This is a genomic window from Acidobacteriota bacterium (assembly GCA_028874215.1).
Classification (GTDB): domain Bacteria; phylum Acidobacteriota; class UBA6911; order RPQK01; family JAJDTT01; genus JAJDTT01.
The window spans coordinates 57,672-106,261 of sequence record JAPPLF010000025.1 but is presented as its reverse complement, the minus strand read 5'-3'; the positions used below and the strand labels follow the sequence as shown (position 1 = coordinate 106,261).

The following is a 48,590-nucleotide window of genomic DNA, read 5'->3' as shown; positions in this document are numbered from 1 at the left end:
GATGGAAGAATTATCGTGCAGAACGCTGACTCGACTTAATCAGACCTTCCTTAACCTTCTGTAGTGACTTGGAGGCAGTCAGAACTAGAGATTGCCCCTCCTAAATCTCCATCCGGCAGACGATGCCGACGTCGTCGCAATACCACAGGACGCCGTCCCGGATGGACATCCCGTGAGGTATCGGGTCGTCGTCCGCGAGCTGGACTCTCTCGACGATCTCGCCGGTTTCGGGATCGTGCTTGAAGAAGGCGTACTGGTTGGTGTCCGCGCACCAAAGATGGTTCCCTGCCCAACCGATCCCATGGGGACGGTTGCCGGAGCTGGGGAAGCGTTGCTCGACGATCCAGCTCGCGGGATCGATGCGGTAGATCATCCGTGACGGCGGGACCGCCACCCAGAGCTTGCCGTCCTGCCACTCGAGACCGTGAGCTCCGGTTCCGTCACGGGGACTGGCATCGTAGGCGCTGGGCGCGGACTGTTCGCCCGGCGATGGCTCCGGCGGAGGCAGGAGCGGACTCGATCGGTGGGGCGCATCCGAAGGCATTCTGTAGATCACACCTGCCCCGGGCGTGAAATACTTCCGAATCGTCTTTCCGTTGGACGCGTCGGCCTGGATGATCTCCCGGCTGTAGGTCGACGCCATCCAGATCGCCTCGCCGTCGAAAGTGATTCCGCTCGGTTTCACGCACTCGGTCTCGAAGCCGCGAAGGACCTTGCCGTCTTCGTAGCGGACGAGGAAGACGCGGCCGTCGTCCCCGTCAATGATCCAGAGGCCTTCCCGCGTGGCCTGCAGACCGTTGGGGTGGGGACCGGGGGTCTTGATGACCGTCTCCACCCGTCCGGCGTCGCGCACCGGGATCTTGCCCATCGCCGGGGCGGCGGCCATGAATGCGAGGAACTGTCTGCGCGCTATCATGAGTCTTGTCCTCTATCCGGGAGTTTCCAATCTGAGATCCCATCCGTCCAGAATCCACAGGCGTGAAGCGGCCGGGAGGAGGCTGGGCTTTCCCTTTTTGAACCATTCCTCCACCTCGGAACGGTGCCCGATGCGAGCCGCCCGGCGCCACCGGCCCACTCCGCCGGTCCGCCCCAGGCCGTCCCAGAAGAAGAAGCGCTCAACGCCGGACCGATACAGGCGGTAGGCCATGTCGTAGTACTCACGCGAAGTCATCGATCGGGGCATCATGTTGAGCGCCAGCGTGCAATCGGTCCCCTCGACCAGGGAGACGAAGTGCTCGACATCCCGTGGATCGTCCCAGGCGGGCACGAAGCTGTTCAGCCGGACCGAGGAGGAATAGGGGATCAGCGTGTCCACCAAGCCCTCCCGGACCCAGGTCTTCAGGTCCATGCCATGAAGGATATTCTCACCCGGCCGGCACACGACTGCGGTCACCGCCAGCCGGCTGCGCCCCTGTTCACGCGCCACTTCGTCCAGCATCGCCCGCAACTCCCGCATGAACCGGGTCAGAAAGGTGGACCGGTACCGGAGCCAGCGTTCGTCCAGAGAATCCAGCTTGCGCGGGTCCTCCCCGTATTCGGCCTGGAATCCTTCCACGATGGGAGCTTCATAGGCCAATAGCGGCGGACGGCGATTGTAGAGGAGGGCCACGCCGTCGATGGCGTAGTTGGACGCCGTCTCCCGGAGCAGGGACAGAACGTACTTTCGAGTTTCGGGAAAGGCGTAGGAGATCCGGGGCAGCGGGTTCCCCTCGCGATCGACGCATACCAGTTCCGGATGCTGCTCGAAGAAGCTGCCCTTGGTTTCCGAATAATGAGGAACCGGGAAGTGAAAGCCTGCCACCCGGTAGGCGGCGTGAAGCTCGATGCCATGCTGGTGCGCGAATTCCACCGCCACTTCCAAGGGTTCGACCCCGGTCTTTCGGTAGGCCCGCCAGGTCTTGGATTCGACCCCGTCATAGGCGCGGCCGTAAAAGGGGTTGTCCGGATCGTCTCCGTGGTCACGAGTCTCCGTGGGACGCCTGCCGATACTGGAGGCATAGAAGACGCGGTCCCCCATGCCCGTTTCCCAGTAGAGGCGGGCCACGTCCCCATGGCGGAGCGGGTCCAGAAGAGACAGGAGAGTCTCCTCGTCGCCCGATTCGTTGGAGATCCCGGGATCGATGTGAACGAACAGCCTCTTGTGTTCCGGGTTGCGGCGATCCGCTTCGAACTCCCGAACCTGCTCCTCCGACAAAGGCACCAGTTTGACGAACGCCACCCACGCTTCGCGAATCTGCGGAAAGGTGATCTGGCGGAAATGCATGGCCTGCCCCGTCAGGTCGGCCGTCTTCCAATACACCTCGTAAAGCCGGTTCTCCTGGTGATCCTTGCCTCCCGCGTATCCCTCCAAGGTCGTAAAGGACGCGTCTCGAGAAAGTCGGACGTCGATCGCTTTGGTCCCTTCGAACGGTTTCTGATAGATGCCGATGTAGATTCGATGCCAGCCGGTGCGGTCCAGGGAGTAGGTGATCTCCGGAGCTCGACTGTCGTGCATGGCCAGCAGCAGCGTGCCGGAGAAGGTCCGGCCGGGATCGGGTTGTTGCCGAAAGGCGTCATGTATCGACGTGATGTCGATCTCTTCGGCATCCCGTTCGGCGGTGTAGTCGGCCAGGCGCCACGTGCCGTGTTGCCACTTCCGCGAGAGGGCGGACCGGGGCTCAAACCGGTCCAGGTCGCTCAGATAGATGGCTTCCGAAATTTCGGATTCCGTATGCTGAGCGGCAGGCTCGGTCTTGGATTTGCCGTCTCCGGGATCAGCGCAGGACGCGATCAGGATCAGCGTCAAGAGGGGCAGGGTTCCGTTCCTTAGAAGCATGGTCGAAGTTCCGCTGGATCGCGCCATTCGGCATTCATGTCGGGTCAGTTTTCGACAGTGAACGCTTGCGATTTTTCACTGAAACCGATTCTCTCGGTCCTGTGACCTCCAGTGAGAAAGTGCCGGGCATTGTAGCAAGCCGAATGACGTGGGTGCGAACGGGTTCCAGGTAGAAGAGAGGACGCATTGCCGTTCCCCGACGTCGTCTCCACCATTATTCACGAGTCGGATATGATCCGGTTTGGAGCGATTGGATGAAGACCATGCCGGGACGACGGGATTTCATCAAAGGGGCGGCTGGATTGGCGGCGGGTCTCCTCACCGGGTCCTGCCTCAGCCAGACGTCCGAAAAGCGGAACCGCCAACCCGGGAGCGACCGGCCGGAAGGCGGCAACCCGGCGCGAAAGGAAAGGCCCATGATCGTCGACTCACACGCCTACGTGTTTCCGCCGGGAGACGAGCCGGCAGGGCACTCCAGTCCCGAAGAACATCTGGCCTGGATCCAGGCGGCCCACGCGGGACATCATCAGCCGGCCTGGCGGGTTCGGGACCGGGCCCCGGCCTCGTCCAAGCCCCTGGCGCCGGGGGGATTCAAGAATCTGTCCGATCTGCCCGACGTGAACTTTCGGGTGGATCGCGAGCGGGGCCGGGTGGTCTGGACCGTCGACGGAGAGGACTTCACCAAGCAGTTTTACCCTCCCAACCTGAGAGACCTGGAGTTCACGCCCCACAGCCTCATCGCCGAGATGGACTACGCAGGCGTGGACGTGACACTGCTGCACACCGACCCCATGTTGATCCGCGACAGCCGCTACCTGGCAAACAGCGTGCGCCTGTATCCGGACCGCCTGCGCTCCATGGCCCCGGTGGACGAATGGCGGATTCCATCGGAGACCGACGCCGTCATCCGGGAACTGGACACGGCCATCAACAAGCTCGGCCTTCACGCCATCAAGTTCATTCCCCCTCTGGGTTACCTGGGCAGCAGCGCTCCCTGGGACGACGGCCCCTACCGGCCCTTCTGGGAAGCGGCTGGCTCCTGGAAGGTTCCGGTCTTCTTCACCCTGGGCACGGGACCGGGCGCCGTCTCCGTGGAGGACCAACGCCGCGGGTATCTCAAGGAATTGGGGATCCTGATGCGCTGGATGGAACGCTACCCGGACACGGTGTGCAGTCTCACCCACGGCTTTCCTTGGCGCGTGTTTCTGGACGGGGACGGGGTCCGCCTGCCGCAGGACATCTGGCAACCCTTCCGGAACCCGAAATGCAATCTGGAGGTGAGCTTTCCGGTGCGGCTCGGCGATCTCTTCGACTACCCCTACCGGGAAGTGTGGCCCACCCTGGAGGCGATGGTGGAACACGTCGGTTCCGGCCAGTTGCTCTGGGGCACCGACATGCCCTTCCAGAACCGCTTCTGCACCTACCGTCAGTCCCGGGACTGGATCGAGAAATACTGCCGGTTCCTGGGTCCTGGGGACCTGTCCCAAATCATGGGCGGGACGGCCGCCCGCATCCTCGGGTTGTGAGAGGAAAAGAGAATTCTCTACGTCGTATTCGTTTCGTTTGTGGCGGCCCTGGGCGGCTTCCTGTTCGGCTATGACCTGGTGATGATCTCGGGGGCGGTCATATTCCTCAAAGAGGAATTCGGCCTCAGCGCTGCGGGATTGGGATTCACCACGGCCAGCGCCGTCATTGGTTGTATTGCCGGGCCGATAGCGGGAATGCGGCTCTGTGACCTGCTGGGCCGCAAGCGAACACTGATCGCCGCGAATCTCCTGTTCGGGATCAGCGCCATTGGCACAGCGTTGCCTGAGACCATCGATCAATTCAATTTTTTTCGCGTCATCGGCGGAATCGGGTGCGGCCTCGTCAGCGTCGCCTCGCCCATGTACCTGGCTGAGATTGCTCCCGCGCGCCTCCGGGGCCGACTGGTGATGATGTACCAACTGGCCATTGTCGTCGGGGCCTTCTCCGCCACTCTGGTGGCCTACTACCTTGCCTTTTTCGAGGCTTGGCGCTGGATGTTCGCTTCCGAGCTGGTTCCCATCCTGGTCTTCGGAGTCCTGTTGACCCTGACACCACGGACGCCGAGATGGCTGGCCCAGAAAAACCGCTACCGGGAAGCTCGAAGAGTCCTGGCTCGAATCAACGGGCGGGAAAAAGCGGAGGGACTGCTCCAGGAGATTCGGGAATCGCTGGCCGAGGAGACGGGCGCCTTTTCCGAATTGCTGAAGCCCGGAATCCGGACCGCCTTTGCCGTAGCCGTGCTGCTGGCCGTCTTCAGTCAATGGACCGGTTGGAGTGTCGTCGCTTCCTACCTTCCGATCCTGCTCCTGAAAGCTGGATTCGCAGATGCCAGCGACGCCATCTTCCAATACGCCATGGTCAACGGAATCAACATCGGGTTGACTCTCGTCTCCATGTCGCTTGTGGATCGCGTCGGCCGCCGGCCGATCTGGCTCGTGACATCGTTGGGGATGGTTTTCGGCGTCACGCTGCTCGGCGCGATCTTTCACTTCAACCTCACCGGGTTTGTCGTGGTTGGGGCGGTGCTGATGTGCGCCTGGCCTCACGTCATCGGTCTCGGCCCCTTGGCCTGGGTCATGATGTCGGAGGTCCTGCCCACCCGAGTGCGGGCCCGGGCAGTCAGCATTGCGACCATGTGCCTATGGATCGCCAACTATTCGGGTGTTCTCGCCTTTCCGGTTCTCCTGGAGTTGTCGGAGGAGCGCTTCGGCTCTCCAGCGGCAGTGTTCTGGATCTTCACGTTGACTTGCCTCTTGGCTTTTGTCTTCGGCTGGAAATTCGTGCCCGAGACCAAGGGCAAGAGCCTGGAGAAAATCGCCCGGGACTGGCGGCATTCCGGGCATCGTTGACAGCCCGTGGCAAGAGTCGTCACGGCATTCGACCGTCCCGGAATCCGGCGGTTGTAGTGGAGAACATCCGCGTCGTCGGCCGACCTGTCTGGATCTCCAGAATGCTGTAGGGCACGCGGGGATGGCGCCCTCATCCCGCGTTGCGCGGACTCCGGTGGGGCGGCACACCGTCGCCTTGGCTACCTTGATTCCGATTGCTCCGAGCACCACGGCGCTCTGTTATATTAGTAGGTGCATTTGTGACGGAGAGAGTCGCCATGAAGAGTGTGGCTGAACGGATCATGGAGTACGCGGAGGCCTCGCCCGAAGCCACGCCGATCTGTCCGGGCGCCCTGCTTCATCTTGGCAGGCGCGGGGCGGTGAACCAGGCTCTGTCGCGCTTGGCTCGCTCCCGGCGCCTCTTGCGGATCTGCCAAGGCATCTACATGCGCCCGATCGAAACCCGGTTCGGGCGCTGTGCACCGAGCGTTGACAAGGCGCTCCAGTCGCTTTCGGAACTCTGGGGCGAGACCATCGTTCCGAATGGAGGCGGCGCGGCCAACTGGCTTGGCCTGACGACCCAGAATTCGGTCCGCTCGGTCTATCTCACTTCCGGCCGCAGTCGGCGATTGCTCTTCGGCAAGCACCCCGTGGAGCTACGCCACGCGCCGCGCTGGCAGTTGGCGGCCCCGCGTCGGATGGCGGGAGTAGTCATCCGCGCGTTGGCATGGCTTGGTCCCCATGAGGTCGAAAGTGGCCTCGACGTTGTTCTGCCCAAGCTCACTCAGGAAGATATCGACGAGCTTGCAGCCGCGCGAGCCGTCATGCCCCGGTGGATGGCGGAGCCGCTGAGTACACGTCTCGCGCATGGGTGAGATTCGGTTTCAGCATCTCTCAGTCGAAGAGCGCCGCTTCGCCCTGCGGAAGGCCCAAGCCGAAAGCCCACACCCTGCCTTCCTTCTCGAGAAGGATATCTGGGTTGTTGCGACCCTGAACGTCTTGTTCAAAGCTCCGTTCGGACGACATCTGGTTTTCAAAGGCGGCACATCGCTGACCAAGGCGTGGGGGGCGATTCGGCGGTTCTCCGAAGACATCGACATCACTTACGACATCCGTAGTTTCGCCTCGGATCTGGTCGCCGGTGTCGGCGACGAGGCGCTGCCGCCGACGCGCAGTCAGGAGAGGCGCTGGACCCGGGCGATCCGTCCCCGTCTCGCCGAATGGGTCCGTGAACGGGCAGGACCGCTGGTCGAGGAAGAACTCGCCCGCACCGGGTTCGTGGCGCGGATACGGGCGGAGGCCGAGCGGCTCTACATTCGGTACAATCCGCTGTTCGAGGTACGCGGCATCGTGCGGCCAGAGGTGCAAGTGGACTTCGGGGCGCGCTCGACGGGCGAGCCTCACTCCGTCCACACGGTCGTGTGCGACGCAGCAGCGGGGCTTCCCGACATAGTGTTTCCGAAAGCTCGGCCAGCCGTCATGCTGCCTGAGCGCACCTTCTGGGAAAAGGCGACCTTGATGCACGTCTACTGCCTTCAGGGACGGGTCCGGGGTGAGCGCTGGTCGAGGCACTGGCACGACCTCGTCCGCCTTGACAACACTGGAATCGCGGCACGGGCTGTGGCCGACCGCGAACTCGCCCTGTCGGTTGCTCACCACAAAGCGATGTTCTTCCGCGAGAACGATTCCAGCGGCCGGAGGATCGACTACGAGGCCGCCGTCTCGGGCAATCTCAGGCTCGTTCCCTCTGGTGCCGCTCAGGAGGCGCTTGCGGAAGACTACGCCAGCATGCTCGCCATCGGGATGTTGCTCGACGAGGACGAGCCGTTCGATACCCTTATGCAACGGTGCGCCCTGATCGAGGAGAGGGCCAACGCTGCCCGGGCGACCGACCCATGAACATGACCGATAGCAACGACAAAGAGCACCCGCGCGACGTCGATGTCCGGCGAAATGCCGGTATCGTCCGAAGTCCGCTCGACGAGGTCAAGGCGATCCAGACTCTCTTGGCGGATGTCTACAAGGATGCCGGGGATGGACGCACGCTGTTCCGCGAACTTGTTCAGAATGCCGACGATGCCTGTGCGCGACGGCTCAGGCTCACGGTGCTGGAGCGCGGCTGGCCCCATGCGGAAAACAGTTTGCTTCGCGGCCCCGCACTGTTGGTGGCGAATGACGGGCCGTTTCCTGACAAGGATCGTGAGGCGTTGCACAAGGCCATCGGCGGATCAAAGGAGGACGATGTCGCCAAAATCGGTACGTTCGGGATTGGGCTCAAGAGCGTCTTCCACATCTGCGAGGCGTTTCTCTATATCGGTGCCGCGAAGTCGGTGTGGCGAGGCGGAGTTCTGAACCCGTGGGCCGGCACCGGAAACAGCGGATCTAGGGATCCCCTTCATCCCGATTGGGACGCAGTTGGAGAAAGAGACGTCGAGCGACTTCGGGTCGCCATGAGGGAACTGCTTCGGGAAACGGAAGACGGCCTGATGTTGTGGGTTCCGTTGCGACGCAACGAGCATCTGGATCGGGGAGCCGATGGTCTCCGATACGGGCTGGGTGATCATTGCCCAGGGTCTCAAGAGCTATGCTCGTGGTTTGGCTCCTCAACGCCCGCGGCGCTCCTGTTGGCGCAGTGCGGACATCTTCAGACCATCGATGCGCAACGTGTAGCGAGGCCTGAGGACCTGAGCGACAGAGTGATGCTGATGCGCGTCGCTCGCCAGACCGTGGGATGGTTGGGAAGGTATCAGAATGAAAATCGTCAGTGTCCCGAGCGTCCCTTTGAGGGCACAATTGCGTCGCAATCGTCGAAGTGGTCCGTGGTCGGAATCGAATCTCTTGATGGCAGGAGCTTACGCGACCTCCGATCGGAGCCCGATTGGCCGCAATATCCTGACTGGAGGAACGGTCAGTATGCCACGGTGCCTCGGAAAGCGCTCGCTCACGCCGCAGTGACGGTGCTCCGGCCCGTTGACTGCGACGCCGACCAATTGGGCGTCCGGCTTCGCTGGGCCGGGTTCCTCCCGCTAGACGACGATCCCGCGCCCAATTCCAGTGCGATCGTCGAAAGCGACGGTCCATCGCCTGCGTGGGAGATCATCCTGCACGGCTACTTCTGGCCATCCCAGAATCGCAAGTCCATCCCCGGAGTCGCCGACGAACACGGCGATGCCACAAGGGATGGCGATATGCGCCACCGTTGGAATCGCACGTTATGTGAGGACCTGTTGCTTCCTCTGCTGCCACTTGCACTCGCCAAAGCGGTTGACGGCGTCGACGACCGGGCGGCTCGAAGGTTACTGGACTCAGTTGTGCGCTCGGACATACTCGACGATCGGAAGCACTTCGTCACGCGACGGCATTGGCTGCTCCCAGTCGTAGCGACGAACGGGGTTCGATGGAGAGCGACGCCCGCTGATGCCTGCCCGGTCCTGTCAATCCCCAATTGGGGTCAGGCACCGAAGACCGTTCGCATGCGCTTCTTGGCATCTTGCCGGGAACACGCGGGCCATGTGCTGTTCATTGATGACGCAGCACCTCAATTGGCAGGAACACTCGACGACTGGACCGTCGACCACCTCGAATGCCTCCTGAACAGCATTCCGGGCGATGCGTTTGCGTCCAAGCAATCTCTACAGTGGATCAAAAGAGTTGTCAGTCATGTACTCGGTCTGAATGCCCGTTCGGAGGACACTCGGGCAGCGGCTTTCGTCCAGTGGCTTGCGGGACGAATAGAGGAAGGCGCCCTTGCGCCCACTATCCAACGGTCTGCCTCACGAGAAACTCGTGACGAGTTGCGGGAGGCATGGCGCGTTCTGTGCATGGCCATCCCAAGAAAATGGCTCGTGGAAACACCGGTGGACACTGTACAGGCTGTCGTCGAGTTCACTGAGTGTGATGGGGTGATCGGCGAGGGTTTGTTCCTGCTACCGGTCGGGCAACGTGCGGGCGATTCGCGACCGACGCCGCACCTTGATAAGGAACGGCTGGATTGTGCGCTGACCGCCTTGGGACAACGGCTGGAGGCGGGCGGCGAATCGGAACGATTGCGGCACTCCCGGCTTCTTCTCGCTGAGAAACTGCTATCCCTACGCTCCGCCCGTCCCTTAGATGATCGTCTGCGTAGGCTGCCGTTTTTCCGAGCGATTAGGTTGCCGGAAGACAAGGAGGAAGCTTGGTCTATTGCCGATCTCCATCGCCAGATCGAGAACCACCGGGTATTCGCCAGTCTGGTTTCCGAGGAACCGGAGTACGACGGTACAAACACAGCACAACCGGAACGGACTTCCGATCCGAAACGTGCCGTCACGGACCTCGCTATGGCGCTCGACGAGACAGTGTGGTTCGTGAACGGCAAGGCGGTGGCCTCCGTCGCCGATGTGCCGTCGCCCGAGCCGGAGGCCTTAGCCCGTGCAGTGCTTCAGGCCGAGACGTTCGCCGAAGCCGCCACTCGCACACCATTGCTTCGTCGTCTCGCTTCAAACATTTCAGACAGCGCCAATGTTCGATTGGCGGCGCGTGCGCTCCTCGCCGGGCGGGCTGTTGCAGGTCGCACCGAATTGTTCCAGGTTCGTGCTGGGTACGAGCGCGCGCTGCTCATTCTGTTGCGCCTCCTCGATCGGTCATGGTGTGCATTGGACAGGCAGTTGGTGGGCTCGCTTTCTCAAGACATCCTTGAAGCCCTTTCCGTCGGTCAGGACGATCTCAAAACACTTCATCGCCTACTTGGTGAATGTCTGAATAGGCACGTGGACTGGAAGGGGCTAACCAAGGCGGAGGCACTGCATTTACTCAAGCACTTGCACAGCGCGGAACCAAGGGCACAACGACGCTGGCGTCAGATGCCTCTGCACCGGGGCCTCAACGAGGCCCGTGGGGCGTTCGACGACCGTGCACGGCGTTCGACCGGAAGGACAAGCGACATTGTGTTGCCCGGGGAACTCCGCGCGGGTGTACGTCTACTGGATCCAGATGCCGATGTCGCCCATCTCTACGGCACCATTCCGGAGTTGGACCGTGATGGCGTTCTTCAACTGATGTTGGAACACTCGAGCCCGTGGCGTTTCGCCGAACGGATCGTGCAACACGTGCGCTCCAATGACGGTCGGGTGAGCCTGTCGCCTGACCGTGACCTGCGCCGACTGTTGAAGGATAGCCGTTGGTTGCCGGATCGCGATGGCGAGGGTCTCGCTCCGAAGGCGGTGCTTATCGCTCCCGAGGAAGTGCTCGATGCCGTCCACGATTTAGCCGCGAACGGGGCCTTCGGCGACAAGCGGCTCCCCGATGCCGTCGATCCGCAGGTTTGGCCGATGGCAGAGCCGGTGGTTCGAGAGATTCTGGGACGCATGGGACGCGGGCGCCAAGTAGAGAGGATGGTCGACGCCTTGGATTCCGACCGGGTGGCGCAAGTAGATGGTGGCGCTTGGCTTGTCATTTCGAAGCCAAGGCTGGTCGACGCTTTGTTGATCGCCTGCGCACTGGAAACGCCCCTTGCCGGACGCCATCGCGGTTGGAAGCTCGTGCACACCGTCGACCGAATCCGGGGACACGAGGATCGTCAACTACTGCTGAAGTTGGCGAAGTCGCTCTGTGCGCCTGTTCACCCCGAACGCCAGATCGAAATGCTGACTCCCCTCGCCGCCAGCCGACCAGCTAAGGACTCTTCGGGTGGGCGCATGTTTAGGAAACTCTTGGGCTGTTTCGCAGAGACCAACGGCTTTTTCGAGCATGTCCTGCCAAAGCTCGACCTACCTACGCAGGACGGCAATTGGCACGCGAGCCGAGACGTCGCGAGAACCGAAACCGGCGTCGCACGGAGGCACCGTTTGGTTTCCGAACTCCGTCCCGTACTCGGATTAAACGACGACGAGCGGCCAGCCCGACCGAGGGCTGACAAAGACGAACTCGAAGAGGACCCATTGAGAGCCTACTTCGAGCCTTGGCGTGATCGACTCCCGCACCGCGCCGTCGGCGCGTTCCTCAGTTTGCTGGGGAGCGGCTCACGTGGCGAAATCTCGAAGCTGGCCAAGGAATGGCTTGGCGAAGACGTCAGCATTAAAGGTATGCGTAGCACGTTGGTCGGCCCGAACAGAGAAAACCCTTTTACAAGTTTGTGTGTTTGGGTCTCGCTATACGTCCAGCGTGGTCCCCGTGTTCTTGCGGTGAACGTCTTCGGCGAGTGGGTGGAAATGGAAGCCGAACACGACTCCGACACACTGTTCGCCACCGACCCCGTTCCATATCTCGGCTCAACGTTGGGGATTGCGCCCCGTGAGCCCTTCACGCAGGTCGATCTGCGTGACGTCGACCCGCAGAGCCGCACCAGTTCCGAACTCATACAGTTGCTCGGAGCCACAGTCGAGAGATGGGCAACCAAGTACCTCAAACTGGACCGCGAGCGAGTGAACGACTGGTGGTCTCAATGGGCGGAGAGTTCCAGAGCGGATCTCCGTCCCGTGCTCGCCTCAATCAAAGCACACTTGCCGCTCACGCTTCGACAGCTCGATGTCAGAGATAGCAGACCGCTCCGGGACGCTCTCAGGACGGCTGAGCGGGCGCAAAGGAAGCGAGAGCAGGTGCCCTCCGACCAAACGATCAGGATAGAGAGAGAATCCCTGGACGGCTTGGCGAACCTCATCAAAGCGCCCAAGCATCAGACATTCCTTTGGAAGCAGGTCAACGTGCTGATGCACCGTTACGGCTATCGAAACGACGGCGTGCTGTTAGAACTCGCACAGAATGCCGACGACGCGCTTGCACAGGCCGCCGAGATCAAAGGAGGGACGGTGCCATGCCACACTCGTCGTTTCGTCGTTAAGCTCCACGAGAATGGTGCCACGCCCACTTTGGACGTAATGCACTGGGGGCGTCCAATCAACGACACCGGTGGCGCGGCCTTCCCGGCAGGCCGGGACCGTCAGTGGGATCAGGACCTCTACTTCATGATGCTCTTGAATCTGAGCGGCAAGCCCGGCGAGGCGCCTGGAGAGGCCTCTCTGTCCTCGACCACTGGTCGCTTTGGCCTCGGCTTCAAGTCCGTTCACCTTCTCTCGTCGTCCCCGTCCGTGGTCAGCGGGTTTATCGCGTTCTCCATTGCCGGGGGTTTGCTTCCCATGGAGCAAGCTGTCCCGGACGGTGCCGATTCATGGATGATTGAAGGCCGTCGAGCAACTCGCGTTCGCCTGCCCCTGCGGGGCGATATGGAAGCAAACAAACTGATCCAAGAGCTGTTCGGTCGCTTTTCCTACGGGCGTGCCCTGTTGCCTGTATTCGCACGGCAGGTGCGGGAAGTCGTTGTCGAAGGCGGACCGTTTCCCGGGGTCCACGTCTTCGACGGCAAACCGATAGAAGGTGCGTTTGCGTGGTCGATCGGCGTCGAAACCGAGTTGCCTAACCATGTCGGCTCCTGGCGAATCCTTCGGTTCCGACCCGCGGACTCAGGATTAGAGGACATGGGTACCGCAGCATTGGCCCTCGGTCTCCGAGATGGTGTTCCGACCGCCTTCGCTCCGGATGTGCCGTTCCTTTGGAACGTCACACCGACGAGCGAAGAATGGGCCTGCGGATACATCGTCAACGGACCCTTCAAACTTGATCCTGGGCGAACCCATGTGTCGCTTGATGAGAATACGACCCTCGAAGCCGTCCGTGGCCTCGGCGACGTGCTCGGAAAAGGCCTGATCGAGTTGCACGATGTCCTGACCGGGAAAACGGTGGTGGACTGCCCAATGCTTGTGAGTGACGGTCAGAGCTTCTTGTCGTCTCTATGGGAAGTTCTCGCCTCCGGCACGGACAACCCCGATAGGCTGCGCTCATCGTTTCTTCGCCATTTGCATGGTAACGGTCGCGGCATATCCGCTTGGATGGCCACCCGTTCGGTTGTTCCCACCTGCCTTCCCGCACCATTTCCACCGCTGCTTCCCCCGCTGAGTCCAAAGATGCCGTGGGAAGTCGCGACCGATGGCTTGGACAACCCAGATCTATGCGCCGCCCTCGCTGAAATCGACGACGACGACTTCCGATCATTAGTTGGCAGCCGCCGCATCGTGTCCTGCGAGACCAACCGACTCCTCGTTCCATTGTGTACACTCGCGAGTACGGACGACGATCCCATCCGTCCGGCCCCGGTTCGCCCGGCCAACCTATTGGCGGAACTGGCAAAACGTTGGGACTACGATTTGACGCCGACGCGGCTACACGCGTTGCGCCCCCTTCCCCAAGCTGCGGCGGCTTGGGACTTGGTTTCCAACGATTCGCATGGCGCAACATGGCACCGCAGGTTCCGAGCGCGATCAGTTGCCGGAAGCTCCCAACCTCTGCAGAGATTGCTACTTCAGGACTCTTCCCTATTGCGGGACGAAGCTGACGGAGACCTTGAGGACGAACTGCTGCGGTCTGCCTTCGCTCCTAGCAACCGAATTCTCGACCCAGCATACATCGGACGCCGCGAAGACTGGATCGTGTTCCGGTGGCTTCGTACGCAGCATCGCGTCGATGCCGCTGAGGTCGCGGATTGGTATCGGGACGTCAGGGAGAATCTTCAACGCGCCGCGCTTCGCTATCTGTTGGACGGAAGACTACAGGATCGCGTTCTCTCTCACCTCAACTCAATCGAGGCCCGCCCGTCTTGGCTTCGGGACTACGATGGCATCCGCCAAATGCTCCGAGACATTTGCGACGAGCCTTGGCGTCGCCAGAGACTTCTGGGTGCCCTCTTTCCCAACCGGTTCCGTGTGCCAGAGTCGGTGGCAGTACCAGCAATCGACGGCGACACTTTCTTCAACCGGCTATCGGAATGGTGGAACGATGCGGCGGTGCGCAGTGAAGTGATCGCTGCCTATGAAAGGCGGGCTTGGCCGGAGTGGCTACGGCGTGACCACGATATTTCAGGCCGACTCAATTCGGGATCGGACGATCACTGGATCGCGCTGCTGGTTCTGGGTGTGTGCCGAAGTCTTGGTCGTACCCAGGATCCTCAGCACCGTGGATTCCTTGAACTGGCCCACGGGAAAGGATGGTGGGACGTATTCAAGGCCCCCGACGACGCAGGGGCCTGGATGCGGATGCTGCGGGAATGGCAAGACGACGCGCTGGCCAAGCTAGCCTACCCACGGTGGATGGCACTGTTTCCGGCGATCTATCAACTTAGTCGATATCGGGGTGTATATATTCGTTTGCTCAGGTCGGCCGGACAGCGTCCGGAGAACATGTACAAAATCACTTGCTTGCTTGCACCGAGAGTCGACGAGGCCCTCACGGGAGCAGGTATAAACTTCGATGCACCACCCGCGCCTCTCAACATGGGTCTCCACTGGGTGCTACGGGAACTTGTGCGCCTGGAAGTTGTCGAGGGCGAACATCTGTACCGGGACTGCTGGGTACCATCGGAGCAAGTGCTTCGTTTTCTGCATCCCTTCGGCCTCGACCGTCCGGATGACGCCATGTCCAACCCGGGGAAGGCACGCGCCATCTTCGACTTTCTGGCGTCCAATTTAGCTACGGCTACGCCGAATCTCCATCGCGCCTTCGACATACCTATTCGCCACGTGGCTTCGAACACGGATCTGCGCCGTCAACTCGGATTGGAACAGTGATGACGCCCTTCAGTACGAACGCGGCAATCCGGCATCCCCGCTTTGGTTCCGGACAAGTCCTGCTGGACCAGGGCGAGAGCGTCGTTGCCCGCTTTGAGCACGGAATAGAGGAATGTCTGGCGGCCGACCTCAAACTCATCGACAGCTTGGCGGATCGGATGGCCGCCGGACGGCTCGATCCCGCGCTGCATGTCGTGACCCGAGTCCTCGGTGAGTGCATTCGTTCAGTCAACGATGCTTGGGGCGTCTTTTCCCGATCACGCATCGACTTGCTGCCGCACCAGCTCTGGGTCTGCAAACGCGTACTCGAATCGTGGCCCACGCGATGGCTAGTGGCCGACGATGTCGGGCTTGGCAAAACCATCGAAGCGGGCCTCATCCTCACACCGCTGCTTTCGTCGGGCCGTGTGCGGCGACTGTTGATACTCGCACCGGCCAGTTTGGTCGAACAGTGGCAGGTGCGAATGCGCGAAATGTTCGACATCCGGCTCTCGATCTACGTCGCCGACGCCGACACGGAAACCTCCGACTTCTGGAATACACAGGATCGGGTCATCGCCTCAGCCCATACGTTGCGGCGCGACAAACGCAACCGTTGGGATCGCCTGTTCGACGCGAAGCCCTGGGATCTCGTGCTCATCGATGAAGCCCATCACATGAACGTGGACGAACAGGGCCACCGCACGTTGTCGTATCAACTTGTCGAACGCCTTCAGGAACGTGGCAAGGTCCATTCTATGGTGCTGTTCACCGGCACCCCGCATCGCGGCAAGGACACGGGATTCCTTTCCCTGCTGAAATTGCTACGACCCGATGATTTCGATCCCGAACAGCCTCTCGAAGAACAGATCGAGAAACTCCGCACCGTGATTATTCGTAACAACAAGAACTCCGTCACGGACATGTCCGGCGCGCTGCTGTTCACTCCAGTGCGATCAAGGCGGGAGACGTACGCCTACTCACCGCAGGAGACGCGCTTCTACGAGCAACTCACCCAGTTCATCACAACGGGGAAAGCTTATTCCGCCAATCTTGGCTTCCAAGATCGACGCATGGTGATCCTGATCCTGATCACGATGCAGAAGCTCGCGTCGAGCTCCGTGGCGGCAGTACGGCGGGCTCTCGCTCGACGGCTCGCCCGGCTCCGTGACGCGAACGCCAAGTTGGAGGAATCGCGCGAGGATGTGTCGCGCCTGCAGAAGTTACGGGATGAGGACAACTCGGCAAATTTGGACAAGATCAATCTCCTCGAAGAACGGACGGCCGCGAGCCTCAGCGGAGTCGACCTCAACCCGAACGAGATCCCGGCACTCGAGGAATTGCTCGCGGTGGCAAATGAGGTCACCAATGAGACGAAAATCGCGCGCATCCTGTCCGTGGTCGACGAGTCCTTCGCCGACAGATCCGTGCTCTTCTTTACCGAGTACAAGGCAACCCAGGCGCTACTAATGAGCGCGCTGCACCAACGCTACGGTGACGGGTGTGTGACGTTCATCAACGGCGACGGCTTCATTGAGGATGTACGAGATTCACGCGGCAATACAGCCGACCTGACGGAAGACCGGCGGCTTGCGGCGGCGCGTTTCAATCGGGGAGAAGTTCGCTTTCTCGTTTCTACGGAGGCAGCTGGCGAGGGCGTCGACCTTCAGGAGAGTTGCAGCGCCCTGGTTCATGTGGATCTGCCTTGGAACCCGATGCGTCTGCACCAGCGCGTTGGGCGCTTGAGCCGCTACGGCCAAACCGATCGCGTCGATGTTGTAACGGTGAGGAACCCGGACACCGTAGAGAGCCGGATCTGGGAACTCTTGGACAAGAAGCTTGCGCGAATCAACTTGGCATTCCATGGCGCAATGGACGATCCCGAGGACATTCGCCAGCTCGTAATCGGGATGGCATCCCCAGGCATGTTCACCAAGGTATTCTCCGACGCCGATTCCGCCGCCCTCAGGGGCCAAACGCTCGACGATTGGTTCGATGCGGAAACCGCGACTTTCGGCAGTGAGGACGCCGTGGACACCGTACGTAATCTCATCGGCCATGTCGCTCGCTTCGATTTCGGAGCCGTGGCAGGCCAGATCCCACGCGTGGATCTGCCAGATCTCGTGCCGTTTGTCAAAGCGATCCTCGCCGTGCATGGTCGGCGGCCCGACCAGTCTGACAACCTTCGCTTGAGCTTCCGTCCACCGGAGGAATGGAAGGACGACTTCTTGATCTCCACTGTCGACCGCTATGACCTTTTCTTCACCCGGGAACCGCAACCCAAGCAAGGGGAGGATGTCGCCGGGGTCGGGCTACGGGTTGTCGACCGGGCAGTTCGGGATGCCGTTGCGCTGTCCGCAGCGTTCGCCACGATCCGGGGTTTGGGAGATCCCATCTTCGTATTCAGTGTGCGCGATCGAATCACCGGCGCCGATGGTGCCATTCGCGCTGTCGTTGTCGCTGCCCAATCGGATGCAGACGGGAACTGGAGCCTAGTCCGTGATTGGGAACTGATTCAGCGCCTTAACCCGCTTGCCAACAAACCCCGCAGCCCCGTCTTCACAAATGCCGACCCGGCGCTCGACGTCTCGGATCTCATTGCGAGGGCACGACAGTATGTCGTATCGAAGATTGATGCACTGGATCTCCCGTTCACCCTGCCGGATGTCGACAGCCTAGCTTGTCTTGTACCGGCCGAGCGGAGGCGCATTCGCTGAGCGCGTGTACGCTATTCCATGCCCTTCATCTGATCCCCCCGAATTCACGCCGTTCCATACCGCATTCCGGCCGATTCGAGATGCCGGAATCAGACCCGCTTCAATGGCAAGATTGGGTAGATCGTGCAGGTCCAGTTGAACTTAGGAGATTTCTTGCCGTGATTCGCGCGTAGTGAATTCCGCCTACCCCATGCTTTACATCGGGCCCGGCGAGGGGTGGCTTCGCCCCCATTCGATCACCCCTTGATGCCCGCGCTCGGGCGGTGGGTCATGGGCGGCTCACTCGCCCGTCTTTGTGTCCTAGCGGCGCATCCTCCTCTTACTCGGGGACCGAAACACCCAGCGAGGCTGCCAGGTCGACCAACTCGCTCCAGAGCATATCCGGGATCGGAATTCCCTCTTGCTGCCGGACGGCCCTGGCCTGGAGTTCGGGATCGCCGGGGATCAGAACTTCCTCGACACCCGCGGCCGGAGGGACAGCTTGGATCCGTTTGCGGAGCCGGTCGGCCCTTTTCGCATAGTCGGCAAACGGCTGAAACAGGTCGGCTCTGAAGACCATCATGGCCGCGCCGGAATGACTGAAATAGAGCCCCCCGCGATTGGCCTGGGCAAATTGGGCGGATCCGGTGAAGACCCGGCCCAGCCATTCAGCCGTCACCGCCAGCGCGTATCCCTTGTGCTCCCCAAAGGGTATTTGCCCCCCTCCTTCCAACAGATCATCCACGTTGTTGGTGGGATTCCCCTCTTTATCGACGATCCAACCGTCGGGGACTTCCTGCCCGGTCCGCTGGGCGTTGACGATCTTGACTCCCGACGAGGCGGCGGTGGCGAAATCGAACAGCATTCGGGGCTCCCTCCCGGCGGGAAGACCCATGGCCAAGGGGTTGGTTCCCAGTACGGCGCCGCGGCCTCCGTGAGGCACCACTCTTGGCCTTTTTTCGCCGAACCCGCCCCCCCAAACCATCGCGATCATTCCTTCAGCGGCTGCCGCTTCCGCGTACTCCCCCAGACGGCCGATATGATGGCTTTCCACTAGACCGACCACGGACACGTCGTGCTTTGCCGCTTTGGCGATGGCTTTCTCCATGGCGAATTTCGCCACCACCTGTCCAAAGGTCCAATTGCCCCTGACCAGAGCGCTGGTGCTCGTTTCCCTCACGATCTCAGGCCGGGCTGCCGGAACCAACTCTCCCGCATGTATGGCGGCGATGTAACCCGGAAGTTGCCAGACCCCATGCGTGTCGACGCCACTCAGGTTGGCCGACACCAGGTGTTTGGCCACCACGGCGGCGTTGGCCTCATCGGCCTTGACCGCCACCAGCATTTCCATCGCCAGTTGCTCGAGTTCCTCAGCGTTCCTTTTCATTCTTTTGCGCCTCCATGATTAACGACAGTACAATTCCGAGCAGGATCGGACCAGCCTGAAAGCAAGTCGGAATGTGAAAAGAAAACCATTGCCGCGCCAGTAGAGCCCCTGGATTCAGCTAAGGCAAACCGGCCTCCGGACTTCGCCTTCCGTCAGGAATCGACGCTTTGGGATTAGGAGAAGGACGCCCATGATGTTGCAGGACAAAGTCGCTTTGATCACCGGCGCGGCCTCGGGAATCGGACGGGCAACTGCCGGATTGTTCTCGAGCCAGGGCGCCAAAGTGGTCGTCGCCGACATCGACGGCGCCGGAGCCGAAAAGACGGTCCGGAACATAAGAGGAGATTCCGGCGAGGCCTTCTCTATCCAGGCAGACGTGGGAAGGATGGACTCGGTGGAGGCGATGGTCGGATCGGTTCTCGATCGATATGGCCGCCTGGACATCGTACACAGCAACGCCGCCGCCTATGTGCTGGGGACGGCTTCAGAGACGAGCGAGGCGGATTGGGACCGCACCCTCGATGTCTGTTTGAAAGCCACCTGGATGATCGCCCGCTGTGCCCTGCCCCCCATGGTGGCCCAGGGTGGCGGCACTTTCATCATTACGGGTTCGGTCCATTCCATCCGGGGCTACTCCCTCCATGCCGCCTACCAAGCCTCCAAGGGGGGCTTGCTGGCTCTCACCCGTTCCTTGGCGGCGGACTATGCGCCCTCGGTCCGGGTGAATGCAATATTGCCGGGCGCGGTGGAGACCGGATTGTGGAAGGGTCTCTCCCCGGCGGATCGTTTGAAGATTAAAGAAATGTGTCCCCTGCGCCGGAACGGCCGGCCGGAAGATATTGCTCAAGCCGCTCTGTTTCTGGCATCCGACATGTCTGCGTACATGACGGGCGCCTACCTGGTGGTGGACGGTGGTTTGAGTTCCATCATCGAGATGCCTGAGTGGCTGTGGTCAAGACTCAAATCCTGATGAGGTTTCAGTCAGGCACCAAGCGGGTTAGGGCTGACGGCAACAGTAGCCATCGGATCGGGAGGTTTCGGCGGCATCGGTTCAAGTGGAGGGGCCAAGGCGATGGGTAAGCTGGAGGGAAAAGTTGCTTTAGTCACCGGAGGAGGCACTGGGATCGGAAAGGCAACCTCTCTCCTGTTTGCCGGGGAGGGAGCGGATGTTGCCGTGAACTTCTCCCGTTCCAGATCCGATGCGGAGGACACGGTGTCTGAAATACGGCAACTCGGCTCGCAAGCAATTGCTGTCTGTGCGGACATCTCAAACGACGACGCCGTAAGGCTGATGATCGGGAAAGTCGTGAAGACCCTGGGGAGGTTGGATATCCTCGTCAACAACGCGGCGACGACAAGGTTTGTCCTCCCAAGAGATCTCGAAGGAATGACCGAAGAGCTCTGGGACAAGATCTTCGACGTGAACGTCAAGGGCACATTCTTCTGTTCACGAGCAGCGATCGCTGCCATGAGACTTCATGACGGCGGGCACATCGTCAACGTGTCCTCCGATTCGGCCTTCACCGGAAGAGGAAGTTCGATTGCGTATACTGCTTCCAAAGCGGCAATCATTAATATGACTCTGGCGTTGGCCATCAGCCAGGCTCCGGAAATTCGCGTGAACGCGGTGGCGCCCGGAGTCGTCGAAACTCGCTGGATCGATAAGATCAGGCCACTTGCGGACGCTGCCCGGAGGAAAAATCCTCTCCAACGGCTCGCCCGCCCAAACGACATCGCCGAAGCCATTTTGGGTCTGGTGGTCAACGATTTCATCACGGGCCATACGCTGGTGGTCAACGGCGGAGCCACCCTCGTGTAGCCATGTCTGGAGTGCGGTAAGGAGTTTTCCCAATTATGAAAGCGAAGGCGGCAATCCTCTTTGATGTGGGCCAACGGCTCGATATTCGAGAAGTTGACGTGGCCAAACCCCGGGCCGGCGAAGTTCTGGTGCGAATGGCGGTCGGCGGCATTTGCCACAGTGATCTCCATGTGATGACGGGACACTTGAACGCCCCGACCCCGTCGATCCTGGGTCATGAGGGCGCCGGGACCGTGGTCGAAACAGGTTCGGGAGTGACCTCCGTCCGGCCTGGGGACAACGTCATCCCCCTTTGGCGACTCAGTTGCGGCGAATGCGAATACTGCACGTTGGCCCGGCCGGCGCTCTGCGCGGTGGGAATGAAGATCCGGTCCACGGGGCGGCTTTTGGACGGCAGCAGCCGTTTTTCCCTCGACGGGTCCGAGATCAAGCACTTTCTGGGAGTTTCGACTTTCTCCGAATACACCGTGATTCTGGAAAAAGCGCTGGTGAAGGTTCCCAAAGACATCCCTCTCCAGCAGGCGGCGTTACTGGGCTGTGCAGTGATTACCGGAATCGGAGCGGTGATGAATGCCGCCCGAGTGACGCCGGGCAGTCAGGTCGCGGTTTTCGGCAGTGGAGGCGTCGGCTTGAACGTGATCCAGGGAGCCGCCTTGGCAGGCGCCGAAAAGATCATCGCGGTCGACCTCTTGGACAACAAGCTCGAAATGGCGCGGCAATTCGGAGCCACGCACACGGTCAATGCGTCATCGGACGATCCGGTGGAACAGGTCCGGTCGTTGACCGAACAGCGAGGGGTGGACTATGCCTTCGAGGTCATCGGGCTGCCCAAGACAGTGCGGCAGGCCTTCGACAGCTTGGCCAAACGCGGTGAGGCCATTGTCCTGGGAGTCACCCCTCTGGAAACCGAAGTGTCGGTGCCGATCATGCCCCTCATCTTTGAGGAAAAAGTCCTCAAGGGATCGGTCTATGGATCGAGCCGGCCTCGAATCGACATCCCCAAGTTGATGAATCTCTACCGGGCCGGGAAACTCAAACTCGACGAACTCGTCACCCGCACCTTCTCTTTCGATCAGATCAACGAGGCTTACGCCGCACTGGAGAGGGGCGAAGTGGCTCGAACCGTGGTGCTGATGTGAGCTGAACCGACGATTGGTTACCTGGATCTTCCGAATAACCTAGGCCGGAAACAAAGGGAGACAACATGGCTGAACTCGACCGGCGGGACTTTGTCAAACTGGGTGCGGCCACTGCCGCCGGCGCCGGCGCATTGGTGAGCTGTTCAAGGGGGCCGAAGGAAAGCGCGCCGCCGACAGCCTCCACCTATGAGGCCGAAGTGCCCGACACGCTGGACCTAGCCGACCGGGCCAGGCTCTCGGTCAACTCCTTGACCGGAGCCGTCGACCTCCAGCAGAACTGCGAGACCTTCCAGTGCCTGCACTTTGACACCAACCCGCCTCATTTCACCCACAACACCGGAGGTCCGTGTCTGCCCAAGGCGATCCATGTCCTGCCGCTGATGCGCAAGATGAGCGGCAGCACGCTCCACGCCGATTATGACAGCCGGATGGTCGATGCCTTGCTGACGGATATCGACGAGAACGGTCTCTGGTGGCTCCGTTATGCCGGAAGGCCCTCGCGGGAGGGTTTTCCCAACTACGGCGAAGACGTTTACTGGCCCTTCCCCCATTCCCGGCTCATGGTCGCCTTGATGGCGTGGCACGAGTTTGACAACGACCCGAAGTGGCTCAAGGCCGTGAAGCATTTGGCCGGGGGGCTGAAGAAGGTGGCGCGGCAGAACGGCCGGCGCGCCTGGTTCACCAACAACAAGCCGACCTTCCTGGTTCGAGCGGCGATGGCGGAGGAATTCGAAGATCTGACAGCCATGGGTGAAGGGAAAAAGCCGAGCGGGAAAGGCGGCTCCGGTCCGGCGGTCGAGGAGCCGGACAAGATCAATTTTCAGGTCATCGGCAATCCGCTGCGCGCGCTTTCCCTCTGGGCTGGTCTGAGCGGAGACGAGGAGGCGCTCGAGCTGGCCCGGAAAACGGCGCGCTTCATGCTCAAGCCCACCATGTGGGGATCTTCCGACGGACCGACCATGATTGCGGGGCCGGAGCACGCCCACTGGGAAGGCCACTTCCACACTCGGACCACCGGTGTGATGGGAATGGTGGACTACGCCATCATCGCCAACGATTACCCGGCCAAGCAATTCGTACGCCATTTCTATGAATACACCCGGAATACCGGGATCGGCCGCATCGGGTTTTTCCCCGCGGTTCTAGGCCCTCTGGAGAAGATCCAACAGGCCAACCGGCGGGCCTACGGGGGGTCGGCTCAAGTGTGCGAGACCTGCTCGATCGGAGACATGGTCTATATCGCCTGCCGGCTCAGCCAGGCCGGGATCGGCGATTACTGGGACGATGTCGACCAATACGTGCGAAATCACCTGGTCGAGAGTCAGATGTTGCGTCGCGACCTGATCGAAAAAATCATTGAGACCGCCGTCGAGCATCCCCTCAATCGTGAAATCGAGTCGGACGAGCGAGTCATCGAGAGAGGACTGGGCGGGTTTGCTTCCGTCTCCGATCCCACCCTGCTGCATGCCTGGTGGACGATGTGCTGCAATGCCAACGCCCCGGTGGGGCTTTACGAAGCCTGGAATTCCATCGTCCAATACAATCAGGGTCTGGCCCAGGTGAACCTGCTCTTGAACCGGGCGTCGCCCTGGGTCGATATCGCCAGTTACCTGCCCTACGAGGGCAAGGTGGGATTCAAGATCAAGACCGCAACGAAGCTGAGTGTGCGCATTCCCGCCTGGGCGGACACGAGAGCGGTACAGTGCCGGGTCAATCAGAAAAGCATCTCGCCGGCATGGTCGGGCAACAATGTCCTGGTGGATCGATTGCGCCCTGGTGATGAAGTGACCCTGACGTTTCCCATGGTGGCGACCACGGAATACCACACCGCGCCCACCTACGAGATTCAATACACCTGCCAATTCAAAGGAAATACCTTGGTTGACATTTCGCCGCGGCCGGACAAATTCGCCTGGAAACTGATGGCCTCGGACGATGGCGCCAAGATTCCCGTCAGGAGAGGGTATCCGCTCTATTTGAGGGAGTTCTACAAAGGTGACAAAGCCCCGATGAAGAGGATTTCCCGTTATGTTCATCAGGTTTAGAGTCTGGATCTGGCCGGTTCGCCGCGCTGACGAAGGACTGCGCTGGCGTGGCCTCTAAACTGTTGTATCCTCAAGTGAAATAGATTCTCATTTCCAGGAGATTCGGCGATGACAGATGCAACACCTCCGATTCGATTCGGGAACGCAGCCTACGGCTTCCGGGAGTACGGCTTTCCGGAATTTTTCGAGGCTTGTCACAGGATCGGCACGCCGGCGGTCGAAATCGACGCCGGATGGTTCGAGGAAGGCGAAGCCAAGAACCGGGTTTCGCTGGACGCCACCGCCCGGGAACTCGACCGGGTGAAGGAACTGGCAACGGCGGCCGGCGTTCAAGTGACTGCCATCGGAAGCGGGGCCGTGGTCGGCCTCGCAGGTGAGGTCGCCGAGGATCGCTCCGCCGAGATCATGAAGGCGGTCGACATTGCAGAGGTCCTGGGCGCGCAAGTGATTCGAGTCTTCACGGAACACGATTTCACCCACTCCAAGCACTACGTCCTGACACCGGACCGGGTGACCGACGCGCTTTACGAGACCCTGGCCATCGCCTTCAACAAATTAGGCGATTATTTGAAGGGCAAGGGAATCCGCGTGGGAATCGAAAACCATGGCGGCACCTCGGCCACCGGCGCCGGCCTCAAGAAGCTCCTGGACATGGTCCCCCATCGGGAAATCGGAGTGACCTTTGACCCCGCCAACTACGCCTTTGGGGGAGAAGATCCTTACCAGGCGTTGTTGGCGGTACAGGATCGAGTCGTCTACACCCACTGGAAAGACGTCGCCCAAGCGCCTGACAAACCCAGGGGCGTTGAATACCGGGCCTTCGGAGAGGGTGAGATCGACTGGTCTCCCATCATAGGCACGCTCTTGGACTCCTTCGACGGAATCTGGGCCATCGAGTACGAGCGAAAAGAAGCCAGTACGTTGGAAAACCTTGCCGAAGGAACGCGAAGATCGAAGCAGAATCTGGCAGCGGCCATCGAGCAGGTGAGGAACGCGTCATGATTCGGGTGCGAAACTTCACCCACGTTGGCATCAGCGTCCCCAACCTGGAGGAGACCGTCGAATTCTACGAGAAAATCGTCGGGCTCGAGACGAGCGGCCGCGACAACGGCGCCGCGTTCCTGCGCTGCAACCGCAACCACCACTGCCTGTCCATTTACCCTGGCGAACGGGCTCTGCATCACCTCGGATTGGAAGTGTTGGATGAGCAGGCTTTGGAGCAGGCCGAGCACGAGCTGGCGGCACAAGGTTTCCGGCCCGAGCCCCGGGACTACCCCGAACCGGGTCATGGATCCGGCCTTTGTTTTCGCGATCCCGACGGAAACAGGGTGGAGCTTTATGCAGGAATGCACACCCTGGATCAACCGTTGGAGCCGCGTGAAGTCCGGCCGGTCGGGTTCGGCCACATCACGTTCATGACCGCCAACCTTCCGCGCTGCGCCGCGTTTTATACGGATGTCCTCGGATTCCGCGTTTCGGACACCGTAGACGACTCAGCCATCTGGATGCGGTGCAACCAGCAGCACCACGGCGTCGCCTTCCTCCAAACCGGCCGGACCAAGGTAAACCACTATGCCTATGACCTGGCCGACTGGAGCGAACTGAAAAAGTTCTGTGATCATCTTTGGAAGAATGACGTTCCCATCATCTACGGCCCCGGCCGCCACGGTCCCGGGCACAACATCTTCATTTACATCCCCGACCCCGCCGGAAACGTGATCGAACTGACCTTGGAGGTGGACCAGATCTGGGATGACGAAACCTACCGGCCCCTGAATTGGACCAACGAACCCAAGACGGTCGATGTCTGGCGGGCACTCCCGCAGCCTCCCTACATGATGGAAGGGGAAGGCCGTGATTTTACGGATTGGTCGACCGGCTCCCCTCTGATCGGCCGAGGCTGGAGCATTCCCCAAGTGAACGGCCACCAGATGCTCGATCCGACAGCCACCGTGACCCTGCCGACCTCGGAAACGCCCGAGCTGAAGATCGAGATCCCCACCTTTACGCTTGGGTTCGACAATCCCCTCGACCACGTGAAAGCCATGTTCGTGAGCGATCGGCGCTATCCCACGGGCGAGGGCCTTTCCGTTTCCGTAGACCTCTGCGTTGAGGTGAACGGGACCGAAGCCAATCCTTTCGGAGCGGATCCGGATGATCCCAGGTTGGGAAACGGGGCCATCGCCCTGATCGACAACACCACCGGAGTGATTTTGAATTTCGGGGTATCAAATCACCGCATTATGGCGTTGCGCGAACATTTCCAGGTGAAATCACCCACGGGCGAAGACTCGACTCTGCCCATGATCGATCCGCTGCTGACCGATCTGACGATTGAGCCCGGTTCGTGGCACCGCTACGAAATTCGTTATCAGCCGGGAGAGGACGGCTGGTTGGAAGCGGCTCCCGACCACGCCCAATGGCTGGTGGACGGCCGGATCGTTCGCGAAGTCCAATGGGTCGCCACTATCGACGAGCCCTCGGCTCCCATCGTTCTACCCGCCCGGTTCCGGGTCCTCATGGCCATCTTCACCTTGCTGGACGATCGTCCCGACGGGAGGGGAGGCGTTGTGCCGGGACTCGATTCCCAATACCGGCACTCCCTCTTCGGACAAGGTGTCACGGCTCGTTGGCGCAATCTGCAGGTCTTGACGTCCAGTCAAGCCCAGCACATCAAGACGTGAGCGGCACGCGCCTGCGACGCTATGTCAATGAGTTTTCCGGTCGTCAAAAAGTCCGAGAGCTGGACACGCTGGGTCAGAGGGGAACGGTGGTGCGTTAGAAGGATTTGAAGCGGCTACCGTAAGAGGATCTGGCAGACTAGAGAACACCCCTTGGCAAATTGAACCGCCTGGATATATCGGCGATTACCGGGCCAGAAATTTCGGTATTCATGCCATGACACTTGACCGGATAGGACCTCGATGCTCCATTGATATTTGGGTGGTAGATCACGCGGTGGCTGCCTTTGCCCCTTTCATCCCAAAACTCAAATCTCGGATCGAATTTTCTTAGACGCTTTACGATTTCCCGATATTTCCGAGGACTAGGCATGGGCAACCTGGAATTGGCGCTTGATTTCCGCAATAACGTGCGGAGCTGGCATGGGCATTCCAGACGCCGTATAACCAGGAACCATAGACAAAGTGACCTCACCAGGCTCAGCAACGACCTCCTGACTCATAACAAGTCTTTCCCACTGCTGGCGGGCAAACGCTTCGGCAAATCGATCAAACCAGATTTGGTCAGCACGTTTCCAGATTAATGAGGGGTCGTCCTTAAAAACAGCGAAGCTGATTTGGACATGAACCAAATCACTCAATTCGTCTAGCGCTTCCTCTGGAGTGTCTCCGTATGCACGAATATCCATCTCCAAGGAAAGCGCAGTCCATCCACCGTCCTCCTCATTTGGATAGATGAGAACGGGCAATGGAAGATCGGACGGGGCAATCCTCATCTTTGTCGGTCCTCCTAGTGTCCTCCGATCCAGTCTACTCGAATCAAGACTCCGGCTGACCTGGATCCCGAAAGTAGCGCCATTGGTCACGGGATTCTGGCTTCGCGTCAACGAGGATCTTGGCCGCGTGCTCGGGAGAGGGATCAACCCTGACTGGCTGGTCGTGACCAATCGCACGACGTTTGCGGGGCATGGGCGGGCCTTGCATCCTCATCCTTCCTCCCAGGTGGCGTGTCAACAGCGTTGACATGCCGCTCATGCTATACATGCTACTCTCGTCTCCGTCAACCGGCAGTGCCTAGAAGAGCGGAGGAGCCGATGCCAGATTCCCGATTCGACGAATTCGACCTACCACTGACCTGTCCCCACTTCGGTCGCAAGACGACGAAGAGCGTGGGATGGCTGAAGCGTCACCCACAATTCACCCGCCAGAATGGGGTCACCACATTCGAGTCGGAAGAGATCTTCAGGGGAATCGAATAGGCCAGCCGCAGCGTCGACGAGTTCAGAATGATGACGACTACGCTTCGAATCGTCGCGACGTTGCTCCTTGGACTCGTGGCCGGCAACACCCTCCTTCCAGCCCAGGCCCCGATCCAGTTCGTTGATCGAAGCCGGGAGTCCGGGCTGAATATTCCGATCGTCTACGGAGGCGTGGAGTCGCAACGCTACATTCTGGAAACGACCGGGACGGGAGCCGCGACCTTCGATTATGACCGGGACGGACGGATCGACATCTTCCTGGTCAACGGCTCCAGATTGGACGGCGCCTCCAGCGATCCGCCCTCCAACGTGTTGTATCGAAATCTCGGAAACGGCCGTTTTTCAGACGTGACGGCGGCTTCCGGCCTCAAGCGCTCGGGCTGGGGACAGTCGGTCTGCGTCGGAGATATGGACAACGACGGATGGACCGATCTTGCCGTGACCTACTACGGGGAGATCGTGCTCTACCGTAATCGGGGAAACGGAAGCTTCGAAGACATTTCGCAGAGCTCTCGGATCGGCGGCCAGCGGCGTTGGAACGCCGGCTGCACTTTCCTGGATTATGACCGCGACGCCGACCTGGACCTGTTCGTAGCCAACTATGTGGACTATGCCGACGCCACCCGATACGAGCCCGGATCCGGCGCCAACTGCATGTGGCGGGGCATCGCCGTCATGTGTGGTCCGCTCGGGCTCAAGCCATCGGCCAATATCATGTTTCGCAACAATGGAGACGGCACTTTCAGCGACGTCTCCCCGGCCAGCGGCATCACCCGTGCCGAAGGGTTTTATTGCCTCATGCCGATCACGCTCGATTTTGATGAGGACGGCTGGACGGACCTTTATGTCGCCTGCGACACCACGCCCAACATTCTTTACCGGAACAACCAGGATGGCACGTTTGAGGATGTGGGAATGATCTCGGGCGTGGCCCTCAGCGACAACGGAAGAGAGCAGGCCGGCATGGGAGTCGCGGCCGCGGATTACGATCTGGATGGACACCTGGATCTGCTGGTGACCAATTTCTCCGACGACACCTCGACCCTCTACCACAACGACGGAAACTCCACCTTCACCGACACGACTTATCTGGCCAAGCTGGGAAAAGACACCCAATACCTGAGTTGGGGCACGGGTATGGTCGATTTTGACAACGACGGTTGGAAAGACGTGTTCATCGCCAGCGGGCACGTTTATCCCGAAGTGGACCGACACCCTTCTGAAATTACCTATCGGCAGCAGCGATTGGTCTACCGGAATCAAGGTGACGGCAGCTTTGGAAACGCCTCCAATCAAGCCGGAGACGCCATTGCCGCCAAATCGGCCGGGCGAGGCGTCGCATTCGAGGATCTGGATGGTGACGGCGATCTGGATATCGTCGCAGTCAACCTGAATGACACCCCTTCTTTGCTGATCAACGAAAGCGCTTCAGAGAACAACTGGCTCATCCTGGAACTGGAAGGTGAAGGAAGCAACCGCAGTGCCATTGGCGCGCGGATTCAAGTGGCAGCCGGAGGACGAATCCAAACCGATGAGGTGCGGAGCGCCTCCAGTTATTATTCGAGCAACGGACTGCGTGTCCATTTCGGCCTCGGCAAGGAGAACCGGGCCAAGTGGATCGAGATCCGGTGGCCCAGCGGCAGCCGGCAGAGGTTTGAGGATGTCCAGGCAGGCCGAGTCATCTCGGTCCGCGAGGGAACCGGGATCCGATGACGATCCCCAGTGAAGCGCCCCAAGAAATCGCGATAGCGACTGATTTGCTGTCTACGGCTTCCACGGCCTTCCGGAGCCTTCCTGGAGGGTGACCAACCGGTCCGCTTCCACCCCTTCCCAACTCTCGCTGCCGCCGCCGGGCCAGTGGACGATGACGGCCTCGACCTCCTGGTCCCGGCCCAAGCCGAAGTGCACCCGATGGTCGTTGGCGTTCAGATAGCTGCCGTCGGTATGTGCGCGGCGCCATAACGTGCTCTGACCCTGGCGCTGCACTCCCACCCGGGCTCCCACCCCGTAGCGGTTGCTTTGCGTCCCCTCCAGTTGAATTTGCAGCCAGTGGTGCCGCGACCCGGTCCCGTTCAACAGCAACCGTACGGGCCCGTTGTTGTTGGTGATCAGAATGTCCACGTCACCATCGTTGTCGATATCGCCAAAGGCGGCTCCCCGGCTCACTTCCGACAGTTGCAGGGCCGCTCCCGCCTCGGCGGTCGTTTCCCGATAGTTCCCGTCTCCCTCGTTATGGAACAGTTGGTTGATTTGATCGTAGGCATAATCGGCCGGTTCGGCCAGCCGCGTCATTCGCACCGCGCCATTGGCCATGAACAGATCCAGGTGCCCGTCGTTGTCGTAGTCGAACCACCGGGTGCCGAAACCGGTGTAATTGTGAACCCGGGTCAATCCGAAACGGCTGGTCTGGTCGGAAAAGCCGCCGGCGCCATCGTTCAGGTAGAGGGTATGGGTCTCTTCCGTCAGATGGGTCATGAAGAGGTCTTCGCTGCCGTCGTTGTTGAAATCGGCGGCCGTGACCCCCATGCTGGCTTCGGCATGGCCGTCGACGTTGAACGCCGTGCCTGAGAACAACCCCGCCTCTTCAAAGCTTCCGTTTCCCCGGTTGAGCCAGAGCTGATTGGGAGTTCTGTCATTGGCGACGTAGATATCCGTCCACCCGTCAGCGTTGAAATCGGCGCAAATGACTCCCAACCCGGTTCCAAAGGCGGCCCCCAACCCGGCATCCTCTGTCACGTCAACAAATTGCCGGCCCCTCTCGTTCCGGAAGAGACGATCCGGGATGGGCCGATAGCCACTGGGACCGCAATAATCCCGGAGGCCCATCTTGTTGTGGCAGGGATTGTTTCCCTTGACGGTGAAATTTCCGTAATTCGTCACGAACAAGTCGAGGTCGCCGTCGCGGTCGTAATCCAGAAAGGCGGCGCTGGTGGTCCAGCGGGAATCCTCGGCTCCCATTCCCTTCATTGAGGTGAAGGTCGCGTCTCCGTTGTTGCGATACAAGAGATTGGGTCCGTAGTTGGTCAGGTAAAGGTCAAGGTCTCCATCGTTGTCGTAATCTCCGACCGCCGCTCCCATCCCGTAGCTGACCGAGTCGACCCCGGCTTGGGCGGTCACCTCCCTGAACTTGAGACTTCCCCCGGGGATCAGTTCGTTTCGATACAACCGGTGCCCCGGCCTCCACCCGGGACCTGGAGGAAACCAGGACTCGGAGGGAGTCTTGCCCGGTTCCAGCATCGCACCTTGCACCAGGTAGACGTCCAGGTCGCCGTCGCCGTCGTAGTCCAACAGGGCGGCTCCCGAGCCCACGATTTCAGGGATGTAAAAGTTTCCGCCGGCTCCATTGAAGTGTTTGAAATCCAGCCCCACCTGGGAGGCCACTTCCGAGAAAAGGGGAGTGGGTGCGGACGGGTCTTGAGCCCCGAGAAACGGCCAGACAGAGACTCCCCAGAGCAGGATGGCCAGCAGCCTGCCCGCGGGCCGTGGACAAGCGCCCCGGAACGGAAGGCCCGCCACCTCTTTCATGGCCGTTTGCCCGCTTGCCGCAACTGCTGCAGGAACCTCGCCAGGTCGGCCGCCAATTCGCCCTTCCCCACCGCTAGCGCCTTTTCCCGGGCCTGCTCGGCAGATTCAACGGCTTTATCCAGGTCGCCCAGGCGGCCATAGCTGTGGGCCAACAGGTACAGGTAAACGGGAGTTCTCTCATCCTCTTCGGTCAGGGTCTTCAGGAAATGGGGGACGGCTTCCGCATCCCTCCCCTGCTTCTGAAGCAGGAGACCCAACTGAAAATGAGCCGTGCGGTAATCCGGCTGGTTCTCGATCGCCTGCCGAAAATGGTGCTCCGCATCCTTTAGACGCCCCTCCTGGGCCAAAACCGCCGCCAGAAGATAGTGGGACTCGGCGTAAAAAGGATCGATTTCCAAGGCTTCTCGAAAGGCTTGCTCAGCTTCCCGGTTTCTACCCTGAAGCCGGCGGAGCAGTCCCAAATTGTGGCGAATTTCGTGAATATCCGGATCAAGCTCGAGCGCCGTTTGGCAGTGGCGCTCGGCTTGGTCCAACCGTTTCAAGAGCAGTTGGGCCAGGCACAGATTGGCGTGAGCCCGGGCGTACTCCGGATCTTCCTTCAGAGCGCGTTGATATTCGACGATGGCCGGTTCGATCCGGCCTTCCTCTTGAAGCCGAAGACCCTCCTTGAAGTAATATTCTGCGTGGGACCGCAGGGCGGCCACCGTCTTGAGCAGAGGATCATCCAACTCCGGACTTCTCCCCCGATTTTGTTGAAAGAGCCGTATGTTCTCTTGAAATTCATCCGGCATTCCCAGTTGTCGATAGGCTGTTGCCAAAGCGTAGTGGGCCGCTCCGAAACCCTGGGACAATGACAAGGCTCTGCGGTAGCTTTGAATTGCGGCTTGCCATTGGCCCTTGGAGGACTGAATCCGGCCCATTCCGTAGTGCGCTTGCGGACAGTCGGGATCTTGCTTCAACACGAACTCGTAGATGGTCTTTGCTTCCTCCTGATTGTGGGTCGCAAGCAGAAGTTCGGCCAATCGGACGCGGGCGGGAAGATAGTCCGGGTCAACCGTGATCGCCTTGCGTAATATGCGGATGGCCTCGCCGGTCTTTCCCTCGGCCCCGCGCACGACGCCCAGGTAGTACGGCCAACGTAAAGTTCCCGATTGCAGCAAGTCGCTTCTTTGATAAAAAACGGCGGCCAGCTCAAATTGGTCGAAGGCATGGAAGGTCATTGCCAAGCGGCCGTTGGCTTCCGCATCGTCTGGAAACTCCAACACCTTTGCGTAGGCCTGCTGCAATTTCGGGTCGAGAATCTCCCATTGCCGGGGCAGGAGTTGAGGAATGGGTGGAAGATCCTGAGCCCGAAGGTCTGAGCAAACCAGGAGAAAAAACACGGCCGGTGCGGCCCAACGGCCCATTGCCCGAATTTTATTCCGCGTTGAACAATCGGTCAAACGAGGCCAGGAACCGGCCAGGGAAGGTGTGGCCCCCGAGCAACAGGAATAAGACAGGCGGGATTCTTTGGTTCGCCTATCCGCCCTCTTCACACCTCTGCTAGCATTGGTGGATGGTGTTGCCTACCCGGCCACGCTTGTCACACCTGACACGAATTCCTGTTCTTTTTATTTTCTTCTGCTTCGGATGGTCACAATCGTCAGGGCAGAAAACCGTTTCGGAGCTTCTCCAAACAGGCCGGTTGCCGGAGGCCCGTAAAATACTTTTAGAGCTGGCTCAAGAGGATCCGGACAACGAAGATTTGCAGGCGGTTCTTGGACAAATCGCCTTCAGCTTGAAAGAGTACGGGGAGGCTGCAAAACGCTTCCGGGAAAGTGCTTCAAAGCTCTCCAAGAACCCGATTCTGCTTCTCAACTACACCGAATCGTTACTGCAGACCAAGGACAATCAGGCTGCCCTTGAAGCCGTGGAACGCTTGCCCGAAGACCACTTCATGGCGCAGTTCGAGGCGGGTTTGATTCTGGCTCGCTTCGGCGAATTCCCGGCTGCCGAAAGGCATTTCAAGCAGGCCCGCGCCGGGCATCCGGACCCGCTGTCCGTGGCCTACAACCTGGCGTTGGCTCAATACCGTCTCAGGAAGTTCGAAGAGTGCGCGGCGACGATCGAGGAATCGCGACGCGGCTGGACAATTTCAAATGTTTCAGATCCTCCTTCGGCTCAGAAACAGGAACGAATGCTTGATCTATTGTTGCTGGCGAAACAAGAGGCGCCAGTCGACATGCTGCGGCAGGCGATCGGCCGGGATCCTGGAGATGAAATCAATTACCTGGCCATTGCCGAGCGCCGGGTCGAGGAAAACAAGCTGCTGCAGGCAGTTGAATTGGTGGAGCGGGGTCTGGAACAACTCCCGCATTCTTACAGTTTGCGTTTCAAACATGCTCATTTGCGATATTTCCTGGCTCAATACGGGCTGGCCGAAGCGGAGTACCGAAAGGCTGCCGAGCTACGGCCGGACCTTGCCATGCCGCGAGTGGGCCTGGCTCTGGTGCTGATGGAAACCCGGCAACTCGACGAGGCTGCCACTGTCTTGCAAGAGGTGCTGCGACGAACCCCTCTCAGCTTTTATGGACACTATCTTCTGGGAGAGCTGGCCGTCTTGAGCGGTGTTGCGCCCGGAAGTCAGGTTGAGTCGAAAGCCGTGGAGCACCTGAAACAGGCCACGGCGTTGCAACCGGATTTCTTTTTTTGGGAAGGATCATCTCCCGTGGCCCTTGCGCACACCAGCCTGGGCAAGCTGTATTTGCAAAGAAGCGACCCCGCCTCGGCCGTTCGAGAGTTGGAAAAAGCGGTTCAACTGGACCCGGAAGCGACTCCGGCCTTCTATCAACTCTCGATTGCTTATCGAAAGTTGGGGAACAAGGAAAAAGAACGCCAGACATTGGCCCAGGTCCGTCGCCTCAATCAACAAAGGCGCGAACTGGGCGCCAGGAAATTGTCGAAGCGAGCAGTTCAGAAAACCCGCCTGGGACTTGGTGGTCCCCCTGGTTAGAACTATTTCAGTAGCTCCCCCACCGGCCCGGTCCGGCGGACGGGGGGCGGGGGCGGCGGTTTCCAACCGCCGATTCGGGGCGGCGGTTTCCTAACCGCCGATTCTTGCCGCATGGGCGATTGGAAATCGTCTCCTCCTTGAACTGTCTTATTGCTGGAACTGCTTCAAAAGACGTTTAGCGACAGCCGAATAGACGGCGATTTTGTGATCCCGCATCCGCGGAGCCTCAAACCCGCTGGCCGTCGCCATTGGCGTTCCCAGGTCCCGCTGTACCGGCATATGACAGTCGATACAGTTGCCTTCGATGGCATCCCCCAAGGTTGCCGCCATCCCACAGACCTGCGGCTCGTGGCAGGTCATGCAACGTCGAGAAAACAGTTGCAGGTTTGCGCGCTCCAGGTGGTGCGGATCATGGCAACTATTGCAGGTCAGCGACCCACTCTCCTGAAAACACCGGGAGCGGCGAAGGCGATCGGGTTGATTGGTGGTGTGCACGCCTCCGCTGTTCCTGGCCCGAAGGCTCTCCACGGCAATGAACGCTTCAGGCCCCTGGCCAGGCCTGAAGGAAAAGGGACCGTTGCGCGGGACCAGGTGACCCGAGTGACACTGGGCGCAGAGTGTCATCTGGAGTTCCCGCTCGAGTTTTCCGGGATGGACGATATCGCCAGTGGCGCCGGAGCCGGATCTTTCCGGCGGGTTTTTCGAATGAAGGCCTCCCGGGCCATGACATCTTTCGCAGGTGACTCCCAGCGAGTAATTGTTCCGGCTGTAGACATTGCTCAGATAGGGCCGCATCGGGTCTTCTTTGCTGTCAACCTCAAAGAAGGTGGCATGGCATTCCAGGCAACGCGGATTAACCGCGCGGTCGAAATACGCCTGCCCATCCGGATAGCCGGGGCTGTTGATCCAACGCTTCGCCTCGGTGAAATAGGAAACCGGCAACTGAAAGAGTTTGCTGCCTCGCCAGTAGAGATAGGTCTGGCCCATTTTCCCCGATCCGACGACGATGTCCATGCGCTCGGTACGCGGGACAATTCGACCTTGTTCCCGAGACCAGGCGGTCTGAAAGAAACCGTCTTCCGAAGCGCGCATCTCGAACCAGAGATGCGGATTGCCGGTGCGAAGCAAAGCCTGAGCGGGCTCAAAACTGCCGAGTATGGAATTCGCTCGAGGAAGCTGGGAGGTGAGGTAGTGGGTGGTTTGGCGAAAGCTTTCATGGATAGATTGATGGCAATTTCCACAGGTCGAGGCGCCCACATAAGGAGAGCGATTGTCGCCGGAAGGCGCCGGCACGGAAGATGCCGGTTGTTCCGGCGGAAGCGGCAGTGGGGCGGCAACCGGTTGAACGAAGAGGAAAAGAACCGGAATCCGGATCAATGAGCCGGCATGCGGACAACCCACCTTGTCCCCAACTCTATCAAAACGGGAAAGATGACCTGGTTTCCCACGGCGCTGGTATGAATTCACCAAAGTGCGCCTGCCGGAGGATCCGGCCGCGGACGGGCACAACAATTCAAGTCGGGCCTGGGTCGGTCAATTCGAGAGGGACCAGCTCAGTCCCGCCGGCTCGTTTCAACAAGCGGCGGGACTGAGCAGATGGTTGTTCGTCAGAAAAAGAATTGCAGTCCCAACTGGGTCTGGCGTGCAAATTGAGCGCTTGTGATGCGATTGGTCGTGCAGGGAGCATCGGCCGGACAGATGCTGGTGCTCGGATCGTTGAAGTTGGCCCGGTTCAGAAAATTGAAGAAATCGGCCGTGAAACGAAGCCGCTTACCCTCCAGGATGACGAAGTCTTTCATCAGGGAGAAATCAACGGTCTGCGATCCGGGACCTTCCACGATTCCGACGCCGGCATTGCCAAACACGAAGGGCCCGGGGTGAACGAATGCATTGATGTCCCACCAGGCATCGATCGTCTGTGGACCCTTGCCGTTACGTAGCCGGTTGGCGCGTGAATTTCCTCCGAATGAGCCCGTCAGGTTGGGCGATGCGTAGAAGTTCAGAGGAACCCCCGATTGGCCAATGAAGGCGAATGAGGTGTTCCAACCCCCGAGTATCTTGGATACGAGGCCATCATTGAGAAACGAACGATTGACTCCGAAGGGCAACTCGTAAGTCCCCGCCACCACGAAACGCAGCCGCCTCGAAAGCCAGGCAGGCCCCCGGGCGGAAGCTCGATCGTAGACGTTGTGCCGCCCTTCACGATTGCCCAGGTGTTTCGACCAGGTGAAGTTGGTGAGAAATGCCAAGCCGCCTCCAAACCTCTTTTCCGCCTTGAGCACCATGGCATGATAAGTCATGGTCTTGTCGGGTACCGAGATCTGGTTCACGGCGCTGTATTGCGGATAGGGGCGGTCGGCCTGGGTGGCATTCGGCCCCATCAATGACGGCCGAAGCTGGTTCAAATTGTAGCTCCACTCACCCAGATGCCTGGTCAGGTTGCCGATGTAGCCGGCTTCGAGCACGATGTCGTTGAGTTCGTGCTGGAGGGTGGCACTCATAGAGATACTGTAGGGATTCTGACGCAACTCGGGACAGCACAGGTATTCGGCACGCAAAATGGCCGGCTGCCCGATCTCAACCGCTCCGAATCCGGGTTGCAACTCGAACACCGGTATCGCTCCGACACCGGCCGAAATACTGCTGATCGCCGGAGTGACTCCATGGTCGGGGCTTGACAAGCTCTTGCTGACGGTCACATCGCCGCGCCCCGTCCGGGGAGTTTGCCAGGGGTTCATGCCGATCATGGGTTGCATGTAGTAAATACCGGCCCCGGCCCGCACCACTGTCTTGCCGCCCCCTGGGTTCCAGGCGACTCCCAGCCGTGGCGCAACGTTGGTTTTTTGCGTCTGATAGTACTGTTCTGGGTAGAAGAAGGCGCCCGGGCAGTTGCAAACGGGGTTGATCGCATTGAGGTCGAAAGAGCTAATGAGGTTGTTTCGCTCCCTCAACGGCGTGTCGAAATCATAGCGCAACCCCAGGTTCAAGATCACGTTGGGACTGACCCGCCAGTCATCCTGGATGAACATCCCCCAGTACCAAGTGCTGAAATTTCGTTGGGCAACATTGGAAATGTTGGCTGCGTCCACCCGATCCAGCAGCAAGGAGGCTACGGAATCTCCGCTGGCGGCGTCAAAAGGATTGGCGGCTGTGGCGTTGGCCGAGAAATTGTAACGTCCGGAAGAATTACTGGCCTGGAAATAGGCGTGACCGGAGCGTCTCGTCTCGATGCCCACCTTGAAAGAATGAGCGCCTTCCAGCCAGGTCAGGGTTTCGCCAAAGTGCATCCCGCGTCGTGGATTGATCGCCGAACCACCGCCCCAGCCGGCGCCGGGCCCCGAGTAGCCGGCGATGCCAATATGGGGAAAGTGGTTGTTTTCGCCGTAGGTATTCGTGGACGGGATTTCAGGAGGAATCGCGATTCCAATCTCTTGCGGGAAACCCAGACCTTGAGAAAGAGGTCTTGCCCATTGCGACAACTCGTTGTAGGACTGGCGAAAGTCAGAGATCACCGAGGGACTGAAGGTATGCGTCCAACCGGCCGCCTGGTTGAGCTGGTCGAATCTCATGAGCCAGTCATCCGGGTCGGCCGGATTCCGTTCGGCGCGCTTGGAGATGGCGTCGTCGGGAAGCCGGCTCGTGTCGAAGCCGGACGGTGGCGTCCAGGCTCCAATCGATTCACTGACGGATGGATCGGAAATAACGCGAACAAAGATCTTGTCGTTGTCATCTGCTTGCCAGTCGAAACGGGCGGTCCATCCCCACAAGGCCAAGGGGTTGGCAGTCAGCCCCACGAAGTTGTTGCTTCCGGAAGGGTCGTCAGGGGCCCGGTTCGGCAAAGGAAGATAGGAAAGAATCGCCTGTGCCTGACGGCTGATGCGGTCGGCCGGGATGATGTTATTCGGGAAAGGGGTGCGGCTGATGGTTCCGTCCGGGTTTTCAACTGTGGTGAGCGGGTCATAAATGGTTCGCAGACTTCCGTCAGCGTTGAACTTGCCCGAAAAATCCCCCCGCCTCTGGGCCTCCGTGGGGAAGGTGCGAAACCGTGAGCCGGTTGGAGTAAAGGAGCGCTTTCCCGAACCACTGACCATGAAGTGAAGTTTGTCTTTGATGATCGGTCCGTCCACTTCGAACCCGTAAAGATGTTCCCGGAAAGGATCTCGTTTGGCAGCGAAGAAATTACGAGCGTCCAACGCTTTCTGACGGTGAAACTCCCACACGGAACCGTGGAAACTGTTGGTTCCTGACTTGGTGGACATGATTACCAGGCCGCCACCCCCTCCGTTGTACTCGGCCTTGAAGCTGGTTTGCACGATCCGCATTTCCTTGACAGTAGCTGTTCTGGGACTGGTGTCCGGGTTGCTGTCGTAGGCGCGGCCGCTCATGCCGTAGGCTCCGTCGACATAGACTTCCCCAGCCTGGTAGGGAACTCCGTTCATGCTGTAGTAAGTCGACTGGCCGGGGATCAGACTCCAGGTTCCACGATAGGAAACAGCCGCTGCATACTTGATCATGTCGAGAGGCCGTTTTAATACTTGGGGCAGATCCTCGATCATTTTCTCTTCGAAAAAAGTGCTGACCTTTACCGATTCCCTTTCCAGGGTCATACCCGCCGCCTCCACCGTGACCTGGTCGGCGATTTCACCGATTTCCAGGGCGATGTCCACGGTGGTGATCTTCATGGTTTCCAGGGTCGCTTCCACGACCGTGGTCTTGAAGCCGTCCAACTGGGCACTGATTCGATAGCCCCCCGGAATCAGCTCGAAGACGCGGTACAGCCCCGTGTCGGTGGTGATGGCCGTCTTGCCAACGCCGGACTCGGTGCTGGTGACGTCGACGGTGACGCCGGGCAGAACTGCGCCCGTGGCGTCCGTGACCGTGCCTGAGACTTCAGCGAAGCGCTGGGCCGAGGCAACCGAAAAAATCAGCGGGAGAGAGAGCAGAAAAACAATAACCGTCTTGGACTTCATGACTTCTCCTTGTTTCAGAAGAAAACGGATGGAAGTGGAGCGCCTGGGAACGCACTCGGTGGTAGTAGGAGCCAAATCCCCGCCTGGAGTCTCCGGCGACCGACCATCGCCTGCTTGGGACTGTCCTTACCAAACTCGTTCCTGGTTGATTTCGGCCAGGAGAAATGGGAATCGGGCCCCCTGGGATACGGGCCCGCGCAATGGGGTCATTTCTACCACGGGCGATTCAACATCGTCAAGAGTTCCCTATACTGGGTCAATGAGGCGAGTTCCCTTCTCGCTATTTGCCGGCGCCTCCTGTTGGTTGATTCTGCTCTCTCCCGCCCTGGCCCAGCCAGTCTGGAAACAGCGTGCACTTGAACTGCTTGACCGGGGCCGGGTGCAGGAAGCACGCACGCTGCTGCTGGAAACGTTGGGCCGGGAGGCCGGGAACGAAGAGGCCCAGGCTCTTCTGGGACAAATCGCCTTCACCCAGAGAGATTTCCGGGAAGCAGCCCGGCGCTACTCCAAAGCTCCCTCGGTGCTGCGGGCAAACCCCTTGTGGCTGGTCAACTATGCCGAGGCGTTGCTCGAAAACAAACAGGCCGGGGCAGCCAAACGTGTCCTCGAGAGCGTACCGGCAGACAACGCCGTTGCCCAGTTCGAGACCGGTCTCCTGCTGTCGCGTTTCGGTGAGTATGCCGCGGGCGAACGCCACTTCGAGCTTGCCCTGGCGGGCTATCCTGACAGATCCGCGGCGGCCTATAACTTGGCGTTCGTGCAGTATCTTCTGGGTAAACACACCGACTGTGCCGATACCCTGGAGAACATGCCGCAACGATACAAGACCGGTGATGTTTTCAACCTGCTGGCGCTCGCCTATCTGGAACTCGAAGAGTTCCAAAAAGCCTGGCGGATCCTGCAGCAGGCGACTCGGGACTATCCCGGCGACGAACGCAATTACGTGGCGATCGCCCGGATGGCGACAGAGGCGGCCATGTCACCCTCGGTGGCCCTGGATTTCCTGGATCGGGGACTGGTTCATCTACCGAATTCCCACGCCTTGCACATCCAACGTGGCTACTTGAAGCTGTCCCAGGGCCGCTACCGCGAAGCGGCAGCCGACTACGAAAAGGCAATCCGGCTACAGCCGAATTCGGCGGTGGCCAGACTGGGACTGGCTTTCGTGCTGGTGGAAGCCCAGCGACATGACGAGGCGACCGTTCTTCTGGAGCAAGCACTGCGGGAAGACCCCGCAAACTTCTATGCCCACTACCTCCTGGGAGACATCGGGATGACTCAAGGGTCCCGTCCGGGGACGCCGGCAGAAGCAAGAAGTCTAAGACATTTGCAGCAAGCGACGGCCTTGAAATCCGACTTCGTTCTTGCCCGCATCAGCCTGGGCAAGCTCTATTTGAAAAGAAACGACCTGGACTCGGCCATCCGGGAATTGGAGACCTCGATCCGGCTGGATCCCCAGGCAACTACGGCCTATTACCAGTTGTCGATCGCCTATCGAAAAGCCGGGAAAAAGGAAAAAGCTCTCGCGGCTCTCCAACAGGTACGACGCCTCAATCGGGAAGAGCGCAAGCTGGGAACCGACCGATTCCTTTATCGCAAGCTCAAGAGAGGGGCGGCCCAGCTCTACACACCCGCCAGGTGAGAAGATGGCGCTGAAGTATTCTCGCGTGGTTTTGTCGGTGCTGGTGCTGAGTGTGTTCTCCAACCATTTGACCGCACAGGAGAGGGCACCGGAACGCCAACAAACATCTCAGCAGCCATCTCAAGACCAACAGGAACCCGAACAGCCTGCCCGCGTCGTCGGTGAGCCCAGAGAGAAAGCGGAGTTCGATGCTTGGCAAGCGGTGGAACGAGCCGGCAGGCTTTCGGAAAAGGCCGAATTGGCCATGAGGTTTCTGGAGAGCTTTCCAAACAGCGGCCTGACGGCCTTTGCCCACCATGTCTTGGCGGACGCGGCTTATCAGGTGAGTGAGGTCGACAACTTTATCCTGCATGCTGAACAAGCCTTGCTTGAGTTGCCCGAAGTGCCTCAGTTGCTGGCCCCGTTGGCTTACCTCTATTCCGAAAGACGCCAAACGGCCAAGGCGAGCGAGTACGCCAATCGGGCCCTGCTGTTGTTGGAGAATTTGGAAAAACCCGGCAAAATGACAGCCTCCGAATGGGTCAATCAACGGCAGGGATTGCAGGCCGACGCCCACTATGCCTTGGGTCGCGCCTATTTGGAGCTTTGGCAGCAATCGGCCGGTTCACCCAAGGAACTTCGACAGGCGGTTGAGCACTTCAGCAAGACACTGGAAATGGACCCTGAGCATGCTTACGCTGCCTTCCGACTGGGCTTTGCGCACGGAAACTCTCGTAATCCCAAGGCTGCGGTGGCTGCCTATGCCCGAGCCTCCATTCTGGATTCTCCGGCTGCCGAGCGCTCCAAGACTCATTTGGAGCGAATTCATTCGATCATGCAAAAGGCCCGCGATTACGAATGGGCCGGGAAGAGCATCGATGCCATCCTCGAAGAGGCCAGAAGACGCCTGGCGGCGGAACAGGCTGAAAAGGGGCAGGAACTGGCTCGTCTGGCGGAAGAGATCGACAATCTGGCGCAGGAAGACGCAGTTTTACGTCCGGATCAATAACCAATAGGAGATTCCAACAATGAACGTCAAGGTGGGTAGCTGTCCGGATTCCTGGGGCGTGTGGTTCGGGGAAGATCCCAAACAAATCCCCTGGCGGAGGTTTCTCGACGAGGTGGCGGAGGCCGGCTATGAGTGGATCGAACTGGGTCCTTATGGTTATTTCCCGCAAGATCTCAACGTCTTGCGCCGGCAATTGAGCCGGCGGAATCTGAAGGTCACGGGCACCTTTCTGATGGCTCATCTGGAAGACCTGGAAGCCTGGCCGGGGTTGGAGTCGCAGCTATTGGAAGTCGGAGAGTTGCTGGCGGGACTGGACGCGCGATTTCTGGTCTTGATCGACGACCTGCACACGGATTGGTTTACCGGCGAACGAATCAAGCCCGAACGACTGGATGAGGATGCGTGGAAGCGCCTGATCGATGCCACCCACAGGGCGGCGATCCTGGTGCGGGAAAAATTCGATATCCAGTTGGTTTATCATTCCAGCCCCGATTCCCACGTCGCCTTTGAAGACCAGATCGAGAAGCTACTGGAAGATACCGACCCCGAGGTGATCTCCCTGGGCCAGGACGTTGGTCATCTGGCCTACCGCGGGGTGGACCCGGTCGCCTTCGTGCGCAAGCATCACGAGAGGATCCCTTACCTTCATCTCAAGAGCGTGGACCCTGAACTTCGCCGGCAAGTGGTGGCTGAGGAAATACCGTTTATTCATGCCGTCGCCATGGGCATGTTCTGTGAACTCTCAAAAGGAGTGGTGGATTACATTGCCTTGCGAGATTTGCTGCAGGAAATCGAATATGACGGCTGGGCCATTGTTGAACAAGACATGTATCCCGTGGCGTTCGACAAACCATTGCCCATCGCCAAGCGAAACCGGGAGTACTTGAGATCGATAGGAATCGGATAGTGGTTGAATTCATTTTGACCACCCCAACCCCTGTTTCCGAAACGGCCAAGCGACAGATCAACCATTAGTTTTCAATCGACGCAACAGCTTTCAAGCGATCCAAGAAGGGGGTTTTGATGGAGAACGCCAACACGTTCAGGGCCAAGCTGGAAAGCGGACAGATCCCGCTTGGTTGCGGAGTGAGCTTTTCGGATCCCACCGTGACCGAGCTGATCTCTCACACGCTCGATTTTGCCTTCATCGACATGGAGCACAATGGTCATTCCCTGGAAACGGTTCAGGGTCACATCATGGCGACCAAGGGTAGCGACGCCGCGGCGTTGGTGCGTGTTGCCTGGAATGATGCCGTCTTGATCAAGCCGGTGTTGGACATCGGGGCAGACGGAATTGTGGTCCCGCTCGTCCGCACGGTCGAAGACGTTCAGCTAGCCGTCTCGGCCTGCTTGTATCCGCCGGAGGGAGAGCGGGGATTCGGTCCACGACGGCCGATTCGATACGGTCGCATCGGGGACGCAGAGTACTGCCGGCGCGCCAACCGGGAAATCGTCTGCATCGTGCAGATCGAGCACATCGACGCCGTCAACGTGATTGAGGAAATGGTTCGCGTGCCGGGACTCACCGCGATCATGATCGGAGTCAACGACTTGGCCGGTTCCATGGGGTATATGGGAAATCCTCAGCATCCGGAGGTGCAGACCGCCGTTGAAACGGTCGTGACCACGGCACATCAAGCCGGCGTCTTTCCCGGGATCGGTCTGGCCGATGATCCGGAAGCGCTCATGGAGTGGACGGAAAAGGGGATCCAATGGGTGCTCATGGGAGTGGATTGGGCGCACTTGGCGCGTGCCATCGACACCTCGGCCGCCCGCCTGAGAGGGCATGGCAGTCAAAGGTAGCGGTAGAGAGCCAATACCGAGCTCAACTACCGCCCAAGCCTCTCCAAGAGGAGGCGAGCCTCCGCGTGGTCCGGATTCCGCTTGAGCACCTGCTGGAGGAATTGTCTCGCCAATGCACGCTCACCTTTCAACGAGTGCACCATCGCCAAGGTCACGAGAGTCTCTTCGGCTTGAGGGTTCCGGGATAGCGCCTCGTTCAGTGACTCGATGGATCCCTCCAGATCGCCGGCTTGAGCCCGGACGCGACCGAGATTCAGGAAGGTTTCCTCCGCGGCAGCACCCTTTTCGACTGCCTCCTCGAGCACTTCCATAGCGCGCTCGAAAGCGCCCTGCCGCGCCGCGACGATTGAAACCGCGTTGTAGGCGGTTTCGTTGTTCGGATCCAATTTCAGCAACCGCTCGAAGGCTTCTTCGGCCTGGGACAACCGGTTCTGGAGGGCGTGAAGATTTCCCAGGTCCAGATATGCCGGAGCGAATCTTGGAGAAACAGCCAAGGTGCGCATGATCGCGGCAAAGGCTTTGTCCCACTCCTGGTCGCGCAAGTACATTTGGGCCAGGTGATAGTGGGAAAAGACGGCAAGCGGAAACAACTGGGTCGCTCTTTCGAAATACCCGATCGCCTCCTGCTTTTTTCCGGCCCCGGCAGCCAGGACGCCCAGCCCGTGAAGTGCCGGAACATTTTCCGGGAATCGCTCCAGCACTCGGGAGAAGTAAGATTTGCCGCGTTCGTGGTCTCCCCGATTGGCGTAGATCAAAGCCAGATTGCTCAAAGGCAGCAACTGGCCCGGCCGACCTTCCAGCGAGCGCTCGTAAGCTGCCACAGCCTGATCGATTTTCCCCGAAACTTCATAGCCTTTTCCCAGCAGGGCGAAGGCTTCGGTCCGGTAGCGTCCGCCGGCCCGCTCGACGTACTGTTCCAACAACCCCATTCCGGTTTCCAACTGTTTCGGGCGTTCGCTCAGTTCAGCCGGAGTGGCGTCCAAGAATGCCGCCCCCATAAAAAAAAGATTCTCGGTCTCGGACAGCAACGAGCTTGAAGTTTCCAGTTCGTAGAGGGTGTTCTGACCCAGATCGGCGGGCACTTCTCCTCTGGAGTGGATACCGATTCTATGGTTGGTAAAAACGATGTGCCGGGTGCGCTGATTTCCCCGCCGAAGCTCCTCGAACGAAATATCGGGGCTATCGCCGGTCGGGTCTCCGGAGGGCATGTGGCAATGGGCACAGTTTCCTTCGACTTCGACCGGCTTGTGGGTGTTGTTGAGCTCACTTGAGACATGGCAGGAAAGGCAGCGGCCGCGGTAGAAATCGGCGCTCTCCTCATGAGAGACCTTCACGTGGGGATCATGGCAGGTGGTACAGGTCATGGCGCCGCTGCTGGCTTGAAAGCATTTCGATTCTTCCATCAGATCGCCATGCTGCTTCACCATGTCGAATTGTTTGCTCTTGTCGTCCACGCCCCGAAGCTTGAAGCGGACTGCGTAATCGGAAAAAGTTTCTCCCGGCCGGTAGGAGAAGGTTTCCCGGCCCGGCACGATGACTCTGGTTGCCACGCTGTAGACGTTGGTCTCCACGTGGCATTGGTAACAGAGATCTCTCTGAGCCTGTTTCGAATCCAGCCCGGGGTGGTAGATCGCCTTCTTGAACTCTTCCGCGGGAGCTTTCTCCAAGACCAGGCGGACATGTTCGCTGCCCGGTCCGTGGCAACGCTCGCAACCGATGCCGGCCGGAAGAGAGTTGGGGAAGTAGACCTCGTCCTCGGACCTTTGCGGGATGAGCCGAGGGTAGGACGTGTGGCAAAAAAAACACCCCTGCGGTATGGGGCGGGTGAAGTCGAGATGATCCGGGACGTCGTAGCCGGGAGACATTCCCCAGCGTTGTTCCTGTGTGTACCAGGTGACGGGCAACTTGGTGATCACGCCATTGGGATGATGATGAAAATAGGAGCGGGCATGATCACCCGAACCCAGGATGTAGGTGATCTCCTCTTCATGAACGTGAACGGGCTCCCCCTGCTTGTTCTTGAGGCTGCGGCGCTGAAAATAGCGCCCGCCGCGCTTGAGCATGGTGTAGTGAAATTCCGACTTTTCGTGGAAAAAACTGTTGTTTTTTTCGTAGTCCTCAATCGTGTTCGCAGGCGTGGGTCGAGAGAACGACCGTGACATCGCAACACGTTGGTAGGAGTCGGTGATTTCCCTGTGGCAGCTCGCGCACGTCTCTTGCCCGGCATAGCCTTCGGCGTGACGAGGCTCGGCTGTGGAGAGAGGTGTGGTCTGGCCGGCAGAACCCTGTGGAAAGAGCGCCGGAAGCACCGCCGCAAAGGCCAGGATGGCCCACCCGGCGACGCCGGTTCCGATCAGTACTTTTCCAGACACCTGCTTGTCATTGAATCTTGAATCGATCGCGGGTTACGGACGATTCTCCGGAAATGCCGTCACGTACGGCCACTCGCAACGAATAGTCCCCAAGCGGGAGTCCCTCCAAGTCAAGATGTCGAACGAAAACCGCGCGTTCCGGTGAGAAATAGGCAAGGTTCCGGCCGCCAATGCCGGAGACGGTCTTGACGACTTTCCCCTTCCTGCTGATTTCGTAGACGATTTCAGGATCCGGTCTGGCCAGTGCCTGATCCACCTGCAGATTGTACACCTGAAGATAGACCGGCAGTGAAGCGTCAGAGACAAACGTACGGCTGACACTGGGGATCACTTTCAGGTCGCCGAGCACGAACATCCGGATCGTATCCGGCACCGCACCAAGCTGCTGAATCGACTGGGCCAGAATCAGAGAGGCGGCAAGTTGGCTTTCGTCATATCTGGGAGCCGGTATACGAGTCTCCGTTGAACCCATCCTTTCACCGTGCAAGTCTTCAAGGATCAGAGTCAGCTTGTAGAGGCCAGCCGGGACTGCGATCTGATTCTGATAAACGGACCGTTCCGTCAAGCTGGTTTCGAATTCTTCGGCTTCGTAGTCGATGGCCAGTTCCTGCTCAAACTCGGTCAGCATTCGGCCGCTCACGTTCAGCACGCGTCCATAGAGTCGAAGGTGGGCCTGGCGGATGCCGGAATTCTCCTGAAATGTCAGATCCTGGTTGCGCACCTCCACGGTAATGGCAACCAGCGCCCTGGCATCGTCCAGTTTGATCGCGTTGCTGCTGAGGTCGAACGGCAGGCTGTGATACAAGACTCTGCTGTCGACCAGCTTCTGGAGGTCCTTGTACCGAATATCGGGAGCCTTCTGAACATCGAAGTAGCGCGCCATGCGAGCGAAAGGACGATCTTTTGCGCGCATGCCCGTGATCCCCTGAATAAAGGGGTTATGGGCATTGGATGGAGTGAAATAAGGGCGTTCGGACTTGTCCATCATCCCGAGTTGTTCTGCCATGGTCAATCCGCCTTCGCTGTGGAGGAGCGCATCTTTCTCCTCCATACCCAGCGCCAGACGGTATTCACCGGTACCTGACTGGTCGACAAATTCCAACTCGACATCGGACCCGATCCCTGGAATGTGGCGATAGATCCAGCGCTCGAAGGGATAAGTCGTCGTCGTTCCCCCGCCCTCGTAGATCAGCCTTTCATAGCGGCCGCCCGAGGGACGCATTTCGCGGTCGTCGGGCGGGCCCCAGAGGATGTAGGTCCTGCCGCGATCTGTTCTCCACCCGGCCTTGGCGCTGAAGAAATGATCGTTGGCGTAGGCAATACGACGGTAATGTTCTTCCTTGTATTCGTTGACGGCCGTTCTCGCATCCGGGTCGCGCCGGCGCCAGAACTGCTCGATGAACTGTTCCTTCTCGTCCATGGTGCCCAAGCCGTTGAACACGCCCCGCTCCTCATCGGTGATGATGTAGACGACGTCCTCCTTGAGCCACTTCTTGAAGTAGTCCTCCTGCTCTTCCTGGAGAACGGCCCGGTCGTCCCGCTTCTTCTCTTTGGCCTGGACCGGGAGCAGAACCAGAAACAAGGCAAGCAGAAGGAACCTGCCACTCACGGGAGAACCTGCGAAGGTTCTTGACATTGGCACCTCGGAGAACCTGACCCCGACCGACGGTGAATTGGTCCCATTATACCCTCCGCTCCGTTCGGTACAACAAACACGGACGGCCCGGTCAGAAAACGCTTTTCTTGTCAGCAATTCCGGTGTTCGCCGGTGCGCCCCTCATCTTGAGCCCATTTTTGGCAAACAGGTATCATCAGGACCATGCTGCCGCTTTGGACCTTGAGTTTGGTTTTCATCGCTGCCGCGACCCCGGAATCGCCTCCACCGCCCCAATTGGCCGAACGGTTGCTGGAAGCTTTCGAGCCCCGTGACCGTCAACGGCTGCTTGAAACCTATCGGGAAGCTCTGGAAAACCCGGCGGATAGCGAACTCAATGGCCGGCTGGCAATGCTTCTGCACGGTTTCGGACAAT

Annotated in this window: 30 protein-coding genes (1 of these 30 only partly in view); 20 read left to right on the top strand and 10 right to left on the bottom strand. The window is 59.6% G+C overall.

From position 1 onward, the window contains the following. Nucleotides 1-100: 100 nt before the first annotated feature. A complete protein-coding gene (locus OXT71_05010) occupies nucleotides 101-916 on the bottom strand; it encodes a hypothetical protein (GenBank protein ID MDE2925742.1) in 816 nt (271 codons plus the stop codon). A gap of 12 nt (nucleotides 917-928) precedes the next feature. Beyond that, nucleotides 929-2,815 carry a family 10 glycosylhydrolase gene (locus tag OXT71_05005; protein MDE2925741.1) on the bottom strand — a complete coding sequence of 629 codons (1,887 nt, stop codon included), beginning with the start codon at nucleotides 2,813-2,815 and terminating at the stop codon, nucleotides 929-931. 254 nt (nucleotides 2,816-3,069) lie between these two features. Here OXT71_05005 and OXT71_05000 point away from each other — a divergent pair, with 254 nt between their 5' ends. From OXT71_05000 to OXT71_04975, 6 genes are all read left to right on the top strand, one after another. After that, complete coding sequence (locus OXT71_05000; GenBank protein ID MDE2925740.1) at nucleotides 3,070-4,341, top strand: amidohydrolase family protein; 1,272 nt, start codon at nucleotides 3,070-3,072, stop codon at nucleotides 4,339-4,341. Nucleotides 4,342-4,353: 12 nt separating this feature from the next. After that, on the top strand, nucleotides 4,354-5,691 hold the full coding sequence (locus tag OXT71_04995; GenBank protein ID MDE2925739.1) for a sugar porter family MFS transporter: 1,338 nt from the start codon (nucleotides 4,354-4,356) through the stop codon (nucleotides 5,689-5,691). A 257-nt stretch (nucleotides 5,692-5,948) separates the two neighbouring features. Next, nucleotides 5,949-6,545: a DUF6088 family protein gene (locus OXT71_04990; GenBank protein MDE2925738.1), complete on the top strand. Its 597-nt coding sequence runs from the start codon at nucleotides 5,949-5,951 to the stop codon at nucleotides 6,543-6,545. Further along, nucleotides 6,538-7,569 (top strand): nucleotidyl transferase AbiEii/AbiGii toxin family protein, encoded by a 1,032-nt coding sequence (locus tag OXT71_04985; protein MDE2925737.1) that lies wholly within the window; start codon nucleotides 6,538-6,540, stop codon nucleotides 7,567-7,569. The genes OXT71_04990 and OXT71_04985 overlap by 8 nt, the downstream gene beginning before the upstream one ends. Next, complete coding sequence (locus OXT71_04980; protein MDE2925736.1) at nucleotides 7,566-15,263, top strand: hypothetical protein; 7,698 nt, start codon at nucleotides 7,566-7,568, stop codon at nucleotides 15,261-15,263. Before OXT71_04985 ends, OXT71_04980 begins: the two co-directional genes overlap by 4 nt. Then, complete coding sequence (locus tag OXT71_04975; protein MDE2925735.1) at nucleotides 15,263-17,959, top strand: DEAD/DEAH box helicase; 2,697 nt, start codon at nucleotides 15,263-15,265, stop codon at nucleotides 17,957-17,959. The genes OXT71_04980 and OXT71_04975 overlap by 1 nt, the downstream gene beginning before the upstream one ends. A 319-nt stretch (nucleotides 17,960-18,278) precedes the next feature. Here OXT71_04975 and OXT71_04970 read toward each other — a convergent pair whose 3' ends face one another. Beyond that, nucleotides 18,279-19,325 (bottom strand): Ldh family oxidoreductase, encoded by a 1,047-nt coding sequence (locus OXT71_04970; protein ID MDE2925734.1) that lies wholly within the window; start codon nucleotides 19,323-19,325, stop codon nucleotides 18,279-18,281. Between the two features lie 190 nt (nucleotides 19,326-19,515). On the opposite strand from OXT71_04970, the gene OXT71_04965 reads away from it, so the two are divergent. The 6 genes from OXT71_04965 (at nucleotide 19,516) to OXT71_04940 (ending at nucleotide 27,012) form a co-directional block, all read left to right on the top strand. Then, entirely contained in the window at nucleotides 19,516-20,295 is a 780-nt protein-coding gene (locus OXT71_04965; protein MDE2925733.1) for a glucose 1-dehydrogenase, read from the top strand. Nucleotides 20,296-20,397: 102 nt separating this feature from the next. Then, complete coding sequence (locus OXT71_04960; GenBank protein ID MDE2925732.1) at nucleotides 20,398-21,144, top strand: SDR family oxidoreductase; 747 nt, start codon at nucleotides 20,398-20,400, stop codon at nucleotides 21,142-21,144. Nucleotides 21,145-21,179: 35 nt separating this feature from the next. After that, entirely contained in the window at nucleotides 21,180-22,283 is a 1,104-nt protein-coding gene (locus OXT71_04955; protein MDE2925731.1) for a Zn-dependent alcohol dehydrogenase, read from the top strand. Between the two features lie 65 nt (nucleotides 22,284-22,348). After that, nucleotides 22,349-24,328, top strand: coding sequence for a glycoside hydrolase family 127 protein (locus OXT71_04950; GenBank protein MDE2925730.1), 1,980 nt, complete (start codon nucleotides 22,349-22,351; stop codon nucleotides 24,326-24,328). A gap of 108 nt (nucleotides 24,329-24,436) precedes the next feature. After that, the gene (locus tag OXT71_04945; protein ID MDE2925729.1) at nucleotides 24,437-25,330 is read left to right on the top strand and encodes a sugar phosphate isomerase/epimerase; all 894 of its coding nucleotides are present in this window, start codon (nucleotides 24,437-24,439) and stop codon (nucleotides 25,328-25,330) included. After that, the gene (locus OXT71_04940) at nucleotides 25,327-27,012 is read left to right on the top strand and encodes a DUF6081 family protein (GenBank protein MDE2925728.1); all 1,686 of its coding nucleotides are present in this window, start codon (nucleotides 25,327-25,329) and stop codon (nucleotides 27,010-27,012) included. Before OXT71_04945 ends, OXT71_04940 begins: the two co-directional genes overlap by 4 nt. 362 nt (nucleotides 27,013-27,374) lie before the next feature. Here OXT71_04940 and OXT71_04935 read toward each other — a convergent pair whose 3' ends face one another. Beyond that, nucleotides 27,375-27,785 (bottom strand): hypothetical protein, encoded by a 411-nt coding sequence (locus OXT71_04935; protein ID MDE2925727.1) that lies wholly within the window; start codon nucleotides 27,783-27,785, stop codon nucleotides 27,375-27,377. Nucleotides 27,786-28,103: 318 nt separating this feature from the next. On the opposite strand from OXT71_04935, the gene OXT71_04930 reads away from it, so the two are divergent. Together OXT71_04930 and OXT71_04925 are read left to right on the top strand one after the other, a co-directional pair. Beyond that, complete coding sequence (locus OXT71_04930) at nucleotides 28,104-28,268, top strand: hypothetical protein (GenBank protein MDE2925726.1); 165 nt, start codon at nucleotides 28,104-28,106, stop codon at nucleotides 28,266-28,268. 27 nt (nucleotides 28,269-28,295) lie between these two features. Then, complete coding sequence (locus tag OXT71_04925) at nucleotides 28,296-29,981, top strand: CRTAC1 family protein (protein ID MDE2925725.1); 1,686 nt, start codon at nucleotides 28,296-28,298, stop codon at nucleotides 29,979-29,981. Nucleotides 29,982-30,032: 51 nt separating this feature from the next. Here the strand turns inward: OXT71_04925 and OXT71_04920 are convergent, their stop codons facing one another. Continuing rightward, entirely contained in the window at nucleotides 30,033-31,793 is a 1,761-nt protein-coding gene (locus tag OXT71_04920) for a CRTAC1 family protein (protein MDE2925724.1), read from the bottom strand. Then, complete coding sequence (locus OXT71_04915) at nucleotides 31,790-33,199, bottom strand: tetratricopeptide repeat protein (protein ID MDE2925723.1); 1,410 nt, start codon at nucleotides 33,197-33,199, stop codon at nucleotides 31,790-31,792. The genes OXT71_04920 and OXT71_04915 overlap by 4 nt, the downstream gene beginning before the upstream one ends. 149 nt (nucleotides 33,200-33,348) lie before the next feature. Between OXT71_04915 and OXT71_04910 the strand changes: the two genes are divergently transcribed. After that, nucleotides 33,349-34,785 carry a tetratricopeptide repeat protein gene (locus OXT71_04910; protein MDE2925722.1) on the top strand — a complete coding sequence of 479 codons (1,437 nt, stop codon included), beginning with the start codon at nucleotides 33,349-33,351 and terminating at the stop codon, nucleotides 34,783-34,785. Between the two features lie 147 nt (nucleotides 34,786-34,932). Here OXT71_04910 and OXT71_04905 read toward each other — a convergent pair whose 3' ends face one another. Further along, the gene (locus OXT71_04905; protein ID MDE2925721.1) at nucleotides 34,933-36,252 is read right to left on the bottom strand and encodes a multiheme c-type cytochrome; all 1,320 of its coding nucleotides are present in this window, start codon (nucleotides 36,250-36,252) and stop codon (nucleotides 34,933-34,935) included. 140 nt (nucleotides 36,253-36,392) lie between these two features. Beyond that, complete coding sequence (locus OXT71_04900) at nucleotides 36,393-39,755, bottom strand: TonB-dependent receptor (GenBank protein MDE2925720.1); 3,363 nt, start codon at nucleotides 39,753-39,755, stop codon at nucleotides 36,393-36,395. A gap of 259 nt (nucleotides 39,756-40,014) precedes the next feature. Between OXT71_04900 and OXT71_04895 the strand changes: the two genes are divergently transcribed. From OXT71_04895 to OXT71_04880, 4 genes are all read left to right on the top strand, one after another. Further along, nucleotides 40,015-41,397 (top strand): tetratricopeptide repeat protein, encoded by a 1,383-nt coding sequence (locus OXT71_04895; GenBank protein ID MDE2925719.1) that lies wholly within the window; start codon nucleotides 40,015-40,017, stop codon nucleotides 41,395-41,397. A gap of 4 nt (nucleotides 41,398-41,401) precedes the next feature. After that, entirely contained in the window at nucleotides 41,402-42,385 is a 984-nt protein-coding gene (locus OXT71_04890; GenBank protein ID MDE2925718.1) for a hypothetical protein, read from the top strand. A gap of 19 nt (nucleotides 42,386-42,404) precedes the next feature. Beyond that, nucleotides 42,405-43,292 carry a sugar phosphate isomerase/epimerase gene (locus OXT71_04885; protein ID MDE2925717.1) on the top strand — a complete coding sequence of 296 codons (888 nt, stop codon included), beginning with the start codon at nucleotides 42,405-42,407 and terminating at the stop codon, nucleotides 43,290-43,292. 116 nt (nucleotides 43,293-43,408) lie between these two features. Further along, complete coding sequence (locus tag OXT71_04880) at nucleotides 43,409-44,188, top strand: aldolase/citrate lyase family protein (protein MDE2925716.1); 780 nt, start codon at nucleotides 43,409-43,411, stop codon at nucleotides 44,186-44,188. A 26-nt stretch (nucleotides 44,189-44,214) separates the two neighbouring features. Here the strand turns inward: OXT71_04880 and OXT71_04875 are convergent, their stop codons facing one another. After that, nucleotides 44,215-46,560, bottom strand: coding sequence for a tetratricopeptide repeat protein (locus OXT71_04875; GenBank protein ID MDE2925715.1), 2,346 nt, complete (start codon nucleotides 46,558-46,560; stop codon nucleotides 44,215-44,217). A gap of 7 nt (nucleotides 46,561-46,567) precedes the next feature. Next, nucleotides 46,568-48,196 carry a GWxTD domain-containing protein gene (locus tag OXT71_04870; GenBank protein ID MDE2925714.1) on the bottom strand — a complete coding sequence of 543 codons (1,629 nt, stop codon included), beginning with the start codon at nucleotides 48,194-48,196 and terminating at the stop codon, nucleotides 46,568-46,570. Between the two features lie 183 nt (nucleotides 48,197-48,379). On the opposite strand from OXT71_04870, the gene OXT71_04865 reads away from it, so the two are divergent. After that, a protein-coding gene (locus tag OXT71_04865) for a tetratricopeptide repeat protein (GenBank protein ID MDE2925713.1) crosses the window boundary here: on the top strand, nucleotides 48,380-48,590 show its 5' end (the start). The gene runs 1,199 nt beyond the window's last position; 211 of the gene's 1,410 nt are visible here — the first part of the coding sequence; the start codon lies at nucleotides 48,380-48,382; its stop codon lies beyond the right edge, outside the window.

What these genes read in the sequence shown, in the direction of transcription:
- OXT71_04955 (MDE2925731.1), top strand. Translation starts at nt 21,180, where the DNA reads ATGAAAGCGAAGGCGGCAATCCTCTTTGATGTGGGCCAACGGCTCGAT.
- OXT71_04940 (MDE2925728.1), top strand. Translation starts at nt 25,327, where the DNA reads ATGATTCGGGTGCGAAACTTCACCCACGTTGGCATCAGCGTCCCCAAC.
- OXT71_04975 (MDE2925735.1), top strand. Translation starts at nt 15,263, where the DNA reads ATGACGCCCTTCAGTACGAACGCGGCAATCCGGCATCCCCGCTTTGGT.
- OXT71_04885 (MDE2925717.1), top strand. Translation starts at nt 42,405, where the DNA reads ATGAACGTCAAGGTGGGTAGCTGTCCGGATTCCTGGGGCGTGTGGTTC.
- OXT71_04990 (MDE2925738.1), top strand. Translation starts at nt 5,949, where the DNA reads ATGAAGAGTGTGGCTGAACGGATCATGGAGTACGCGGAGGCCTCGCCC.
- OXT71_05000 (MDE2925740.1), top strand. Translation starts at nt 3,070, where the DNA reads ATGAAGACCATGCCGGGACGACGGGATTTCATCAAAGGGGCGGCTGGA.
- OXT71_04870 (MDE2925714.1), bottom strand. Translation starts at nt 48,196, where the DNA reads ATGTCAAGAACCTTCGCAGGTTCTCCCGTGAGTGGCAGGTTCCTTCTG.
- OXT71_05005 (MDE2925741.1), bottom strand. Translation starts at nt 2,815, where the DNA reads ATGCTTCTAAGGAACGGAACCCTGCCCCTCTTGACGCTGATCCTGATC.
- OXT71_04980 (MDE2925736.1), top strand. Translation starts at nt 7,566, where the DNA reads ATGAACATGACCGATAGCAACGACAAAGAGCACCCGCGCGACGTCGAT.
- OXT71_04985 (MDE2925737.1), top strand. Translation starts at nt 6,538, where the DNA reads ATGGGTGAGATTCGGTTTCAGCATCTCTCAGTCGAAGAGCGCCGCTTC.
- OXT71_04920 (MDE2925724.1), bottom strand. Translation starts at nt 31,793, where the DNA reads ATGAAAGAGGTGGCGGGCCTTCCGTTCCGGGGCGCTTGTCCACGGCCC.
- OXT71_04925 (MDE2925725.1), top strand. Translation starts at nt 28,296, where the DNA reads ATGATGACGACTACGCTTCGAATCGTCGCGACGTTGCTCCTTGGACTC.
- OXT71_04930 (MDE2925726.1), top strand. Translation starts at nt 28,104, where the DNA reads ATGCCAGATTCCCGATTCGACGAATTCGACCTACCACTGACCTGTCCC.
- OXT71_04900 (MDE2925720.1), bottom strand. Translation starts at nt 39,755, where the DNA reads ATGAAGTCCAAGACGGTTATTGTTTTTCTGCTCTCTCTCCCGCTGATT.
- OXT71_04910 (MDE2925722.1), top strand. Translation starts at nt 33,349, where the DNA reads ATGGTGTTGCCTACCCGGCCACGCTTGTCACACCTGACACGAATTCCT.
- OXT71_04915 (MDE2925723.1), bottom strand. Translation starts at nt 33,199, where the DNA reads ATGGGCCGTTGGGCCGCACCGGCCGTGTTTTTTCTCCTGGTTTGCTCA.
- OXT71_05010 (MDE2925742.1), bottom strand. Translation starts at nt 916, where the DNA reads ATGATAGCGCGCAGACAGTTCCTCGCATTCATGGCCGCCGCCCCGGCG.
- OXT71_04965 (MDE2925733.1), top strand. Translation starts at nt 19,516, where the DNA reads ATGATGTTGCAGGACAAAGTCGCTTTGATCACCGGCGCGGCCTCGGGA.
- OXT71_04935 (MDE2925727.1), bottom strand. Translation starts at nt 27,785, where the DNA reads ATGAGGATTGCCCCGTCCGATCTTCCATTGCCCGTTCTCATCTATCCA.
- OXT71_04970 (MDE2925734.1), bottom strand. Translation starts at nt 19,325, where the DNA reads ATGAAAAGGAACGCTGAGGAACTCGAGCAACTGGCGATGGAAATGCTG.
- OXT71_04945 (MDE2925729.1), top strand. Translation starts at nt 24,437, where the DNA reads ATGACAGATGCAACACCTCCGATTCGATTCGGGAACGCAGCCTACGGC.
- OXT71_04880 (MDE2925716.1), top strand. Translation starts at nt 43,409, where the DNA reads ATGGAGAACGCCAACACGTTCAGGGCCAAGCTGGAAAGCGGACAGATC.
- OXT71_04895 (MDE2925719.1), top strand. Translation starts at nt 40,015, where the DNA reads ATGAGGCGAGTTCCCTTCTCGCTATTTGCCGGCGCCTCCTGTTGGTTG.
- OXT71_04890 (MDE2925718.1), top strand. Translation starts at nt 41,402, where the DNA reads ATGGCGCTGAAGTATTCTCGCGTGGTTTTGTCGGTGCTGGTGCTGAGT.
- OXT71_04950 (MDE2925730.1), top strand. Translation starts at nt 22,349, where the DNA reads ATGGCTGAACTCGACCGGCGGGACTTTGTCAAACTGGGTGCGGCCACT.
- OXT71_04960 (MDE2925732.1), top strand. Translation starts at nt 20,398, where the DNA reads ATGGGTAAGCTGGAGGGAAAAGTTGCTTTAGTCACCGGAGGAGGCACT.